A 57,671-nucleotide genomic window follows, 5' to 3' on the forward strand; every position below is an offset into this window, starting at 1 on the left:
TACCTCCGCCTTCGCTCCGGCCATGCGCAGGCTGAAGACGGACTACGTCCGACCACACCCATCAGGCGTACCTCCGCCTTCGCTCCGGCCATGCGCAGGCTGAAGACGGACTACGTCCGACCACACCCATCAGGCGTACCTCCGCCTTCGCTCCGGCCATGCGTGGGCTGAGGACGGACTACGTCCGATCGCACCCATCAGGCGGTCGCCGCGAAGGCAGGCCCCAAGGCAGGCTCGGCGACCGGCTCGATCGCGTAGGCCAGGATGTCGGCCACGTCGGCGACCGGCCGGACGTCCAGCGCGGCCAGCACTTCCGCCGGAACGTCGTCCAGATCCGGCTCGTTGCGCGCCGGGATGAACACCGTCTTCAATCCGGCCCGCTGGGCGGCGAGCAGCTTCTGCTTCACGCCGCCGATCGGCAGCACCCGGCCGTTCAGCGTGACCTCACCGGTCATGCCGACGTCCGATCGCACCTGACGACCCAGCGCCAGCGACACCAGGGCGGTGACCATCGTGACGCCCGCGGACGGCCCGTCCTTCGGCACCGCACCCGCCGGGAAGTGGATGTGGATATTGCGATCAAGCACCGACGGCTCGATGCCGATCTCCTCCAGGTGCGAGCGCACGTAGGTCAGCGCGATCTGTGCCGACTCCTTCATGACGTCGCCGAGCTGGCCGGTGAGGGTCAGCGAGCGCTCGCCCTCGGCGGCGTTCGCCTCGATGTAGAGGACGTCGCCGCCCGCGCCGGTCACGGCGAGGCCGGTGGCCACACCCGGGACGGCCGTGCGTTCCACCGAGTCGGGAGTGAAGCGCGGACGACCCAAGTAGTCCTTCAGGTCGTCCAGACCGATCGTCAGGGCTCCGGCGTCACGCTCGACGTCGTAACCCAGTTCGGGGTCGTAACCCGATCCGGTTTCGCGCTCCGACAGCCGCGTGGCCGCTTTGCGCAGCGCCTTGGCGATCAGCCGCTCCATCTGCCTGACCCCGGCCTCCCTGGTGTAGTCGGCGGCGATCTCGCGCAGCGCTTCCTCGCTGATCGACACCTCCTCGGCGGTCAGCGCGTTGCGCTCCAGCTGCCGCGGCACCAGGAAGTCGCGCGCGATGGCCACCTTGTCGTCCTCGGTGTAGCCGTCGACGGTGATCAGTTCCATCCGGTCCAGCAGCGGGCCGGGGATGGTCTCCATGACGTTCGCGGTCGCGATGAACAGCACGTCGGACAGGTCCAGGTCCAGATCCAGGTAGTGATCGCGGAACGTGTGGTTCTGCGCCGGGTCCAGCACCTCGAGCAACGCGGCCGCCGGGTCGCCGCGGAAGTCCGAGCCGACCTTGTCGATCTCGTCCAGCAGGACGACCGGGTTCATCGAACCGGCTTCCTTCATGGCCCGCACGATCCGGCCGGGCAGCGCGCCGACGTAGGTGCGGCGGTGACCGCGGATCTCGGCCTCGTCACGCACGCCGCCCAGGGCCACGCGGACGAACTTGCGGCCGAGCGCTCGCGCCACGGACTCTCCCAGCGAGGTCTTGCCCACGCCGGGCGGACCGACCAGCACCAGCACCGCGCCGGACCCGCGTCCGCCGACCACTTCCAGGCCGCGGGCGGCCCGGCGAGCGCGGACGGCCAGGTACTCGACCATGCGGTCCTTGACCTCGTCCAAGCCGTGGTGGTCGGCGTCCAGCACCGCGCGGGCGGCCGAGACGTCGGCGCTGTCGGTTGTCTTCACCGTCCACGGCAGCTCGAGTACGGTGTCCAGCCAGGTCCGGATCCAGCCGGATTCCGGGCTCTGATCGCTGGCACGCTCCAGCCTGCCGACTTCGCGCAGCGCCGCCTCACGCACGGTGTCGGGCAGGTCGGCCTGCTCGACGCGGGTGCGGTAGTCGTCGGCGCCGTCGGGCTCGTCCTCACCGAGTTCCTTGCGGATCGCGTTGAGCTGCTGGCGCAGCAGGAATTCGCGCTGGCTCTTCTCCATGCCCTCGCGCACGTCTTCGCTGATCTTCTCGCTGATCTCGGCCTCGGCGATGTGCGCCTTGGTCCACTCGATCAGCGTGGTCAGCCGCTCGGCCGCGTCGGGGGTCTCGAGCAGTTCACGCTTCTGCTCGGAAGTCAGGTACGGGGCGTAACCCGCGGTGTCGGCGATGGCCGACGGGTCGGTCAGCTGATTGACCGCGTCGATGATCTGCCAGGCCTCGCGGCGTTGCAGCACCGAGACGACCAGCTTCTTGTATTCGGCGGCCAGTTCCTTCGTGCGGCCGTCCGGAGCAGGCGTCTCGACCGGCTCGGCCTCGACCCACAGCGCGGCCCCCGGCCCGGTGACACCGTGCCCGATCTTGGCGCGCCGTTCGGCCTTGAGGACGGCCGCCGGGGCTCCGCCGCGCATCCGGCCGACCTGTTCGATGGTGGCGACCACGCCGTAGGTGGCGTAGCCCTCGTTCAGCCGCGGCGCGAGCAGCACGGCGTCGGTCTTTGCGGCGCGCGCGGCATCGATCGCGGCCTGCGCCGATTCGTCCAGTTCGATGGGCACGACCATGCCCGGCAGCACGATCGGATCGGTCAGGAACAGCACCGGCAGGTTCTGAGGTGTAGTCACGTCTTCGACCTTCCAAAAGTTGAGCGATGCCTACTCAACCCCGGGGTGTGTGGGTTTGTTCCGCCCCGACCGGTCCGTTCGCTGACGGCGAAGTGCCGACCGGTACGGCCCCCCGCTTCGCGTTGACACCCCGTCCAAGGCAATGAGAACGTTGGGGCCTTGATATCTCATACCGGCGGTACCGTCGGATCGGCCTAGGGAGTCCCATCGATGTCGTCGCTCGCCGCTGGCGTGTTCATCGACTGGGAGAGCGTGACCGGGCAGCCGAAATTCGTGGTCGACCTGATCACGTTCCCGATCTTCAGCGCGCTGGCGGGATGGCTGACGAACTGGACCGGCGTGCTGATGCTGTTCTGGCCGATCGTCTTTCGCGGCATCCGCATCCCGGGTCTGCACGTGCTCTATCCGTACTTCCCCCGCCGGGTGCAAGTGCTGCCGACCTTCTCCGGCGACGGCCTGCGCCTCGGATTCCAGGGCTTCATCCCGGCGCGGGCGGAGAAGATGGCCAGCATCTGCGTGGACAAGGCCCTGATGCGGATCGGCAGCCCCAAGGATTTCATCCACGAACTCGATCTCGACGGCATCGCCGACTACATCGCGGTGCTGGCGCGGCAGCAGGTGCGCCCGCTGGTGGACGAGCTGATGTACCGGGAGAACCCGGACCTGTGGCGTACGGTGCCGCGCGCCGCCAAGCAGCTGATCTACCAGCGAGTGGATCGGGAACTACCCGCACTGTCGCGCCGCGCGTTCGCGTCGCTGGGCGACAACGTCGACCAATTGATCGGCATCAAGGGTTTCGTGATCCGCTACCTGCAGGACAACCCGGCCATTCTGAAGGACTTGACCACCACCATCGCGGCGCCCGAACTGCGCTTCATGGTGCGCATCGGCTTGCTCGGCGCGCCCTTCGGCGTACTGCTGGCTCTGTACCTGCACGTGCACCAGCAGATTCCGGTGCTGGGCTGGGTCCCCGGCTGGGTGATCGTGCTGCTCGCCTCGGCGGCGATCGGCGTGATCGTGAACGTCATCGCGGTGAAGATGGTGTTCGAGCCGGGTGATCCGCAACCGAGGTACAAGTACCTGTGGAAGCAAGCACTGCTGGCCAAACGGCAGCCGCAAGCGGCGACCGATCTGGCGCACATCCTGGCCTACCAGGTGCTGACGCTGCCGAATCTGTCCAAGGAGCTGCTGGAAGGCCCGAACGGGGACAAGACCAGGCAGTTGCTGGAGCGCTTGATCGCCGACGAGATCCATCGTCAGCTCGGGCCGACCACCACACTCGTGCGGGCGGCGCTGGGGCGTCGCCAGTTCGACAACCTCACGGTGGGCGCGGCGGGCGCCGCGGTCGGCTTGGCGCCGACCCTGGTCGAGGACGAGGAATTCACCCGGGAGCAGGCCAAGACCATCGACGAGTTCGCCGCGCGTAAGCTGCGCCGGCTCACGCCAGGGGAGTTCATGGAGATGTTCTACGCCTCCGTCGAGCAGGACGCCTGGCTGCTGTATCTGCACGGCGCGGTCCTCGGCCTCGTCGTCGGAGCCGCCCACTTGATCCTTTTCGGCTGGTAGCCGGGCCGGAACCGGCAAGATAAAACAAGCATGCTTGCCTTTTTTTGGGCTCGCTGCGATGCTGGACGACGGTGGCGCACGAGGCGGTGGGCCCGGAACCGGCAGGGGCACAGATGGCTGATCTAGAGGCGTTGCTCGGCGACTTCGCCGACGAATGCGCGGACCTGGAACGACTCGTCGCCCCGCTGGCGCCCGCGGAATGGGCGCGCGCCACACCCGCGCCCGGGTGGACCATCGCACACCAGATCGGGCATCTGGCCTGGACCGATGAGATCGCGGCGATCGCCACCGCGGACGCCGCCCGCTTCCAGCAGTTGCTGACCGAAGCCGGACCTCGCGCGCTCACGTTCGTCGACGAGGCCGCGGAGAAGGCCGCGACCGAACCGCCCGCCGAGTTGCTCGACCGCTGGCGGCGTGGGCGCGCGTCGCTCACCGCCGCACTGCGCGCCGTGCCCGCGGGCGCCAAACTGCCGTGGTTCGGCCCGCCCATGAGCGCCGCGTCGATGATCACCGCCCGCATCATGGAGACCTGGGCGCACGGGCAGGACGTGGCCGATGCCATCGGCGTGCACCGCTCGCCCACGGCGCGGTTGCGCACCGTGGCCCATATCGGCGTGCGCACCAGGAATTTCGCCTACACCGTGCACGGAAAGACTCCGCCCGCAGCGGAATTCCGCGTCGAACTCACCGCGCCGGATCGCACCGTCTGGTCGTGGGGCCCTGAGGACGCCGAACAGCGGGTGACCGGACCCGCGCTCGACTTCTGTCTGCTGGTGACACAGCGCCGCCATCCGAACGATCTGGAAATCTTGGCGCACGGCGACGACGCCGCGGAATGGCTCACCATCGCACAGGCTTTCGCGGGGCCGACGGGCGAAGGAAGGACAGCGGGCCAGTTCGCCTGACCCGCCCACACCCGGCCCGATCCATGCGGAATCGGGAGCGGGCGAGCGCCACACTTGGGTGCGCCGTGTTCATGTCGACGGCCGGACGCCGTTGGCCGGGTGTCTCGAGATGGCAGTCGAGAATGGCGCTCGCCAGCTACCCGAATATTTACCCGCCCGTGCGTTCACGGAAACATCGACGCCATGCACGCCAGGGCGCACCGGCTAGCCCCGTGCCGCGCGCGTTGTGATTCTGCTCTCTTCGATCAGGTATGCCCCTCCACCGCACAGGTAATCTGGTCGGGCGTACAGCTTTCCATGGTGCTGATCGCCTGTGGGGAGCAGCGTCGCAGGGAAAGGAGCGCATCGTGACAGCACACCGACCTGCCCAGGTCGCACGGCATGCCGCCGTCGTGCTCGCCGGTGCGGCCAGCCTCAGCCTGACCGTCGCGGCCGGCGCCTATATCGTCCACCAGATCGCCGATACGCAGCGCCCCGATACTCCGATCGCCGCGCCGGTCACCCCAGCCGCCCCGGACGAGCCCGATCGCGGACGAGGCACGGGCTTCTATCCCGTGCTGACCGGCAACAGCTTCGTCTTGCCCGCAGCGGTTTCCGCTCCGCGTGCCAGCCAGCCGGAAATCGCCGAGCCGCAGGTCGATTCGCCTGCCACACCGCCTGGGCGCACGCCCCTGGGCGGGAAAGTTCGATTCGGTGACGCCTACGTCGGCGCGCAAGTCGCGGAGAGCGCGGCCGACACGGTCTCGATCACCGTGGACACGAACGCCTTGACGGCGCTCACGGGTCTGTTCCGCTCAGGCTCCGTGCCGGAGCAACCAGGCGCCGTGACCACCATGCGCACCGACCTCGATACCCAGCGCGGCGAGGTGCGAGTGGCGTTCTCCGACCCGAGTCTGGGCGAGCACGACCTGCACCTGGATCGGCACCCCGCTCCCGCGCCGAAGCGAACCGACGAACGCGCGTCCACGCACGGCGCAGCGGATTCCACCGTGGTGTGACCCACCGTTTACCCTGCTCGGCATGAGCGCCTACGACTTCTGCGTCATCGGCGGCGGCATCGTCGGCGTGGCGACCGCGCACCGGATCCTGGTGCGCCATCCCGGTGCGAGCCTGGTGCTGCTGGAGAAGGCAGAGCGTCTGGCAGTCCATCAGACGGGGCACAACAGCGGCGTCATCCACTCCGGCATCTACTATCCACCGGACAGCCTGAAGGCCGAGCTGTGCCGCCGGGGTGCGCGATGGACCAAGGATTTCGCGGCGGCACACGGCATTCCGTACCGGGTCTGCGGCAAATTGCTGGTCGCCACTGACGATGCCGAGTACGGACGCATGCTCGCACTGCATGAACGTTCCGTCGTCAACGGCGTGGCCGTCGAACTGATCGACGCCGCGGAACTCACGCGGCGAGAACCGCGCGTCACCGGTGTCGGCGCCCTCTTCGTCCCGGACACCGGCATCATCGACTTCACTCGGGTGACCGAGGCGCTGGCCGAGGAAGTCCGCTGCGCCGGTGGCGAATTCGTGCTGGGCGCCGAGGTCGCGACGCTCACCGAGACCTCGGACGCGGTGACCGCCGCCGGCCCGACCGGGTCGTGGACAGCTCGCCGCCTGGTGGTCTGCGCGGGGCTGCAAGCCGACCGGATGGCACGAGCCGCCGGGCTGCGCACCGACTTTCGCATCGTTCCCTTCCGTGGTGAGTACTATCAGCTGCCGCAGGAGCGCAACGGCCTGGTCAGCACGTTGATCTATCCGATCCCCGATCCGGAATTGCCTTTCCTAGGCGTGCATCTGAGCCCGACGATCGACGGAGCGCTCACGGTGGGTCCGAACGCGGTGCTCGGTCTCGCGCGGGAGGGCTACCGCAAAGGCAGTCTGGACCTGAGGGACGCGCGAGAAGTGCTCGGGTTCCCAGGTTTCCACCGCGTCGCCAAGGCCAACGTGCGCACCGGCCTGCGAGAGCTGCGCAATTCGCTGTTCAAGCGGGGATACCTGGCACAGTGCCGCCGCTACTGTCCGGAGCTGACGCTCGCCGATCTGCTCCCTCGGGAAGCGGGAATTCGCGCGCAAGCGGTATTGCGAGAAGGAACTTTGGTGCACGACTTCATGATCGAGCGCACCGAGCGCTCGGTTCATCTGCTCAACGCCCCTTCACCTGCGGCGACCTCGGCCATGCCGATCGCGGAACACATCGTCGACCAACTCTGAGCGCGCGCCGGAGGAGCCTTTTCCCAAGCAACTACTCGGTCGCAATCTTGCGATTCGCCGCATCGAATCGCGCCGAGCCCTCGAATAAAGAGGAGAGCTGTAGTACTTTTAACGCCAGTCGTGGAACAGGGAGGGCCTATGGGCCACATCAAGTACGCGAGTGACGTCGGAGCGCCCGTCGAGGTCGCTTTCAACTACACGGACAACCATCTATTCGTACCGGATTGGATGTTCGGGATCGCGGACTTCGTACCGACCGGCGACCAGGACCGCGGACTCGGCGCGGTCTTCGCCACCACCAGCCGCCTCGCGCTCTGGCAGCCGACCGCCACCTGCGAGATCACCGAATACCGCCGCAACGCGGTGATCGGGTACGCACTGCGCGGACATTTCTCCGGCACACTGCGGCTGCGCTTCGACCCGCTCGGTTACGGGCGCTCGGTGCTGACCTCCGAGGCGGAGTACAGTCCACCTCGCGGAGTGCTCGGACGCCTGAGCGCCGGCCTGCTCGACGCCGCGGTGAGAACGGCGTTGCGCCGCACGGAGTCGCGGTTACGGAGGGAGATAGAGGAATTCCACGGTACCGATCTTGTCGGTCGGATTGCGTAGGGTGCCAGCCATGATCATCGTGAGCACCGACGGATCCTGCCTCCGCAACCCCGGCGGCGCCATCGGCTGGGCTTGGGTCAATCATCAGGGCTCCTCGGCGAGTGGGGGAGCCGCTTCCGGAACCAACCAGGTCGCGGAGTTGCGCGCGGTGCTGGAGGCGATCGTCGCCCACCCCGGGTCCGAACCCCTGCTCATCGAGAGCGATTCGCTCTACGCCATCAAATGCGCCTCGGAGTGGGTGTCGGGATGGCGGCTCAACGGCTGGCGCACGTCGACCGGTGGGGCGGTGAAGAACGTCGAACTCGTCCGGCAGATCGATCGGGCAATCGCGAGCAGGCCGGGACCGGTCCGGTTCCGTTGGGTGCGCGGACACGTCGGCAACTATTTCAACGAGCAGGCAGACGCACTGGCCGGAGAAGCGGCTCGGCAGGCCGCGGTCACCGCGGCTGTCGCCGAGGCGAACACCGTGGAAATGCTCGCGGTGACTGTGGAGGAAACGCCGACGGCGCCGGAAGCGCCGAAAGACGAGGCCGCGGGGAAGGCGGCCGCGCCGTCGGCGCCACAGGCTCTGACGCTGTTCTGATGCGCCCGCCGAAGCGCCGCGAGCTGCCCGAATGACCTCCGGCGGTGGTGGCTCGGCCCACCGCCGGAGGCGCTCGGCTAGTTGCCCGGCTGCGGTACGGGCTGACCAGACGGTGCGGGCTGCCCCGGGGCGCCCGGCGCGGGAGCACCGCCCGGCGCGGGAGCGCCCGGCAGGCCGGTGCCCGCGCCCTTCAACATCGGCGAATCGAGCTTCTCGACCAGCCACTTGTCGCCCGACTTGTGCAGCTGGGCGATCACCACGACGAACTGCCGCTCGGGGTTGGCCTGGGTGAAGTTGGTCCGGTACTGCGTGAGGGTCACCAGCACCTTGGCCGAGGTCTGGTCACCGGACTGGTAGCCGCACTGCACGTCATCGACCCAGGACTTGACCTTGGCCTGCACCATGGCGTCCTTCAACGCCTTGGTCGCGTCGTCGAACTCCTTGAGGAACTCGCCCGACGAGCCCGCCTTCACCGTGGTGAAGTAGTCGTCGAGATTCTTCGAGTAGTCGTAGACCGAGACGTCCTTGCCGAACCCGCACGCGGCGTTGGTCGAGTCGCGGATCGCGTCGAGCTTGTCGCCGCGATCCTTGCCCTGCAAGAAGAACACGACCACCGCGGTGATCGCGGCGACCGCGAGCACGCCGGCCACGAACGCGGCCACCAGCGGCAGCGAGGTGGATTTCCCGGCCTTGTCTGCCTTCTCCGCCTTGGACAGGTCGGGCTTCGCCGCGCCGGCGGCATCCTGCGACTTCTCGGTCACCGCGTCGGTGTCGTGGTCGGAGGCGGGCGTGGTCTCGGCGTCCTTGCCGGTCTCGGCGTCGTCGGTAGACATCGATAAAACCTGCACTTTCCCGGCGCGCGTCGGTGCGCACCGATTGGCTTCAGCGGCCCGCGACAGCGAACCTTACGGGTTCCACCGGCGAGTATGCCCGCCCGGCGGGACGACCGCCGGGCCGGGTACGACTCACCGCACCGGAGGCAGCGTCCGCTCGTTGGGATCCACACCCGGCGGCATGTGCGCGCCGTTGTCGGGCACGTCGGGCCGCGGCGCGTTGGCGGCGCCGCGGATCTGCTGACCCGGCGGCGGGTTCTCACAGTAGTTCCACTTCGGGATCGTGCCGTCCTGCACGACCTCGTTGCGGATCTTGGGAGTGTTGTAGGTGCAGAACGGCCGCGGCCAGATGTCGATCATCGCGTGGAACTCGCCGTCGTGCGCCGGAATGCCGAGCGCTTCGCCACCGAGCGCGAGCGAGGGGAACAGCGCGCGCAGCGCGGGCAGTCGCAGCTGCGCCGCCTTCGTGATCGCCTGGAAGTTGGTCGCCAGGCTGGTGATCGGATCGGCCGTCTTGTCCACCACCGCGCCCAGGCTGGTGAGCTGGCCCGGTGCCGTCTCCAGCACCCGTTGCAGTTCCGCGTTCGCCTTGTTGAACTGCTCGAACAGCACGCCGGAGTTGCTGGTCAGCGTGGCCAGATCGGGCTGCGCCATGGACGTGGTGTTCGCGATCGTGCGCAGGTTGGTGATCAGATTCGTGGTCTGCGGCAGCAGCGAATCCAGGCCCGCCATCGCCAAGCTGATGCCGTTGACCAGCCCGCGCAGCTGATCCGGGCCTCCGCTCAGCGCGATGTCCAGCTCGTTCAGGATGACCTGGAAGTGATCCGGGTCGATCTGCGCGATCAGGGCGCTGGAGTTGTCCAGCACCGACCACACCGGCGTGGGCGTGTGGATCTTGTCCGGATCGAACTTGATCACCGCGCCGTTGGCCAGATACGGCCCCTGCTCGGCGTTCGGCCGGAAGTCGATGTACTGCTCACCCGCACCGGACAGCGCCTGCACCGCGATCTGGGTGTCCACCGGGATCTTGTACTTCGACTCGATCTGCGCGGTGGCGGCGATGGACTGGCCGCGATCGGTCAGCTGGATCGAGGTCACCTTGCCGATGCGCCAGCCGCGCAACGTCACGTCGTTGCCCGGCTGCAGACCACCGGAACGGTCCAGATTCACCGTGACCGTGTAGTCGGACCGCAGCGGGTTCACCCGCATCACGTTCACCATCAGGTAGGCGGCGCCGACCAGCAGCACGAGCACCAGACCCAGGTTCGACAGGAAGATCTTGCTTCCGAACACTTTGCGCACGGAGGTCATCGCTGGCCTCCCGCCACTCGACCCTGAACGAGTTGGAGCACCTGGATCAGGCTGCCCGCGAAGTCCTGCAAGTCGTTGAGATCCTGGAGCTTGCCGTGCTGCGGATCGGTGAGCGCGCTGATGTCCAGGTTGGTCGCGGTCGCGTACACCGCGAAACTGCCGCCGCGGAAGGTCGCGTCCACCTTCGGCCGCAGGACCCGCAGCCGATCCAGCAGGACGCCGAAGCCGTCACCGGTCTTGGCGATCGCGTCCATCAGCTGATGGGTGTTCTGCAGCAGTCCGTTCAGGTTCTCGGTCGAGGTGTTCGCGTAGTCGCCCAGCGCGGCGCTGGTGGTGGACAGCTTGGTGAGCAGATCGCCGAGGGCCCGGTTGTTCTCGGCGATCGCGCCGATCATCTGCGGCAACGTGTCGGCCACCTCGCCGAGCTCCGAGCGCCGCCCCTCGATGGTGTTGGCGAGGGTGCTGAACTCGCCGAGCACGCTGTCCACCCGGGCGGAGTTGGCGTTCAAACTGCCGACCACTCCGGTCATCTCGGTGATCAGATGGGCGAGCTGCTCGCCACGCCCGCCGACGATGGAGTCCAGCTCCGAGCCGAGCTTGGAGAGGCTGGCGATGCCGCCGCCGTTGAACAGCATGGAGACCGAGATGAGCAACTGCTCGACGGTCGCGCCCGCCGAGGTGCTGTCGATGGTGAGCGTGTCGCCGTCGTGCAGCATTGCCGCGCCGGGCTCGGTCTTGGGCTTGGACACCGCGACGAACACGTCACCGAGCGGGGTGGCCTGACGCAGTTCCGCCGTGCTGCCCTTGGGCAACTCGATGTCCTTGCGGATGGTCAGGTCCACGATGGCCTGGAAGTTCTTGGTCTTGATGTCGGTGACCACGCCGACGTCCGAACCGCCGATCTTCACCTTCGCCTGGTCGGGCAGGTTCAGCGCGTTCTCGAAGACCGCGTGGATGGTGTAGGTCTCCCCGCCCTGGCCCGGTTTCGGCAGCGGCAGCTTCTCCACGGTGAGCCCGCAGCCGGAGGTGACCGCCACACCGGCCACCGCGGCGACGGCGACCAGTGCCCTGCGTGCCTTGATCGTCATTCGGTACGTCATTTCGTCAGTCCGAGCAGTGCGGCGGTGAGCCCGTAATCGGGGCCGAAGTCCTGCATGTTCCCGGTGCGGCAGCCATCGGCCTTCATCTGGATGCGTTCGCAGAACAGGCTGACGATCTCACCCGACAGCGCGGTGCCGATCACCGCGTGCAACCGGACGTACTGATGCTCGCGGTTGATGATGTTGTCGACGTTCTGCATGACCATCGGCGCCAGGTCGGCGACCTCGGTGAGGCCGCGAGCGTTGTCGCGCAGCTGCTGGGTCACGTTGGTCAGGCCGGTCATCGTGCCCTGCAACTGGTCCTGGTACTGCGTCAGCGTGGTGCTCGTGTTCTGCAGGAAGGCGAGCAACTGGTCGAGTGTGGCCTGCAAACCGGGAGCCTGTTCGGCGAGCAGGCCGGTCATCTGGGTCACGCGGTTGCTGAAATCGCGCACCGACTGGTCGTTGTCGGCCAGCATGGTGGTGAGGTCGTTCAGCTTGATGATGATGCTGGAGATCGCGTCCTTGTTGTCCACGCCGACCTTCAGCGCGCTGGACAGCGCGTTGAGGGTGTCGCGGATCTTCTCGCCGTTGCCGTTGAGCATCGGGTAGAGCACCCGGCCCGACAACGGGCCGATGCCCTCCTGCCCCGGCTCCGGCTTCAACGCGGCGGCGAACTGATCGATGGTCTTGATCATCGTGTCCAGCTCGACCGGGGTCTTGGTGCGGGCCTTGGGCAGGTGCGAACCGTCGGACAAGGTCGCACCGCCGGTGTACACGGGGGTGAGTTCGATGTGCCGGTCGGTCACGATTGACGGCGAGATGATCGCGGCCATCGCGTCCTGCGGGATCTTCACGTCCTTGTCGAGGGACATGTGCACCTCGATCAGCGTGCCCTTGGGCACGATCTTGTCGACCTTGCCTACGTCGAGCCCGAGCACCGTGATCGGGTTGCCTTCGTAGATGCCCGCGATGTTGTCGAAGTCGGCGGTGATCCGCAGGGTGTTGCCCAACGCGTCGTTCACTGAACTCGGCAGCAGCGAGCAGCTGCCGACCGTCAGCGCGGCGGCGCTGATCAGGAGCGTCTTCGCGACGGTCCTCAGCGGAAAGCCCGTGCGGAATTTCATCCCTGGCACCCCTCGATAACTTGGGCGAAGCACAACCAGTTGTCCGGGAACAGCCACGGCAGGCCGACATCGCCGTACGGACCGCTGCCACCCCAGGAGTTGGCCAGGTAGCGCAGGGTCGGCGGCATGAGCGACAACATCCGATCCAGGTTGTCCTTGTTCTTCTGCAGGCCCTCGGCCATGGTGTTCAGCTGCTGGATGGTCGGGCCGAGCTGATCGTTGTTCTCCGCGCCGATCGCCTCCAGCTGCTTGGTCAGCGCCGCGACGTTGTCCAGCAGTTGGCGCAGCAGCGCCTGGCGCTCCATCACCCGGTTGGCGATGGCCTCGCCCTGGGTGATCACCAGCAGGATGCTGTTGCGGTTGTCGGCGAGGATCCTTGTGACCCGATCCAGATCCTTGAGCAGGGCGTCCACTTCGGTCTTGCGGCTGTCGATGACCTTGGCCAGCGCGCCGACGCTGTCCAGCGCCTGGGCGGTGAGCTGGGGCGACCCGTTCATCTGCTCGTTGATCAGGTTCAGCGAATCGGCCAGCTTCTTGGTGTCGAGCGCCTCGAACTTCGGGGTGCCGACCTGCACCACGTCGGCCAGGTTGTACGGAACCGTGGTGTTGGACACCGGGATCCGCTTGCCCTTCAGACCCGAGCCGTCGCCCGGCTCGAGGTCGACGTACCTGGCGCCGAGCAGCGTGGCCATCTTGATCGAGGCACGCGCGTCGGGGCCGAGTTTCACGTCGTCGCTGACGCTCAGCGTGAGCAGCACGTGACTGCCCTCTAGTTCGGCGCCGACCACCCGGCCCGAGGACACCCCGGCGATGTTCACCTTGTCGCCGACCCTGATGCCCGCGGCCTGCACGAACTCGGCCTTGATCGACTGCTCGCCGACGCCGATCAGCTTGTAGACGCTGGACACCAGCAGCAGCACCACGATGAGGGCGCCGCCGATGATGCCCAACCAGAAGTACCGGTTGCTCTCGAACCTGGACCTGAGCTTCGTCATCATGGGCGGCACACCGCCGAGTGCGAGGTGCCACCGATCTGGGAGAACAGGCCGCGGGGGAACAGGACGCCGTAGAGCGACACGTCCAAGCCGCACAGGTAGGCGTTGGCGTAACCGCCCTCCGAGGTGTGCCTGCCCGCCGCCGACAGGACGTTCGGCAGGTCGATCGCGGCTTGGTCGAGCTTGGCGCCGTTGTCAAGCAGTAGCGTCAGCGCCGCGCTGGTGGAGTTCTGCGCCGTGCGCAGACTCGGCTGGACCCGGTCGAGCATGCCGACCACCGATGTGGTCGCGCTCGCGATCTGCTCGGTCGAGGCGAGCAACGACTGTCCCTGTTCGTACAGCCCGCCGATCAAGGCCCGGGTCTGGGTCACCAGGGTCTCCAATTCATCACCTCGTTTCGCCAACCCGGACATCACGCCCGACAGGTTGGTGATCACATCGGACAGGATCGCGTCCCTGCGCTGGAAGTCGGTGGCCAGCTGGGCGGCCTGGACGATGAACGCGCTCAGCGAGACGCCGTCACCTTGCAATGCCTGGATGAAGGTTTCCGACAGCCGGTTGACCTGTTCGGGCTGCAACACCTGGAACAGCGGCTGGAACCCGTTCAGCAGACCCGACACGTCGAACGACGGCTCCGTGCGGTCGATCGGGATGGAACCGTTGTTCTTCAGCGGCGCGGGGTTCGACCCCTTGCCGGGGGCCAGCGCCACGTACCGCTGACCGATCAGATTCTGGTAGCGGACCAGCGCTTTGGTGTCGTTGTAGATCGTCTGGTCGCGCTGCACCACGAAGGTGACCTTGGCGACCGACTTCTTCAGATTCCCGTCGCGGCCGAGCTCGATCTTCTCGACCTTGCCGACCCGAACGCCCGCCATGCGGACGTCGTCGCCCTCGTGCAAGCCGAGCACATCGGAGAACGTGGCGGAGTAGGTGTAGGTGTCGCCGCTGACGATGCGCGCCAGCGTGTTCCACACCACCACCGTCACCAGGATCGACACGATGGCGAAGATGCTGAATCCGATCAGCGGTTTGCGAATGCTCATCGTGCGGCACCGTTGTCGGCCACCTGCATGGTTCCGCCCTTCAGAATCGTGCTCAGCAGCAGGTATTCGGCGGTGGTCGGCGTGCGGCCGAGCAGCGCGGTGATCGCCGAGTCACCCCGGTAGGAGATCGGCGCCGCCGACGGCGTGCCCCCCGGCGCGGCGGCCGGAGCAGCGGGCGCGGGGGCCGCGGCGGGCGGGAGCAGGCCCGGGGGCAGCATCGGGAACAGACCCTCGAGCGGGGTGCCCGCGAACGGAGCGGGAGCGCCGCCGGTCGGGGCGGCCGCGGTGGCGCGGTTCGGATCCGGGGTGGTGACGCCGGGAATCAGCGGCAGACCGGGCATCGGCACCACCGGAGGAAGCCCGGCGGCCGAGGCGAGCGCGCGCGGCTTCAGCTGCTCCGGCAGCTCGCCGACATCGGCGACGGCGGGAGCGGTGTAGCAGCTCGGTCCGACCATCTCGCCGTAGCGCGGGCAGTCGGCCACGGTGTAGGGCCGGTACGGGGTGAGCGTGATGCCCGCGTCCCAGACCTGCTGCTTCTGCGGACCCCAGGTGAACGTTGTGTCCATCCGGCGCATGGTCTCGCTGAGGTTCAGCAGGCTCCTGGTGATCGCGTCGGGGTCCGCGGCGAGGGCGCCGAACATGTCGTTCGTGCCCGCGGTGACCTCGATACCCACGTTCGGGTTACGCGCGAACAGGTCGTTCACCGTGTCGATGGTTCCGCTGGTGCCGGTGATCAGCGAGACCAGCTCGCTGCGCCGGTCGGCGATGGTGCGTGCGGTCTGCACCGAGCTGCCGAGCACGTCGACCAGCTCGGGCGCGGACTGGTTGAGCGCGTGGAACGACGCGGAGAAGTCGCCGAGCAGCACACCGAGATCGGGAATCGACTCGTCGACGGCCAGCAGCCAGCGGTCCAGCCGCTCGACGGTTGAGCCGGGCATCCGGCCGCTGCCGTCGAGAGCCTGCGACAGGGTGCCCAGCACCCGGCCGAACTGCACCGGATCGATCTTGTCGAGGATGTTGCGGACCGTGGTGAGCGTGTCCTGCAGCGCGATGGTGCCCTTGCTGCGGTCTTCCTCGATGACCGAGCCCTCGTGCAGGTACTGGTCGGCCGGACCGTTGAAGACGAGTTCGACGGAGGTGACGGCGAACAGGTTGCTCGGCACCACGCGAGCGGTCACGTTGGACGGGATGTCGCCGGCGAACTCCGGCTTCATCTCGATCCGCACCTGCTGCAGCTCGCCCTTGGCCGCCACGTCGACCGTCTTCACCGCGCCGACGAGCACGCCGCGGAACTTGACGTCGGCCTGCTCGGGCAGACCGTCACCCGTGGTGGTCAGGTTCGCGGTGACGTTGACCTTCTCCTGGAAGTAGCCCTTGTAGCGCAGCATCAGGAAGCCGAGCACCAGCGCGAACACGACCAGACCGCACACGCCTGCGATGAGCAGCTGCCGCATCGTGGGCCCGCGCCCACTGGGATCGATGATCATCTGGTGTCTACCCCGAGATCCGGATGCCGGGGTTGACGCCCCAGATCGCCAATGTCATGAACAGGTTCGCGAAAACGACCGCGATGATGCACATCTTGATCGCGCGGCCCGCGGCCACGCCGACGCCCTCGGGGCCACCGGAGGCGAAGAAGCCGTAGTAGCACTGGATGAACGTGGTGATCGCAACGAACAGGATCGCCTTGATCAGCGAATAGATGACGTCGGTCGGGACGAGGAACTGGTAGAAGTAGTGCTGGTAGGTGCCGGTGGCGGTGCCGCCGATCAGCTGCACCGTCAGCGAGCAGGAGACGTAGGCCATCGTGAGGCCGAGGCAGTAGAGCGGGATGATGGCCACCATCGACGCGAACATCCTGGTGCTGATCAGATACGGCAGCGGCCGGATGGCGATGGACTCCAGCGCGTCGATCTCCTCGGAGATGCGCATGGCGCCGAGCTGCGCGGTGAACCGGCAGCCCGCCTGAGCGGCGAAGGCCAGCGTGGCCAGCAGCGGGCCGAGTTCGCGAGTCGTCGCGAACGCCGAGATCGCACCCGTGATCGGACTCAGGCCGAGCAGGTTCAGCGAGTTGTAACCCTGGATGCCGACGGTCATGCCGCCGAACGCACTCAGAATGACGACGACGCCGATGGTGCCGCCGCCGACGACGAGGTTGCCGTTGCCCCAGGTGACATCCGAAAGCAGGCGCCACACTTCCTTGGGGTAGTGCCGCAGCGCCAGCGGGATCGAGCCGATCGAACGCAACAGGAAGAACACCTGGTGGCCGAGCCTGGCGAGCAGATCGACCGGAGCCTGCGCGGTTTTCCGGAACGCCTGGAGAGGCCGCAGCAGCGGCGGTACATAGGTTGATGACACCGGCTCAGACCACCTGTGACGGGAATAGTGCGTTGTAAACCTGGGTGATGATGAGGTTCACCCCGAACAGCATGATGGCGGAGCTCACCACGGCGGAATTCACCGAGTTCGCGACACCGCCGGGACCGCCCCGGGTGTTCAATCCGGTGTCGCAGGCGATGATTGCCGCCAGCAGACCGAAAATCAGCGATTTCGCCAGAGCGACAAGCAGATCGGTGGTAACCGCGAACGAAGAGAAGGTGCCGACGTAGGAACCCGGCGTACCGTTCTGCGCGAAGATATTGAAGATGTAGCCGGTCAAGAAGCCGACGAAGACGACGAAGCCACACAGCAGCACGCTCACCAGCATCGCCGCGCCCAGACGCGGAGCGACCAGCCTGCGCATCGGATCGACGCCCATCACCTTCATGGCGTCGATCTCCTCGCGGATGGTGCGCGAGCCGAGATCGGCGCAGACCGCGGAGCCGACGGCGCCCGCGATCATCAGCGAGGTGACCAGCGGAGCGCCCTGCTGGATGATGCCGAGGCCGTTGGCCGCGCCGATGAACGAGGTGGCGCCGACCTGCCCGGCGACCGAGCCGACCTGAATCGAGACGATGACGCCGATCGGGATGGCGACCAGCAGCGTGGGCGCCGCGGAGACGCTGGCCATGAACGCGCACTGCCGGACGAACTCAGCGAAAGGGAAGCGCCTGCGGAAAATCGAGACGAACAGTTCGGCGACAGCGGCGAAGCCCATCGTGATCTGTCTGCCGAAGGTCTCCAGCGAACGCTTGGGATGATCTTGCCAGTAAGACCTCGTCCAATCGACCGCACCACTGAACCGTGACCCTGATGGTGGACTCTCGGTCGACTGCACTGGCTAATCCTCCTCGACGCCGGTTGGTAGCCCCGGCGACTCGTTTGCTTGACGCACCTTACTACGGAGTAGTGCAGAACACACCATCCACTTGTGATCGCAGTCATAGATGTTCCTCACCGTTGCCGGAAAGCAATGGTTAGGGCGCGGAACATTGGGAACCACACCAAAGTTGACCAGCCGAGCTCTGGCACAAGCTACAGCCGAACTGCAGGAATGCCCGATCGCTTCCGGTCATTCGGCGAATTACTTTGGATAATTCTCATCGAAAATCGGATTTGTTTCCGGAGACCAACGCGACGCCTCCTTACTATCATCGAGGCACGAACGGCCACGCGATTTTCACAATTGCGATAGCGAATCGCTATTGGGCTCGTAAGATACATTTGATCACAGTTGTATGAAATAGGATTGAAGCCCCGAGCAGTGGGGACAACCCCGTAGTGGTGACGCGCCCGAGACCGATTACTGACACGATGGGTGCGACAGATTGATATCGTGCGGGCTTCCGACGTCTGGAGGGACATGTTCAGCAAACTCGCCAAGGTGGCCAACGCCGCCTTCGCCGTCGCCCTGGGCGCGGCGCTGCTCGGCACGGGCGCAGGGGCCGCTAACGCCGACCCGGGCCCGCCGGTGTTGGGCGGTGGATCCGGCATCATCATCGACAACCAGTTCGAGTGCACGGTCACGACGGTCGGCCACGACAACGCGGGCCGTCTGGTCGGCCTGACCGCAGGTCACTGCGGCGACCCTGGCGCACAGGTCTACGCCGAATCCGATCGGGGCTCTGGCGTGATCGGCCGGTTCGCCTACTCCAACCACGATCTCGACTACGCCGTCATCCAGTTCGATCCGGGCAAGATCACCCCGGTGAACCGGGTCGGCAACGTCACTATCACCGGAGTCGGTGCGCCTGCCAGCTTCCCGCAGATCGTCTGCAAGGAAGGGCGCACGACCGGCAACACCTGTGGTCTCGCCTGGGGTGACGTCTTCCGGACGAACGTCGAGACCTGGAGCCAGATGTGCGTGGTCGAAGGCGACTCCGGTGCGCCGGTCGTCGTCGGTACGACGCTGGTCGGCATGGTGAACGCTTACCTGGCCATCGCCTGCTTCGGTCCTGAGGTCGGGACCAACATGAGCGCGATCATGGCCGACATCAACGGACGCGGCGGTGTCGGGGCGGGTTACATCCCGATCTGATCGCCGGCGAACCCGACGAGCGGCCCGAACGCGAGCGACGCGTTCGGGCCGCTCATTTTTCGCTGGGCGCCACCGCCGGACCCGCGACCGCGCACTGCGGCATGCAGTCGACGCTGTCCAGCGTGGGTGCGTGCCGCTCGGGACGCAGCAATACGGCGGCGAGCACCGCGCCGGTCACCAACAGCCCGGCGCTCAGCCACATCGCGGTGGCGAAGCCCTGGTCGAAGGCGGCGGGATCACCCAGCGCGCCCGAAATGCCCGCGAGTCCGGGCAGCGCCGCCACCGCGAGCAGTTGCGCGGTGCGCGCCACGGCGTTGTTCACGCCCGAGGCGATGCCCGCCTCGCTCGCCGGCACCGCGCCGAGCACCGCACCGGTGAGCGGCGCGACCAGCGCGGCGAGCCCCAGCCCGAAGACGAGAACACCGGGCAGTACATCGGTGAGATACGTGGTGTCGGGCCCAATGCGCTGCAACAGCACCAGGCCCGCCGCCGCCAGCAGCGGTCCCGTGGTCATCGGGATGCGCGGTCCGTGCCGCTGCGCCCAGCGCCCGGCGGGAGCCGACAGCGCCAGCATGATCAACGTGATCGGCACGGTCGCGACGCCGGACATCAGCGGCGAGTACCCCGCCACCAGTTGCAGTTCCAGCACCAACAGGAAGAACACGCCACCGAGGGCGGCGTAGACCGCGAGCGTCACAAGGTTCGCCGCGGTGAACACCCGCGAGCGGAACAGCGAGGGCGGCACCAGCGGGTGGTCGCTACGCAGTTCGATCACGACGAACGCCAGCAGCAGCGCGACGCCTGCCACGACGAGGACGGGCATCTTGTCGATCAGTCCGAGGGTCAGCGCACCGAGCGCCAGCGCCACCACCAATGCGCCGGGCACGTCGAGTTCGGGGGCGGCGTCGGGATCGTGGCTCTCTGGCACATGCCGCAACGCGACCAGCACGACCACGAGGGTCAGCGGAACGTTGAGGAAGAAGATGGAGCGCCAGCCCGCGATGTCGATGAGCCAGCCGCCGAGGAACGGGCCGAGCGCGCCCGCCACACCGCCGAAGCCGGACCACAGGCCGATCGCCGCGCCTTGATCTCGGCGATCGATGGACGAGGAGATCAGAGCCAGACTGCCCGGTGTGAGCATCGCGCCCGCGACGCCCTGCAGGATCCGGGCCGCGACCAGCAACTCGATGGTCGTCGCGACGCCGCACAGCACCGAGGCGACCGCGAAAGCCACAGTGCCCCAGACGAAGACCCGGCGACGGCCGAGCTTGTCGCCGAGCGAGCCGCCGAGCAGGATGAACGAGGCGAGGGTCAGGGTGTAGCCGTTCAACGTCCATTGCAGCCCGGCGACGTCCGTGTCCAGTGATTCCCCGATCCGCGGCAGCGCGATGTTGACGACCGTCGCGTCGAGCGAGGCGACCGACGATCCGAGGATGGTGGCCAGCAGGATCCAACGACCGGTGCCCGACCGCAGCCGCGGTAGCTCGGTGGTGCTCACCTACCCCAACCTAGTGGCAGGCAGGCGTTGGGAAGTCCGGGTCAGAGTTCCTGGACGCAGATGACGAAACGGCGCTTGTCGTAGACGTATCCGGTGCCGCTGCCGCAGACGTTCACGTCATCGGCGCTGTCCACGCGCTTGACCACCTTGACGCCCTTCACCGGGGAGGAACCGGTGCAGTCGATGCGCTTGGGGTCGTCACCGCCGACGTCCATGCAGCCGCCGACCACCCAGTCGATGTCCAGGCACAGCGCGCCCTGCTCGATGCCGTTGACGGTCTCGGCGTAGTAGTTGTCGGCGTCGCTGCTGCACTGCGAGCTCTTCGCCGCCTTCGCGATCACCTTGTAGTTCGACTCGCGGCTGCCGCACGACGCCTTCTCGATGGTGGCGTTGGTGGTGGTGCCGCCGAGCTTCACGCAGTCGCCGATGCTCGCGTCGAAATCGGTGTTTCCGCTCGGCTTGCTCGGCGTCGGCTTGCTGGTGCTCGGCGTCGGCCTGCCCGAGGACGGCTTCGGCGTGTTGGTCACCGACACCGCGTCGATCGTCCCGTCCACGGCAGGCTGGGCGGTACCGCTGATCGTGGAAGTGCAGCCGACCAGCGACAATCCGGCCGCGACGGCCAATCCGGCGAAAGCGAGACGACCCCAGGTCAGTTGACGAGACACGTACAGTCCTCCCGAGCTGTAACGCCGGCGAACTCACGCCCCCGTGATCCGAAGTTGCCATGCTGCGCTTGAAATACCACGCCATGAATACACCATCGACCGAGCGCACGTCGAGCCGGAGCCGGAAACGAACCGCCGCCAAGAGCTCTGGGTATGGTGGGTTTTCTGGTGCGAGAGGAGTCCCCGGTGAAGCTGATCAGCGCAATCGCGTGTTCGACCGCCGCGATCGGAGGCTCCCTCTTCGTTCCGGGTATGGCTGCCGCCACCGATGTGCACTGCCGATCCGAGCACGGAACCGATGTCACCCTCATCGATGGGGAGACGGCCTGCCGCGCGGCGACCGATAGCTACGGCCAGGCCCGTGCCACCGGGATCGACGGTGTGGGCTACGCCAACGCGACCTCGGGCGCGACGGCCATCGGGATCGGCGCGGCGGGAGGCGTCGGTGCGAGCGAGGGCGCGGGCGGGATCCCCGTCGCGCTCGGTCTCGGCCCGGACGCCGTCGCCATGACCTCGACCACGGAACCGGACATGCGGACGTTCGCGATCTCGATCGCGTTGGCAGGGTCGCGAGCGGGGGTGGAGACCGCCGAACAGACGGTCGTCTGTCTGGGCGCGGCGGCCTTCGCGTGGAATGCCGACAGCGGCGACGCGTGCCTCGCCACGCCTTTTGGGCTCTGGCGCACCCATGGAACGGGTTACCCTGGTTGACCAGCCCGGCTAACGGCGGTCAGGAGGTGACCCCATGGTTTCGGCAATGGCGGCAGACGACTTCGAACCCGCCGATTCGGCCAGCGGAAAGCTGGCGGCACCGCATGAAATGCTGGTCGATCCGCGTTTCATCCGGCTGGCAGATCAGTTCTTCGGCCTGTTCGCTCAGCCTGCGCGCGGTGGCGGGGCGCTCGCGGTCTACCTCGACGGCAAGCCGGTGGTCGATATCTGGGCAGGCTGGGCGGACAAGGAGCGGCGCTGGAACGGCGATACCGTCGCGCTGACCTTCTCCACGGGTAAGGGCGTGGCCTCGACGGTCGTCCACCGCCTGGCCGAACGGGGTCTGATCGACTACGACATTCCGATGGCCGAGTACTGGCCGGAGTTCGCCGCGCACGGTAAAGACGACATCACCGTCCGTGACGTGCTCTGCCACCGCGCCGGCTTGCACCGGGTGCGCGGCCTGGTTCCCGGCCGCGAAGGCATCCTGCACTACGACGCCGTGGTCCGCGCCCTGGCCGAGAGTCCGGCGGACCCCCGGCGCATCCGTACCTCCGGCTATCACGCGATCACCTTCGGCTGGCTGGTCGCCGAACTCGTGCAACGGGCGACGGGCACACCGTTCACCGAGGTGTTGCGCACCGAGATCGCCGAGCCGCTCGGCATGGACGAGTACTGGTTCCGCGTCCCGGAATCCGAACGGCACCGGATCGCCAAGATCTACCGCCACCTCGGACCGCCGGGAATCCGCTGGAACACCGCCTCCTCCGTACTGTCCTGGGTGCGGCCGGTGCGCGGCCTGGCCGAGGCGGGCATGCCGGAAAGCTTCGACGAACTGGTCCACGACCCCCGGGTGCACGACGCGGTGATGCCGGGCTGGAATGGCGTGTTCTCCGCGCGCGCACTGGCGCGTATGTACGGCGCGTTGGCCAACGGCGGCGTGGTCTACGCAGCCAATGCGGACCGGAAGCCGCCCGGGGTCGGCGCCGAGCAGACCGTGCGGTTCCTGGATCCGCGGACGATCGAGACGATCGGGCAGGTGCAGCCCACCCAGAGCCGGGACTACGTACTCGGTGTGCCGATTCATTTCACACTCGGTTACCACCGCCCGGTACTGATGTCCAAGCAGCAGCCGAGGCACGCGTTCGGCCATTACGGCGTCGGCGGGTCCGGCGCGTACGCCGATCCGGATCTCCGCATGTCGATCGCGTTCGTCACCAACGGGCTCGGCAGCATGGTGACCGCGCTCGGCGACGCCAGGCTGGCGCGGCTGGCGGCGACGGCGCAGGGCACGGTGCGCAAGCACAAGCAGGCCGCGGGCTAGCTTCGAACCGCTCCGGTCGCGGCCTCGTGTTTCTCGGTATGGACGTGAGCACACCACGAACCGAGGCAGGTGCCTGCCGGGCGGGACCGCGTGTGCCGCGCGCGACCGTGCTGCACGCCCTGGCCGCGGGCAGCGATTTCGATCGGTACTTCCGCTGGCGCAGGGCGCGGGAAGGCGACCCGTTCTACGTTCGATTTCCCGGCTTCGGCGCGGTGCTGTTCACCGGGACGGCCGCCGGCGCCCGCGAGCTGTTCCGCTCGCCGGTGATGTTCTCCGAGCCGCCGCGACCGAATCCGATCGAACCGATGGTCGGCGCCGCGTCGCTGATCCTGGCTTCGGGCGAGCGCCATCGCCGCGACCGCGCCCTGCTCACCCCCGCCTTTCACAGTGCCCGGATACGGGAGTACGGCGCGTTGATCCAGGAAGCCACCGTACGGGAGCTGGCCGGAGAGAGCGGTCAGAAGTGGGCGGCGGGTACGCGTATCGATGCGCGGGCGGCGGCGCGAGCCCTCACGCTCCGGGTGATCACGACGGTGGTGTTCGGTGCACGCGACCCGCGGCGGCAAGCGGAGTACACCACCGCGGTGACGGACTTCATCACCGCGTTCTCCGGGCCGTTGCTGCTGTTGCCCACGCTGCGCCGCGGACTGCACGGGCACGGGCCGTGGGACCGGTTCCGCGCCGCACGGGAGCGACTGGATCGGTTGATCCGAGCCGACATCGCACACCGGCGTCAGCATCCCGAGACACCATCCGCCGACGTGCTCGACATGTTGCTGTCCGCTTATCCCGACGACGCCGATGACGAGTTGTGCGAGCAGATACGCACCTTGCTGGTTGCCGGGCACGAGACCACCGCGACCTCCCTGGTCTGGGCACTGTTCCGGCTGCACCGCGCACCCGAGGCACTGGCCCGCCTGCGGCGCGAGCTCGACGGCGCCGGTCGGGAGGCCGGTCCGGCGGAGCTGGCCGCACTGCCCTACCTCGATGCCGTCTGCCAGGAGACCCTGCGGCTGCACCCGCCGGTACCGATCGTCCTGCGCCGGCTGACCGAACCGTTCGCGCTGCGCGGCATCACGCTCGCACCGGGCGAGACGATGGGGATAGCGGTGCCATTGCTGCACTCCGATCCCGAGGTGTGGACCGACCCGGGGCGCTTCGACCCGTCCCGCTTCGCCGACTGCCGCTACCGGCCGTTCGAGTTCGCGCCGTTCGGCGGCGGCCATCGGCGCTGCATCGGCGCGACCCTCGCGGACTACGAGTTGCGGATCGCGCTGGCCACCATCCTGGCGCGGGTAAGCCTGTGGCTCGCCCCGCGGTATGCGCGCGGAAGCGTCCCGCTCTCGGTGCCGCACAATATCGCGACCGGTCCGCGTCGCCCGATTTTGTTCGACGTGGTCAGTGAGCTTCGTCACTAATAAGTTTGCTGTGAACCGTCTTTCGCGAATCGAGCGATTGCGCTCCGAGGTTGTCCGATCCGTCGTGACCGGCACATTTGCCCGCTTCGATACCCAATCAGAGTGTTTGTGACCCATGCCACAACAAGCACTGGTGCTGCATCAATCTGAAACGCGGGTGGATACGACGCGCGTCCGGACGGTAGGAATGGACGACGGGTCGGGCCGTCGATACCAGTGGGGCGCTCTTCTGGCTCCGCGCTGAAATGAAGAAATCTCGCTACGCGCGCGTTCGCGTGCGCGCGAGAGATGGAATGGACGAGAAACCTATGCATGCCGCTTTGCACACCGGGTCGTCGCCTGCTCCCCGCAAGGGAGCGCGGCTAGCCCGCCGGATGCGCGAGGGCGTCCTGCTGTCGGCCGCGATCGCGGCAGCCGGTGTTCTGCTCGTCGCGCCTGCTCAGGCCGAACCGCTTCCTCCGGGGATCGGCACCGGCTCGGCCGCCGCCGCCACCGAGCCCGAGCCGCAGGCGAACTTCGCTCCGCCCTCGATCAACATCGCCGACGGCGAGGTCGTCGGCGTCGCGCAGCCGATCATCATCACCTTCAAGGAACCGGTGGCCGATCACGCCGCCGCCGAGAAGGCCATCAAGATCACCGCCTCGAAGTCCGCGCCGGGACACTTCTACTGGCGCGGCGACAAGCAGGTGCGCTGGCGGCCGGACGAGTTCTGGCCGGACAACACCGACGTGCAGGTGCAGGCGGGCGGCACCACCAGCTCGTTCCGCATCGGCGACGCCTTCGTGACCACCGCCGACGACGAGACGCACACCATCACCATCACCCGCAACGGCGAGGTGGTGAAGGAGATGCCCACCTCGATGGGCAAGCCCAAGCACGAGACGCCGAACGGCACCTACATCGTCGGCGAGCAGCTGCGCAAGATGACCATGGACTCGTCGACCTACGGCGTTCCGGTCACCGACCCCGAGGGCTACAAGCTCGAGGTCGAGTACGCGACCCGCATCTCCAACAGCGGCATCTTCGTGCACGCCGCGCCGTGGTCGGTCGCCCAGCAGGGCGTCTCCAACGCCAGCCACGGCTGCCTGAACGTCAGCACCGAGGACGCCAAGTGGTTCTTCGAGAACGCGCGCCGCGGCGACCCGGTGATCGTGCAGAACACCCAGGGCGGCACGCTCAGCGCGAGTGACGGCCTGGGGGACTGGAACTAAGTTGCGGTAACCCCGCAGCGGCGCGAAGCCGAACATTACGATCAATTGCTCGAAGTAGCCGATCGTAGTGTTCGGCTTTTGCTCTACTTGGCCCGTGCGCGAGAAGTTCAGCGCGACGGCGGGCGATCGTAACCGGCTGTTTGCTCCGGTCCGTAGAGTCACCGCCGTGCGTACCAGGCCGGAGCGAGTACTGCCGCAGCCGCCGGGACGCGGTCTGCGCCACCGTCCTTGGCGGGATTACGCCCTGTTCCTGGTCTTGGTGCTGCCGAATCTCGCGCTCCTGGCGCTGTTCGTCTACCGGCCGCTGATCGACAACATCCGGCTGTCGCTGTTCGATTGGAACATCTCCGATCCGGTCGCCACATTCGTCGGTTTCGACAACTACCGCGAATGGTGGAGCAGGCCGGATTCCTGGGACATCGTCACCAACACCGTGGTGTTCACCCTCGCGGCGGTGGCGGGCAGCATGGTGCTCGGACTGGCGCTGGCGCTGCTGCTGGATCGGAAGCTGTTCGGCCGCAACGTGGTCCGCTCGGCGATCTTCGCGCCGTTCGTCATCTCCGGTGCCGCCATCGGCGTAGCTTTCCAGTTCATCTTCGATCCGAGCTTCGGCCTGATCCAGGACGCACTGCACCGGCTCGGCGTGCACGACGTGCCGGACTTCTACCAGAATCCGCGGTGGGCGCTGTTCATGGTGACGGTGACCTACATCTGGAAGAACCTCGGCTATACCTTCGTCATCTATCTGGCGGCGCTGCAAGGCATCCGGACCGATCTGATGGAAGCCGCGCAGATCGACGGCGCGAGCTCCTGGACGACGTTCACCAAGGTCTTGCTGCCGCAGTTGCGGCCGACCACCTTCTTCCTGTCCATCACGGTGCTGCTGAATTCGTTGCAGGTCTTCGACATCATCAACGTGATGACCCGCGGCGGCCCGCTCGGCACCGGCACGACGACCATGGTCTACCAGGTCTACCAGGAGTCCTTTCGCAATTTCCGGGCCGGCTACGGCGCGACCGTGGCCACCGTCATGTTCCTGGTGCTGCTCGTGGTGACGCTGGTTCAGGTGCGGGTCATGGATCGGGGACAGCAGTGAAAGACGTTGGCGTGCAGACGCTTTCCTATCGGCGCAGGCAGCGGGCGGTGACTCTACTCGGCTACGCGGCGATGGCATGCGTGCTGATCATCGTCGGCGTCCCGCTGTTCTGGATCTTCATCACCTCGTTCAAGGCGAGGCCCGACATCTACGTGCAGCCCGCCGTGTACTGGCCGCACAGCTGGCACCCGGAGAACTACCGGGAGGCCACCACGACGCTGCCGTTCTGGACCTTCCTGCGCAATTCGCTGATCGTCACCGGCGTCGTCTCCGCGGTGAAGTTCGTGCTCGGCGTATTCAGCGCGTACGGCTTGGTGTTCCTGCGTTTTCCGGGCAAGACGGTGGTATTCCTGGTGATCGTCGCGGCGCTGATGGTGCCCAACCAGATCACGGTGATCTCCAACTACGCGCTGATCGCTCAGCTCGGCTGGCGGAACACTTTCCAGGGCATCATCGTTCCGCTCTGCGGCGTCGCCTTCGGCACCTTCCTCATGCGCAATCACTTCCTCTCGCTGCCCTCGGAAGTGATCGAGGCGGCGCGGATGGACGGCGCGAACTGGTGGCGGTTGCTCACCAGGGTGGTGCTGCCGATGTCCGGGCCGACCATGGTCGCCTTCGCGGTCGTGACGCTGGTCAACGAATGGAATGAATACCTCTGGCCCTTCCTGATGGCCGACGACACGACGGTCGCCACCTTGCCGGTCGGCCTGACCTTGTTGCAGAACACCGAGAACCCGAGCGTCACCAATTGGGGACCGGTCATGGCGGGAACCCTGCTGACCATGCTGCCGATCCTCGTGGTCTTCCTGGTGCTGCAACGCCACATGATCAAAGGCCTCACCTCCGGTGCGGTCAAGGGTTAACCGATCAAGGAGAAACCACGTGTCCACTGCACAGTTCCCGGCGCTGACCCGGCGCGGATTCCTCGGACTGACCGGCGCGCTCACGGCGGGAGCGGCGCTGACCGCGTGCGCGGGCACCGGAGGCGGCGGCAAACAGTCCGGCGACGCCAAGACGCTCACCTTCTGGTCCAACCACCCGGGCACTTCGAAGGAGCTCGAGACCGAACTCATCCGTCGCTTCCACGAGAAGTACCCCGACCTGACGGTGAACCTGGTCGACGCGGGCAAGAACTACGAAGAGGTGTCGCAGAAGTTCAACGCGGCGCTGTCGGGCGGGGATCTGCCGGACATCGTGGTGCTCTCCGACGTCTGGTGGTTCAACTACGCGCTGAACGGCACCATCGAACCGCTCGACGGCCACTTCGCCGACGCGGGCGTGCGGCTGGACGACTACGTCGACTCCCTGGTCGCCGACTACCAGTTCAACGGCAAGCACTACGCACTGCCCTACGCCCGCTCGACCCCGCTGTTCTACTACAACAAGGACGTATGGAACCGGGCCGGCCTGCCCGACCGCGGCCCGCAGAGCTGGCAGGAGTTCGACGAGTGGGGCCCGAAGCTGCAGGAGGTCGTCGGCGAGGGCAAGCTCGCGCACGGCTGGGGTGACGCCAAGAACTATCTCGCCTGGACCTTCCAGGGCCCGAACTGGACCTTCGGCGGCGCGTACTCGGACAAGTGGACGCTGAAGTTCAACGACCCCGGCACCATCGCGGCGGGCACGTTCCTGCGCACCATGATCAACGCCAAGAGGTACGCGGGCATCAAGCCGCAGATCGCGGTCGACTTCGGCACCGGCGTGATCGCCTCCACCATCGCCTCGACCGGCGACCTGCGCGGCATCCAGAAGAACGCCGAGGGCAAGCTGACTTTCGGCACCGCCTTCCTCCCGCATCCGAACGGACCCGGCGTCACCACCGGCGGTGCGGGCCTGGCGATTCCGGCGCGCATCTCCGACGAGCGAAAGGTGAACGCGCTGAAGTTCATCGAGTTCGTCACCAACGCGCAGAACACCGCGTACTTCTCGCAGGGCACGGGCTACATGCCGGTGCGCAAGTCGGCCGTGAACGACCAGAGCGAGCAGGACTTCCTGGCGAAGAACCCCAACTCGAAAGTCGCGATCGATCAGCTGCCGTTGACCAAGTCGCAGGACTACGCCCGGGTGTTCGTACCGGGCGGCGACCAGATCATCGGCACCGGCTTGGAGCAGATCGGTCTGCAGAACGCCGACGTGGCCGCCACGTTCGCGAACGTCACCAGTCAGCTGCAAGCGATCATCGATCGGCAGATCACGCCGAAGCTGCCGAAGTAGCGCTCGTCCCGAGGAGACCGACAAGCATGGCCACCGTGCAGTTCGAAGGCGTCACGCACCGGTATCCCGGCGCGCAGACGCCTGCCGTCGACCAGCTCGAACTCGACATCGCCGACGGTGAGTTCGTCGTGCTCGTCGGTCCGTCGGGATGCGGCAAGTCGACCAGTCTGCGCATGCTCGCGGGCCTGGAATCCGTTGCCCAAGGGCGCATCCTGATCGGCGGCAAGGACGTCACCGGATTGCCGCCGCGGGCACGGGACGTGGCGATGGTGTTCCAGAGCTACGCGCTGTATCCCAATATGACCGTCGCGCAGAACATGGGCTTCGCCCTGCGCAACGCGGGCGTGAACAAGGCCGACACGCTGGTGCGCGTCCGCGAGGCGGCGAAGATGCTCGAGCTCGAGCACCTGCTCGACCGCAAGCCCGCCCGGCTGTCCGGCGGGCAGCGGCAGCGCGTCGCCATGGGGCGGGCGATCGTTCGGCGTCCCCAGGTCTTCTGCATGGACGAGCCGCTGTCGAACCTGGACGCGAAACTGCGGGTGAGCACGCGCTCGCAGATCGCGGCCTTGCAGAAACGACTCGGCACCACCACGGTGTACGTCACCCACGACCAAGTAGAGGCGATGACCATGGGTGATCGGGTGGCGGTGCTGCGCGAAGGCAAGTTGCAGCAGATCGCCGCGCCGCGCGTGCTCTACGACGATCCGGTGAATACCTTCGTGGCGGGATTCATCGGCTCACCGGGCATGAACCTGCTGGAAGCGCCGGTGCGCGACGGCGCGGCGGTGCTCGGCGACCTACGAATACCGCTGCCGCCCGCCGCGAAATCTCGCGCCCGGGTGGTAGTCGGGGTACGGCCCGAGTCCTGGGAGTTCACCGCGGAGCCCGCCGACGGCCTGGCGGTCGACGCCGAACTGCTGGAAGAACTCGGCGCGGAGTCGTTCGTCTACAGCCACGGCATCGCCGAGGACTGGAACAGCCGCTCCGGGAAGGTGGTCGCGCGCGTCGACCGCCGCTTCCAGGTGCGGCTCGGTGACCGGTTGTATCTTCGGCCCAGACCGGAGGACGTCTTCTTCTTCGACGCGGGGACGGAGGACCGCCTGCGCTGACCACTCGCGCGGCCGAGACGGTCCAGTCGGACCGCCTCGGCTCGAGGAACTACCAGATTTTCACGCGCTCAGCGGGTTCCAGGTACAGCGCGTCGCCGGGTTTGACATCGAACGCCTCATGGAAGCTGTCGATATTGCGCACCACCGCATTGCAGCGGAACTCCGCCGGCGAGTGCGGGTCGGTGGCGAGGCGGCGGATCGCCTCCTCCGTCCGTGCTTTCGTGCGCCACACCTGCGCCCACCCGTAGAACACCCGTTGCAGGCCGGTGAGCCCGTCGATCTCCGGCGCCGCGGCATCGCCCAGCGAGATCTTGTACGCCTGCAGCGCGATGGACAGACCGCCGAGGTCGCCGATGTTCTCGCCGATGGTGAACTGCCCGTTCACCGTGTGCTCGTCCGGCAGGTCCTTGGGGGAGAGCACGTCGTACTGCTCGATCAGCGCTCGCGTCCGCTCACCGAATTCGGCCCGGTCCTCGTCGGTCCACCAATCCACCATGTTGCCGTCGCCGTCGTACTTCGCGCCTTGGTCGTCGAAGCCGTGCCCGATCTCGTGACCGATCACCGCGCCGATGCCGCCGTAGTTGGCCGCGTCGTCGGCATTCATGTCGAAGAACGGCGGCTGGAGGATGGCGGCCGGGAAGACGATCTCGTTCATGCCCGGGTTGTAGTAGGCGTTCACCGTTTGCGGGGTCATGAACCATTCGTCGCGGTCGACCGGACCGCCGAGCTTGTTCAGATCCCGATCGTGTTCGGCCGCGTAGCCCCTGCGGTAGTTGCCGACCAGATCGGCCGGATCGATCACCACGCCCGAGTAGTCCCGCCACTTGTCCGGATAGCCGATCTTCGGGGTGAACTTCTCCAGCTTCGCCAGCGCGGCGATCCGGGTGCCCTGGCCCATCCACTCCAGCTCGGCGATATTGCGGCGGTAGGCCTCCTGCAGATTGGCCACCAGCTCGACCATGCGGGCCTTGGCCTGCGGCGGGAAATGTTCGGCCACATAGATCTTGCCGACCGCCTCGCCGAGCAGGTCTTGCACCAGCCCGACGCCGCGCTTCCAGCGCTCCCGGTTCTCCTCCGCGCCGGTGAGCGTGCGGCCGTAGAAGTCGAAGTTCTCCTCGACCACCGCGTCGGTCAAATACGGCGCCCGCGCGCGGAGCACCCGCCAAGCCGCCCACGCCTGCCAGTCGGCGAGCGGCTCGTCGGCCCACAGCCGCGCGAACGCGCGCAGGTAGTCCGGCTGGCGGACCACCACCTCGGCGAACAGCTCGGCTCCTGCCGCGTCGACGCCCTCGGCCAGCGCGGCCGTCCACGCGGACCAGTCGAACTCGGGGTTGTCCGCGGCCAGCGCGTCGAAGGTGGTCAGGTTGTACCTGAGTTCGGCGTCCCTGCGGCGCACCACATCCCAGTGCCCGGCGGCCAGTTTCCGCTCCAGCTCGAAGACGCGTGCGCCGACGGTGTCGAGTTCGTCCGGGAGCAGTCCGGCGACCTGCGGGTCGGCGGCGGCCAGGGCGAACATGCGGTCGATGTGCGCGATGTACTTCGCGCGGATCTCGGCGAACTCGTCCTGCCGGTAGTACGACTCGTCGGGCAGGCCGATGCCGGACTGGGTGGCGTGCGCCAGATAGCGGTTGGAGTCCTTGTCGTCGGTGTCGACGAAAACGGCCACGGCGCCCCCGACGCCGGTGCGCTGCAACCGGCCGAGCAGCGAAGCGAAAGTACCCTTGTCGCCGACCTCCGCGATCGCGGCGAGTTCGGCGGCGATCGGCGCGAGCCCGGCGGCGGCCACCGCGTCGGTGTCCATGAAGCTGGAGTAGAGGTCACCGATCGTGCGGGCCTCGCTGCCCGGTTCGGCGTCGCTCGCCGCGGCATTCTGGATGATTGCCTGCACGTCCAGCTCCGCCTGGTCGTACAGCGCGCGGAAGGCGCCGTCCACGGCCCGGTCGGCGGGGATCTGATGGTCTGCCAGCCATTTGCCGTTGACGTGCGCGAACAAGTCGTCCTGCACCCGCACGTCCTCGTCGAGGTAGGACAGATCGATACCGGAAGGACGGGTCAGTTCGGAAGTCACGGTGTCCAGTATGCCGACAAGCGCGTGCGTCGGCCGTGCGCGACGACCTCGAACCGTCTTTCCTGGTCTGTTCGCCCACGTCGATGTGGGGAACGCGCGGAGCGTGCGAGTCCTATGGGAAGTCAGGCGGGCAAGACGACACGATCGAATTCGCCGTCGTGCGCGCCCAACAGGAAGGCGTCCCACTCCTCCGGTGTGTAGGTGAGCGTGACTTCGCCGTGGCGCAGTGTGGTGTGGCCGTCGGCGGCGGGGTGCGCGCTCAATTCGCCATCCGATCGCCCGCGGATGCGTACCGCGTCGAGGAACGCGGTCCATTCGGCTGCGGTGACGGTGATGACGGGCTCTTCGGCATGGCGGTTTGCCGGGTCGCGGCGATATTTGCTGTCACGGATGAGCACCGCATCACCATCGAACCGGACCTCGACGCATTGGTTGCCATTGTTCGATCTGGTCGATGTGAACCAGCCGGTGCGTACCGGCCGTGCGGTGATGGCCATGGGCAGGATTTTACACGCGGGAATAGCGCCTGATCAGGGCCAATGACTCCACTCTCGACAAGGATTGGTCCACCGCGCGCAGGTAGGCGAAGCGTAGATCGCGGACCAGATCCGGGTCCTCGACGGCCCCGCCGAACACCGCGCTCTCCACCCAGCCGAAGGTCGGCAGCTGTTCGCCCGCGAAGTCGATGAGGTGGAAACTGGATCCGCCGAGCACCGCGCCGGCGGTGGCCGCGAACGGGATCACGCGCACCTCGACGGTGTCGAGTTCCTCGATCAGGTCGGCCAGATAGTCCAACTGCCCGCGCAGCACGTCCGGACCTCCGGTCTGCTGTAGCAGCGTGCCCTCGCCGAAGACGGCGGTGAGTTCCACCGGGTCCGCGCCGCGCAGCCGCTCCTGGCGCCGCATCCGGATCGCCACCAGCTGTTCGACCTGGACCGGCCGGATCATCACGTCGGCGCTGATCAGCGCGCGAGCGTAGTCCTCGGTCTGCAACAGACCCGGCACGACGAGGCTGTCGTAGCTGCGGATGCTCTGGGCGCCGGATTCCATGCCGTACAGCCGTTGCAGCTCGGGTCCGATCAATGCCGAGGACTTCGCCCACCAGCCACGCTGCTTGCTGGCCTCCAGCAGGGCCAGCAATTCCACGCGCTCCTCGGCTTCCACGTCGAGCAGTTCGAGCACCGGACCGATGGTCTTGGTGGTCAGTACCCGCCTGCCCTTCTCCACGTGCGACCAGTTGGCCGGGGTGAAGCCCACCTGTCTGGCGAAACCCGCGGAGTCGAACCCGCGCTGTTCCCGCAGTTCACGCAGCCGCAGCACCAGCTCCCAGCGGGCAACGGTAGGCGAGACGGGTGCCATGTGTCGGGATGCTACGCCGACTCGGACGCGCGGGGCGGTGACTATTGTCAAGCATCTTGCCCGCGACTAGGGTCGAGACAGCGATCGATTCTTCCGAGCACGCGTCCCACCACTGCGAGGCGAGGTTGTTCGTCATGGGTACATCGCGCATCGAATCGGGCAGGCATCTCGCGTCCACGGATTTCCCGTCGATCCAGGACGCGTTCGCTCGCTGCCGTCGCTATCGCGGCGACCACGGGCTGTACGGACTCGTGGACCCGATCCTTGGTCGCATCATGCTGGAAGTCGGCTCGGTCGGAGCGGTCGTGATGCCCGCGGAGTTCGGCCGCCGGGTGCTCGAGCGGCTCGCCGCCGGTCCCGAACCTCGGCCCGGCCCGGTCATCGCGCATCCACGCGCGTGCCGCTGGACCTTCCTGACCGGCCCCACCGACAACTCGTATCTGGACACCGGGCTGTTCGCCGACCTCTTCCGGATCTGCGCGTCGATCGCACTGCCGGGCAGCCACATCGTGCTGCCGTCGCCCGCCGACGAGCACGGCGGCTACCGAACCTGGGTCGTGGCGCCGGACGGCGACTTTCGCCGCGACTTCGCCGAGGTGATCGCCACGACCCGGGCGTGCGCCTCGGCTACCGGGGCGTCGGCGCGGGTGGCGGAGTGAGGGTGACGCTGTACTTGTCCTGCAGCTTCTGATTCCACTCGCGCTCGCACTGCTCGATCTTGGACTGATCGTTGTTCGCTTTGTTCACGCAGTCCACGAAGTCCTTGCCGCCCGAGTTGATGAAGAAGTTGTAACCCACGACGGTGAGCAGCACGGCGCCGACGATGCCGAGCGCGCCGAGGACGATGCCGGTGATCGCCATACCCATACCCCCCGCGGTGCCCGCGCGGGCCTTGAACACCGCGACGATGCCCAGGATGACCGCGAAGATGCCGCAGAGATAGCCGCCGATGATCGTCCAGAAGAACAGCAATGCGAGGATGCCGAGCACCAGCGCGGTGATCGCCAGGCCGCGGCCCTTCGGCGATTCCTGCCAGTAGTCGGGCCGGCCCGGATACTGACCGCCCGGTGGCTGTGGGTATTGCCCCGGCGGCGGGTACTGACCGGGCGGCGGGGGCGGATATTGCGACATGGACTTCCTCTCCGTCGGTGCCTCGCGATGCTCGGTCCGGACGAGGTGGTCCGGGGTGCGCGGCGGTCGCCTACTGATCGCGCTTCCCGAGGACGGATGTTAATGCGAACCGGCTACTGGGCGCCGAGCCGCGCGTGCATCTCCCAGATCAGAACTTCCGACGGCTGCCGCGCCACCACGCGTTGGCCGCCTGACCTGGTCAAACGCACCGCGTCCCCCTTATACAACGGGCCGACCCCCTCCATGTCCACCTCCCCGCGCGCTACGAACAAGTGCAGGTACGGCGCATCGGGTAGGTCGATCACTTGCTCGGCGCCCGGCTCCGCGCTCGTCATGCGCGCCACGTGCAGCGCCGAATGGCTGCTGTTGATGGCGATCGCGGTGCGATCGCGGTAGCGGGGCAGGCCCGAGGCGACCGTGACCAGACCGCCTCCCGCGAGCTCGTCGTCGATTTCGAGCTGCTCGTAGCCCGGGGTCAGCCCGGGCTCGTCGGGCACCACCCACATCTGCACGAAATGCACCGGCTGCTCGTGTTCGGGAATGCGGCCGTCCAGACGCCACGAGTCGTTCTTCTCCGAATGCAGGATGCCGGTGCCCGCGCTCATGCGCTGGGCCAGGCCCGGGTAGATGACACCGCTGTGGCCGAGGGAATCCTGATGCACCAGGCTGCCACCGAGTACCCAGGTGACGATCTCCATGTCCCGATGCGGGTGGGTGTCGAATCCCTGCCCGGGGGACACGATGTCCTCGTTGTTGACCAGCAGCAAGCCGTGGTGGGTGTTGTCGGGATCGTAATGTTCCCCGAAGGAGAACGAATGCTTCGAATCCAGCCAGGAGACCCGCGTCTTCATGCGGTCGCCGCCACGGTGGACATCGATGTGTGGTGTCGTGAGTGTGGACATCATGGTCCTCCTCTCGGGACCGTGCACCGATCGCCATTCAGGGTAGGAGCACTTCCGCCGCGGTACTCCGCATTCCTAGTAAATTGTGCCGCACTCGGCATTTTACGCGAGCGACCGGAAGGTGAACGGCAGGCGAGCAGAACCAACCGGTACGTCGAAACGTCGGGCCACCTCGTCGGATATCCCGGCCCGGCCCCGATTGCCAAGCGTCACAACGACAACCGGAGGTAGCGACGTGCTGGACCCCGATGACCTCGCCCTGATCGAACAGCAACTCCGCAGCGAAGCACACCGGGATGGCATCGCGCATTTCGTGGTCGGCGTCGCCGTGTTCCGCGAAGGCAGGCTTCTGGTGGTGCGCCGCGTCGCCGACGACTATCACGGCGGTATGTACGAACTGCCCGGCGGTGGTGTCGAAACCGGCGAGACATTCGCCGAGTGCGTCGAACGAGAATTGCTGGAGGAAACAGGGCTGCGGATGCGCGCGGTCCTCGACTTCCTCGGTGGATTCGATTACGCCACCCGTACCAAGTCGAAAGTGCGGAAATACAGCTTCGTCGTGGAGGCGGAACCCGGCGATGTCGCCCTCGCGCCGGGCGAGCACGACGCGTTCGCCTGGATCGACGCGGGCACGCTCGACGAGCTGCCGATGGCGCCGGACATGCGCGCGACGGTGAGCACGCTGGTCGACCGGGTCTGAGACGCTGTCGGCGCCGACGCGCGTGGTGCGGCGTGGTCGGCGAACACAGTACGCTCGCGAACGTGTCGACTGGTCACGCCGAAGGCCTCACTCCCGCAGAGCAACGGCCGGGTGGACTGCGCGCAACACTTCGGCAGAGTCCGGGCGTGTCGCGGCTGGCCGTGGTGCGTTTCGCAGGGCAATTCGGCGACGGGATGTTCCAGGCGGCCCTGTCCGGCGCGATTCTGTTCAACCCCGAACGGCAGACCGATCCGCTGGCCATCGCGGCGGGCTTCGCGGTGCTGCTGCTGCCGTATTCGCTGATCGGGCCGTACGCGGGCGCACTGCTGGATCGCTGGGACCGGCGCACCGTGCTGCTGGTCGCCAACGTGCTGCGCGCGGTGCTGATCGCGCTGGTCAGCGCAGGGCTGCTGGCCGGGGCCGGCGAGACGCCGCTGCTGTTGCTGGCTTTGGCGGTGGTGGGCGTCAGCCGATTCGTCCTCGCGGGCGTCTCGGCCGCGCTGCCGCGCGTACTGCCGCAGGCGTGGCTGGTGCCGATGAACTCGGTGCTGGCCACAGTGGCCTCCGGGTGCGCTGGTGCCGGTGCGGCCGTCGCGGTGGGTGTGATCGGACTGATCGGGGCGGGAGACTTCGCCTCGGCGGTCGCAGTGGCGATCAGCGGTATCGGGTCGCTGCTGGGCGCGGCGCTGGCGGCGGGGTTCCGGCCGCGCGTGCTCGGCCCGGCGCCCGGCGCGGCGAAGGGCGACAACACCGTGCACGCGATCGCTACCGGTCTGCGTACCGGGGCCACGGCGGTGTGGGAATCGAAAGCGGTCACGACGGCGATGCTGGGCATCGGCACCCATCGGATCGTCTTCGGCATGAATACGCTGATCATGGTGCTGGTGCTGCGCCAGACCCCGGTGGACGGCTCCGGGCTCAGTGGTGGCCTGGTCGGTTTCGGCGTCACGATCGCCGCCACCGCGGCGGGCATGCTGGTGGCCGCCGTCGTCGCGCCGCTGCTCATTCCGCGGCTGGGCCGCGCGCGCACCGTGGTGGCCGGTCTGATCACCGCGATGCTGGTGCAACTCACGCTGGTCACGCCGATCGCGTTCGCCGACTCGGCCGCCGCGGTGGAGCGTGCGCACGAACTCCTCTTGATCGGTGCGTTCCTGCTGGGACTCGCCGGGCAGACGATCAAGCTGACCGGTGACGCGACCATGCAGATAGACATCGACGACGCCCGCCGCGGACAGGTGTTCGCGTTGCAGGACACGGTGTTCAATGTCGCGTTCGTGCTGGCGATCGTGATCGCGGCCCTGATCATTCCGAACGACGGCCGATCGGCGATCGTGGTGCTGGCCGGCGCCGCCATCTACGCCGCGGGGATCGTGGCCATCGCGCTGAACACGCGCCGCCGCGCGGTCAGCTGAGCAGCGGATCGTCGCCCGGGTCGCGCCGGTCGCGGTTCAGGTGTGCGAGGTGCTCGGGCAACGCGTCGTCCTCCGAACGATCGGCATCCCGCCGCGAATCCGATAGTCGCGCTTCGCCGAGCAGACGATCCGGTGCCTCCGTGTCCGTGCGCACGCTCCAGTCCAGCGGCTCGCTCGCCGTATCGCCGGGTAGGCCGGTGATCTGATGGTTCCACGTACCGAGGCCGGTGGGATCGGTGAAGAAATGGTCGAGCACGCCGTCGTCGTCCAGATCCAGCGCGGCGATATCGGCGCGGCCCGAACCAGCCGAATCCCACAGCGCGTCATCGGCGATGCCGTCTCCGTCGAAGTCCAGCCGCACCGCGTCGGCCGCGCCCGTGTCGCCGAGTTCCAGGTCGGCCTCGCTCGTCCAGACGTGCACGACTCCGTCACCGGTGCCGAACACGTACTCGATCTCGTTCATATGTCCTTGGACGCACGCGGCCCGGCGCCGGTTCCATTGCGCGGGTCTTTTTCGATTCGCCGTCCCCGTTTCCAGCGGTTGTTCCGGTAAGTTGGCTCGTCAGCAGCCGACCGACAGGAGACAACACGACATGGGTTCTCCGGTGCACGACCCCGATGCGGTACGAGAACTGCTGAGCGCGTGGGAGGCTCGGTCCGCCACCGGACATCCGATCGCCTGACGAGCGCGGCCGGGCCGACCTGATGCGCGCATCCGGAAGCAAATCGCCTTGTGTACCCGCCTTATTCGGCGCACTGCTCGTCGGCGTCCTCACCGTACCGACGCCCACCGCGCAGGCCGCACCGTTTCCGTGGGCGCCGCCGCCGGTCAACAGTTGCGGTGAAATCGGTTTCGACCCGCTCAACCGCGAACCCGATCCCGCGCAGCCTCCGCCGCCACCGCTGCCGCCGCAGATCGACATTCCCGTCCCGATCCCGGAACTCACTCCGGTCCCCGTGCCCGACCCACCGCACGACAACACACGGATCTTCCCGGATCCGCTGCCGGAGAATCCGTGTGAAAACCCGTGCCCGGACATCAGGGACTACCCCGCACATCCCGAGCCCGATCCCGATCCCAGCCCGACGCCCGAGACGGGCACCGACGAGAAACCCGGCTCCTCCGGCTCGTCATCCGGATCCGGTTCGGGCAGCGGTTCCGGCTCCGGTTCGAACGATGACTCCGGTTCTTCCTCCGGTTCCGGGTCGCCGGTCAAACTGCCGCGCATCGAATTCAAGCCGGAGACCGAGCCGATTCCGGTCCCGGTTCCCGGAGGGCCCGGCGAGGAGCCACAGCCCGCTCCGCCGCAGGTGGTACATCCGGCCGAACCCGGCCCGCTCGCGGCTCCGGTGGCCGCGCCGACGGTGGAGTCGGTCCAACTGGTCGGCCAGGTGACCGGACACGGCTCGGAGAACCGCACCGACATGCGCTGGCAGGTCGACGGCACCGATCTCGGCCTCATGTGGGAGACGACGCCCGGCGAGATCGCCGTGGTTTTCGGCGACACCTTCGGCAAGGGCTGGGGTGTCGGCGGCGCGGGCAACGACGACCAGGACTGGCGCAGCAACGTCATCGGTTTCAGCACCGACCGCGATCTGTCCGACGGCCTGACGCTGGACACCTTCGCGCAGGACAGCCGCTGCCACGCCGCTGAGATCCTGGGCAGCCGCAAGATCAAGAACTGGGAGACCACCACCATCCCGACCTCCGGGTTCGCCATCGGGAATCGGCAGTACCTCAGCTACATGTCGGTGAACAGATGGAGCCGCATACCGGGTCTGTGGTGGACCAACTACGGCGGCCTCGCCTATTCCGACGACCGCGGGCGCACCTGGAAGAAAGACCAGCACGCCAAGTGGGAGAACCTGTTCGGGCTCGGCAAGTTCCAGGTCGCGGCGATGGTGCCGCAGGGCGATTACGTCTACATGTTCGGCACACCCAACGGACGCATCGGCACGATCGCGCTGGCGCGTGTGCCGAAGCACCAGGTGCTGAACAAGTCCGCGTATCAGTATTGGGTGGGCGGCACCTGGGCGCCCACCGCCGAGAACGAGGCCACCCCGTTGGTGCTCGGCATCGCCAGCGAGCTCTCGGTGCGCTACGACCGGAAGACCGAGCAGTGGCAGATGGTGTACCTGGATTCGGCCCGGGGCGCGATCGTGCTGCGTACCGCGGCGAGCCCGCAGGGTGCGTGGACGGACGCGATCCCGCTGGTGTCCACCGCCGACTACCCGAAGTCCTACGGCGGGTTCATCCATCCGTGGTCGACCGGCGAGGACCTGTACTTCATGCTCTCGGCGTGGGACAGCTACAACGTGTACCTGATGCACGCCCGGCTCCAGCCGGGAGCGAACCGGGGTCAGCCCGCCCGCACGAACCGCACGGGTTGACCGGGCCGCGTCTGCGCGATGGCGTCGACGTCGGCGTCGACGACCACCGCGACCACCGGATATCCGCCGGTGACCGGGTGATCGGCCAGGAAGACGACCGGTTGTCCGCTCGGCGGCACCTGGATCGAGCCGAGCGCCATGCCTTCGGTCGGCAGTTCGCGAGTGACCTTCCTGGTCAGCGCCGGGCCGGTGCGACGTTCCAATCGGGCGCCGATCCGGTCGGTGTCGGGGGAGATCTCCCACTCGCCCGCGAACAAGGCCGTGGCGTCGGCGAACCAATCGTCGCGCGGACCGAGCACAGCGCGCACGGTGACGACGTCCGCGGGTAACTCGGCGACAGGGGCGAAGTCCACGACCGGGATCGTGTGCGGAGAAGATCCGACCGGGAGGCGATCACCTTTCCGCAGCGGTTCCGGCCCCAAACCAGACATGGTGTCGCGGCTACGGGAACCGAGCGTCTCCGGCACGTCGATGCCGCCGCGCACCGCGACATAGCTGCGGAGCCCGACCGACGCGTAGCCCAGCCGCAGCGCCTGTCCCGGTTCGAGTTCCAGCACGCTCGCGTGACCAACGGGCCTGCCGTCGACGGTAGCGGGGGCCGGAGCACCCGTCACCGCCAGCATGACGTGCTCCTCGGCGTGCAGCGCGAGGCCACCGAGCAGGACTTCGATCGCCGCATGCCCCTCCGGGTTGCCGACCAACCGATTGGCCAGTCGCAGCGACCCGCGATCCGCCGCCCCCGCGGGCCCGACACCGGAATCGAACCAGCCCGGCCGCCCGAGATCCTGGATGGTCGCCAGCGGACCGACCGCTTCGACGACGATCATCCGCCGTCCCTCGCGTCGAGGAATCGAACCGTGGCGCCCGCGCGGATCAACGCGGGCGGGTCGCGCTCGACATCCCACATCCTGAGGTCGGTGGTCCCGATCAGCTGCCACCCACCGGGCGTGCTCCGCGGATACACCGCACTGTATCCACCGGCAAGGGCGACGGCGCCCGCCGGAATCGATGTACGCGCCTGCGCTCTGCGCGCGACGGACAACCGTCCGTCAGGCGATTCCAGGTAGCCGAAGCCCGGCGCGAATCCGACGAATGCACACCGCCACACCGTCCCGGTGTGCGCGGCGATCACTTCCGCGGTCGTGACGTCCAGCATCCTGGCCACGTCGTCGAGGTCGGCGCCGTCGTAGCGCACCGGAATCGACACCGGTTCGACGCGGAGAGCTTTGTCGGCCGATGTTCCACGGGAAACAGCGGCCGACCGCTCGGCGTTCAAGGTGACCAAGAGCGTGGTCAGCGACCGGTGGACCGCTTCCGCGGCGCGCGGTGAATCGAGCGTCAGAAGTACGGTTTCCGCGGCCGGAAGGAAGTCCTGCACGCCGGGTATCGGACGCTCCCGCAGCGCGGTGACGAGCTCCACCACCGTGTCTCGCCGAGGGGGAGTGATCAGCAACGCCCGATCACCCGCCGACCGGATCGCTTCCTCGGCCGCCTTCCGCTGCGCGTGCGTCACCGCGCCCGTGGTCTTCATCTCGCGGCCTCAGCCGAACGACTCCACCGGCACCCCGACTTCGTCCAGCGCGGTGCGGATGTGCCGGGCCATCTCCACCGCCGCGGGCGAATCGCCGTGCACGCAGATACTCGCGGCGCGCACCGCGACCTCGCCGGATCCGTCGGCAGTGCGTGTGGCTCCCGACTTGGCGATCGAGATCGCTTGAGCCACCGCGTCCTGCGGCCCCAATACCGCCCCCGGCGTGCCGCGCGGTGCCAGCGAGCCATCGGGGGTGTACGCGCGGTCGGCGAATCCTTCTCCGACGAAGCGCACCCCGGCAGCCTCCGCTGCCGACTCCAACTGCGTTCCGGCGGGGCCGAGCAGGGCCAGCCGCGGGTCGTACTCCGCCATCGCGGCCAGCACCGCATCGGCCAGCTTCCGATCGCGCGCGGCCGAGTGATAGAGGGCCCCATGCGGTTTCACGTAGCGCACCCGGTCTCCTGCGGCCTTCGCGAAAGCGTCGAGGCCGCCGATCTGATACAGCACCTCGTCGCGCAGCTCACCGGGCGCGACGGCGATCTCGCGCCGACCGAAACCGGCCAGATCGCGATAACCCACATGGGCGCCGATCCGCACTCCCTTCTCCACCGCGAGCCCACAGGTCCTGCGCATGATCGCGGGGTCACCCGCGTGGAATCCGCAGGCGATGTTCGCGCTGGTGACGATGTCGAGCATGGCGGCGTCGTCGCCCATCGTCCACGGCCCGAAGCCCTCGCCGAGATCACTGTTCAGATCCAGCGCCATGTGCGTCCTCCCAGCGGTGTGTGACCGGCCTTTCGATTCTCGTGCTCGAGCGTTCACCCAGGCAAGGACGGCCGATCCGCGCGACCTGGGTCACAGCGCACGAGTCCGGGGCCCCGGGCCAAGTACGCTCGATCCAATCATGGCCACGTATTTCGATCCGAAGTCCTGGTCGCCGCTTCGGGCCGTCGATCTCGGAAAGCGTCTGTTCGATCAGTCCTGGCTGGAGCAGTGGGTCACGCTCAGCACGGCCTGGATGGATCCGGTCGCCGACCTCGGCGCGGGCACGGTCACAGCGCTGCTGCCGGACGTGCTGATGACCATGCTCAGCGAGGGCATCCTGAGCCGGTTCGGCGGACAGGAGGTCAGCGCGACCCTGCTCGGTCACGACCTGCACGCCACCTTGCAAGTGCTGAAGGTGCGCCGTCGCGGCGCGCACTTCCAGACCAAGACCGTGCTGTCGCGGCTGCGGTGGGACGATCACGCGATCGAGTCCGTGACGGTGATCGCGCACGGCGTCCGCCTGATTCCGGGCGTGCCGACGAAGGTGCGCACCGCCCGGCTCGACCTCATCGGCACCGTCACCACGGCGGCGCTGGTCGGATGGCTCAACACCCAGCCGCTGGACTGGGACTTGGACGTGCACTCCGGCGGGCTGATCCGAGCAAGGCACCGCAGACGACTGGTCACCGCCCTGGTGGACGCGTCGGTCACGGACAACCGCCTGGACATCGCGGTACGGCGAGTGACCTGGCTCGGCTTCCGCGTTCCGCGCCGCATGATCGACGTCCCCGTTCTGCCACTGGAGCACCTGCCCGAGAACGCGCGGATTGTACGCGCCCAACGGGAAGGCGACCTGATCCGCTTCCGCGTCGAACTGCCGGAAATCGCCGGGTCCTTCGACCTCGCCCAGATGCGCTCGGCGATCCTGGCCGGCACCACCCTGATCGTCTTCTGACCTGCTCAGGCCTGCGTCTTCCACCATTCGAGCAGCGCCGCCTCGGCTTCGTCCCGGCTGAGCGGGCCGTGGTCCAAGCGCAGTTCCTTCAGGTGGCGCCAGGCCCGGCCCACCTCGGGGCCCGGGGGCAGGCCGAGCAGCTCCATGATCGCGTTGCCATCCAGGTCCGGGCGGACCTTGGCCAGATCCTCCTGCTCCCGCAACCGCTCGATCCGCGTTTCCAGTTCGTCGTAGGTGGCGCGCAGCGCGGCGGCCCTGCGCTTGTTGCGAGTGGTGCAGTCGGCCCGGACCAGCTTGTGCAGGCGGGGGAGCAGCTCGGCGGCGTCGGTGACGTAGCGACGGACCGCGGAGTCGGTCCACTGGCCCTTGCCGTAACCGTGGAAGCGCAGGTGCAGGAAGACCAGCCGGGCGACGTCCTCGGTGAATTGCTTCGGGTACTTCAGCGCGCGCATCCGTTTGCGCACCATCTTCGCGCCGACCACCTCGTGGTGGTGGAAGCTGACGCCACCGCCCGGCTCGTTGCGCTTGGTGTCGGGCTTGCCGATGTCGTGCAGCAGCGCGGCCCAGCGCAGCACCAGGTCGGGGTCGCCCTCCTCTTGGTCGATGGCCTGTTCGAGCACGGTGAGCGAATGCCAGTAGACGTCCTTGTGCTGGTGGTGCTCGTCGATCTCCAGCTTCATCGCGGGCACCTCGGGAAGTACCCGCTGCGCCAGCCCGGTCTCACACATGACGTTGATGCCGTCGATCGGATGCGCCCCGCCGATCAGCTTGTCCAGCTCCACCCGCACCCGCTCGGCGGTGATGCGGTCGATCTGGTCGGCCATCTCGGTGATCGCGGCACGGACGCGGGGATGCGGCTCGAACCCCAGCTGGGAGACGAACCGCGCGGCGCGCAGCATCCGCAACGGATCATCGTTGAACGAATCCTCCGGCGCGGCAGGCGTGTCCAGCACGCCGTCGAGCAGCGCGGTCATGCCGTCGAGCGGATCGACGAACTCCAGCGCGCCGTCCGCGCCGATCTTCACCGCCATCGCGTTCACCGTGAAGTCGCGGCGGACCAGGTCTTCCTCGAGCGAGTCGCCGAAGGTCACCTCCGGGTTGCGGGACACCCGGTCATAGCTGTCGGCGCGGAACGTGGTGATCTCCAGTTGCTGCCGGTCCTTGGCCGCGCTGACCGTGCCGAACGCCAGGCCCCCGGTGTCCCACAGATGGTCCGCCCATCCGCGCAAGATGTCCTGCACCGCGTCCGGCCGCGCGTCGGTGGTGAAATCCAGGTCGGTCCCCAGCCTGCCGAGCACCGCGTCCCGCACGCTGCCACCCACCAGGTACAACTCGTGCCCCCGCGCCGCGAACATCTCGCCCAGCGGCGTCAGCACATCCGACAGCCCCCCGAGCGTCACCGCCGCGGCGGCCAGCAATCGGGTACGTCTATCCAGCACAGCGTCCTTGGACTTCGGCGCAACCACGAATGAGCAGCTTACCGAGCCATGCCAACGGTTATCGCAGCCAAGTCCGCCGCGGCAGCCCAGATATATAAGGACACCGACATCAACCCAGCCAGCGGCGCCCGCACACCCGTCAGCCACGCACCGAATCCGCTCCGTGCACCGAACCAGTTCGAGCCGAGACGCCGGTACCTCCGAGCCACAGGCCTGCGGTGACCGCCGATCGCTCGGAGGCGCGTGCACCGAACCACGAAGGTCCGGGCAGAACGAAGCCCGGCATCCGCCTGCGGCGGAGCGACCCGCACAACCACGAACGCACACGTCGACCAGCCAACACATCCACGACGCATCACCAGCACCAATCGACATGCGCCCAGCACTACACACACCGAGGTCCGGATACTCGGATATCAGCGCCCCGGCGCACCTCGACCACGACCTTCGAGCGAAGCGAGACCGAGCATCCGTCGTTCGCGGCCCGGCTCCCGCCCAGGCGACCGCCTCGAAGTCGCCAACGGCCGTCACCCGCACGAAGGCCGCGGACACACGGCTCGAAGTCGCGGCCGAACAAATACCGTCCTGAACCGAGCATCCTCCGATCACCGCCCGTGCCGCGCAGAACGACCGTCAAAACCACGTCGAACCACACCTGCCGACCGATCCGACACCCGGCCGCCCCACTCGCCCACACCCGGTCCGCGCTCCGGCACCTACGCGCCCAGCGCACCCTGACCACGACTTTCGAGCGAAGCGAGACCGAGCATCCGTCGTTCGCGGCCCGGCTCGCGTTTGCGCCGCCGCCGCGTACGCGACGAAGGAGCAAGCGGCGGCCGCGCAAACGCGAGCCCCAAAGGGGCCGCGAACACGCCGCGACGAAGTCGCGGCAAATTCAACACAGTAGGATTGCCAGGTGTCTCCGGCCGATCGCGCGAACAGTCGACGCCGCCAGCCTCGGCGCCGCGGTTCGGCCGCCAATGCCGCGAAGCCGCGGATGCGCACGGTGCGGGAGACTTCCGCAGGTGGACTGGTCGTCGACGGCCTGGACGGTCCACGGGAAGCGCGAAGCGCGGCCCTCATCGGACGCACCGATCGCCGCGGGCGGTTACTGTGGTCGCTGCCCAAAGGACATATCGAAGAAGGTGAGACCGCCGAGCAGACCGCGATCCGCGAGGTCGCCGAGGAGACCGGCATCAACGGTGTCGTGGTCGCCGAACTCGGCAGCATCGATTACTGGTTCGTGACCGACGGTCGGCGGGTACACAAAACGGTGCATCATTATCTGCTGCGTTCGGTCGGTGGCGAACTGTCCGACGCCGACGTGGAAGTGACCCAGGTCGCCTGGGTTCCGTTGAGTGAACTGGATTCTCGGTTGGCCTACGCCGATGAGCGGCGGCTGGCGGAGATGGCGAACAAGCTGATCGACCGGATGGAGACCGGCAAGCGATGACGCGTGGACTGTTCCGGATCTTCGTGGCGGTCCTGACCATCCTCGGCCCCGTGACGACGCTGCCACTGCTCGATTCCGCGGCGGCGGGAGCGCAACCGACCGGGTCCGGCACCTCGACGAATCCCAAATTCCTGAAGCTGTCCCTCGATTCGGTGACGCCGACCACAGTGACCGCGGGCAGCGATTCGGTGCTCACGGTCGCGGGCACGGTCACCAATATCGGCGATCGTGTGGTGGACGACGTCAGCATCCGTGTCCAGCGGGCGGCGGCGATCACCACACCGATCGGGTTGCGCGCCACCTTGCGCCTCGATGAGGTCAACTACGACGTGAACGGCGACTTCGAAGATGTCGCGCAGCGGCTGAACCCGGGGCAGCGCAAACAGTTCACGCTGAGCATCCCGTTGCGTTCCGAGACCGGCGCCACGTCGCTGCGGATCACAGAGCCGGGCGTCTACCCGCTGCTGCTGAACGTCAACGGCGAACCCGCTTACGGCACGCAGGCCAGGCTCGACGACGCGCGATTCCTGCTCCCGGTGCTCGGCGTGCCGCCCGCCGCGAGCGATGGAGCCCCGTCGGTATCGGCGCCCACCGACGCTCCGGTGGCGACCACGCTGCTGTGGCCGCTGGCCGACCGGCCGCGGCAGGTCGGGGGTCGTCCGGGCAGCGTGGACGGCAAGGTCGAGCTCACCGACGACGAATTGGCCGCCTCACTCGGCAAGGGCGGCCGTCTCGATCAACTGCTGGCCGCGCTGGAGGGGACGTTGAACCCGAGCGCGGGCCGCAGCACCGATCTGGCCTCGGCCGTGTGCCTCGCCATCGACCCGGACCTGCTGCTCACGGTGCGCGCGATGACCAAGGGTTACCGCGTGCTCGCCAGTCCGTCCGATCCCGACGGCGCGACCAGAGCGGGTGCGGGCGCTGAACAGGCCCAGACCTGGCTGGACCGGCTTCGCGCCATGGCGGGGTCGATGTGCACCGTGGCACTGCCGTTCGCGCAGGTCGATCTCACCGCGCTGGCCGCGGTCAACGATCCGGCACTGTCCGCGCGCGCGATCAACGAACCGGCCGAGATCATCGACTCGATCCTGTCGACCCGGTCGGTGCGCGGGGTCAGCCTGCCGGATTCCGGCAGCATCGATGACGGCGCGGGGGCCCTGTTGCGCAGTCACGGTTTCGGTACCGCCGTGCTCGCGTCGACGGCGGCCGTTCCGCAGGGAAGCGTGGACTGGGCGCAGTCGAGCAGTGAGAGCGGCCGAGCCGCATCCGGTGGGAACGAGGTTCTCTCCACGGCCGACCCGGCGATTCCGGAAGCGGTACGCCTGCCCGATATCACCGCGAGCCAGCCGACAGCACCGGCGCCCGCACCGCAGGTCACGGGCAATACGGTGCCCACCGCGAGTGCACCCGCGCCCGCCGCCGACCCCGCGCTGCACGCGGTGACGTTCGACATCTGGTCCGCGACCGCGCTCGCCGCGGTGGGTTCGAACCCGCCGACCCCGCCGTTCACCCCGTCCCGGGTCCGCTACGACGTGACCAACGACTCACGAGCGGCGCGCTTGCAGGACGCTCTCGGAGCGATTTCGTGGAAGGCGCTGCACCCGGAGGCGAACCCGTCGCGCTCGCTGTTGCTCGTTCCGCCGCAGCAATGGGGTGCGAACCGGGACGAGGCGACCGCACTGCTGCGCCAAGTCGACCAGCTGCTGCGCGGCAACCTCGCCACCGCGCGTCCGTTCCACGATCTGGTGACGCTGCCGCCGGACCCGCGGCCCTACGAGCTGGACTATCTGCCGCAGGCGGCGCAGGACGCGGTGCCGGACCGATTCCTGCCGCCGGTACGCGAGCAGAGTCGCCGGATCACCGAGATGATGCGCGCGTTGGTGGACGTGCCGGAGGCCGAGCCGACGCCGCACGACTTCCTGACGCCGCTGCGCGACGACCTGCTGCGCGTACTGAGCCTCTCGGATCGGCGCGCGGGCGATGCCGCACCGCCGGACACCTTCGCCCAGCGGCGGCTGGACCAGAACACCCGGACGATGGACAAGCTCTATCGCTCGGTGACCGTGCTGCCGCCGGGCGGTGTGTACACGCTCGCGTCCGAGCAGAGCCCCCTGTTGCTGGTCGCGCGCAACGATCTGCCGGTGGCCATCCGGGTCAGGTTCCGGATCGAGGCGCCTGCCGAGACGAAGATCACCGACCCCGGCGAGCAGCAGCTCCCGGCCAACGGGTCCAGGTCCTTCCAGATCCCGACGGAGGTCAGCGACAGCCGCAACCTCGTCATTCCGATCTCGCTCACCACGCCGGAGGGCGTCGCGCTCGGCAATCCCACGCAGGTCTCGGTGCGTTCGAACGCCTATGGCAAGGCCTTGGCGATAATTACGGGATGCGCCGCACTCCTGCTGCTCCTGCTGGCCGGTCGCCGTTTGTGGCGCCGGTTCCGCGGGCAGCCCGATCCGGCCGACGAGGGATTCGATCCGAGTACCAGGCGCCGGGTCAACCGGTACCGGCGCGCGCGCTCGCGTGTGCTGCGGGCGCAGGAAAAAGAGCAGGAGCACCTCCAGGAGACGCGGTGACGGATCCCGCTCCGACGGGGCCACGTAAACCGCTGCTACCTGCGCCGATGTGGGGTACCGCAGTGTCATGTGGCACGGTGGAGGACAATCACAGTGTTGCCGAGCCGGTCCGATCCGGACGGGGACCACGGACAGAATGTTCGCTGAACACGGCGAACCATTGCGGCGAGCCGCGGCTCACCGCACCGATGGGGGTGCGGAATCCCGGCTGGTACAGGAGGCATGATGAGCGACGATGACATATCGGCTCATCGCCCTCGACCAAGCGACCGGCTCGACGGGCCACCGGTGCGGCGAGCCCCGGTCGCGCCGTGGGAGCGGAGCCCCGCTCCAGCCGAAGCCGAGCACCAGGGTGTGAACGGCGGTCCGTACAACGACGGCCAGGCGCCGAGAGTGCCGCAGGTCAGCCGTCCTCCGGCCGCACCGCAGCCGCGCCCTGGTCAGCACATGCCGCCGCCACCGCCCGCCGGACAACCGAGGCCGCCGGTGCCGCCACCGCCGCGACCCGGCCCCGTACCGAACCAACGCCAATATCCGGCTCCGCCACCGGCGGCCGGTCCTGGCCAGCCCCGCCCCGTTCCGCCTGGACCCAATCGCCAGGTGCCTGCGCCTTCCGGCCCGCCTGGCAATGTCCGGCAGACGCCGCCGCCCCCCGGACCACGTGGGCCGCAGTCCGGCGCCATTCCGGCCGCACCGCGTTCCCCGCAGTCCGGCGGGATCCCGACCACGCCGCGTCCACCTCGTTCCGGCGCCATACCCGCGGTGCCACGGCCTCCGCAGTCCGGTCCGATCCCGGCCGCGCCGCGCCCACCCCGTTCCGGGCCGATGCCTGCGATCACGCCGGAATCCGATCGGGTGCCGCCGCCGCGCTACGCCCCGCCGCAGCCGCAGCAGTTCCCACCGCCGCGTCAGCGGCCGGCCGCCCCGGTACGGCATGAACCCGCGGAACCGGATCGCCCACGGACCAGGGAGTGGCCCGCCGCCACCGGCACCGCAGAGCCACCGAAGGCCGACGAGCCGAAGCAGAGCGCGAATTCCCGGCTGCTCAGCGACTCCGGATCGATCGCGTTCGCGACACTGATCAGCAGGATCACGGGGTTCGGCAAGCAACTGCTGCTGCTGACCGTGCTCGGCCCGGCGATCGCAAGCGCGTTCACCGTCGCCAGCCAGATCCCGAACATGATCGCGGAGTTGGTGCTCGGCGCGGTGCTCACCGCGATCGTGGTGCCCACGCTGGTGCGCGCGGAGCAGGAGGATCCCGATCGCGGAGAGGCGTTCGTCCGGCGCCTGGTGACCGCGGCGTTCGTGGTCTTGGCCACCGCCGCGCTGCTGGCGACGGCCGCTGCGCCGGTGCTGACCACACACGTGTTCCTGTCCGACGACGGCAAGGTCAACACGGCGCTGACCACGGCGCTGTCTTTCCTGTTGCTGCCCGCGATCCTGTTCTACGGCATGTCGGCGCTGCTCACGGCGATACTGAACACCCGGCAGATGTTCAAGCCCGGTGCCTGGGCGCCGGTACTGAACAACCTGGTGGTGCTCACCGTCCTCGGGCTGTACGTCCTGATGCCGGGGGAGATCACGCTGGATCCGGTCCGCATGAGCGACCCGAAGCTGCTGGTGCTCGGCGTCGGCGTCACGGTCGGCGTTGTGGTGCAGGCCGTCAGCCTCCTTCCGGCGATCCGTAGGGCGGGCATCGACCTGCGCCCGCTGTGGGGCATCGATGATCGCCTCAAGCAGTTCGGCGGCATGGGCGCGGCGATCATCCTGTACGTGCTCATCAGCCAGGCGGGCTTCGTCTTCGCCACCCGGATCTCATCGCATGCCGACGCGGCAGGCCCGGCGATCTACAACAACGCGTGGCTGCTGCTGCAACTGCCGTACGGCGTCCTCGGTGTCACGGTGCTGACCGCGATCATGCCCCGGCTGAGCCGCAACGCCGCCGCCGACGACACGCCCGCGGTGGTCGACGATCTCTCCGCGGCCACCCGGCTGACCATGATCGCTCTGGTGCCCGTGGTCACCTTCTTGACGTTGGCCGGTCCGCAGGTCGGACAAGCCCTCTATGGCTACGGCAACTTCGGATCGGACGCCGAACGTCTCGGTCTCGCGGTCAGCTGGTCGGCGTTCGCACTGATCCCGTACTCGCTGGTGCTGATCCACTTGCGCGTGTTCTACGCCAGGGAGCAGGCGTGGATTCCCACTTGGATCATCCTCGGCATCACCGCCGCCAAGATCGTCTTCTCCGCCCTGGCTCCGGTGGTCACCGACTCCGAGCACGTGGTTATCGCGCTCGGTGTCGCGAACGGCCTCGGCTTCACGGTCGGCGCCGTGGTGGGCGGTTTCCTACTGCACCGCAGTCTCGGCGACCTGCGTATGGCGAACGTCGGCCGAACGGTGACTCGTGTCGTACTTGCGTCACTCGCGGGCGGCGCGGTGATGTGGATCGTGGACCGGGTACTCGGCTTGGATCGGCTGACCGAGTCCTTCGGCGGTCCCGGTTCGCTGATCCGGGTGGCGATCACCGCGATCGTGATGTTCGCGGTGGCCTTCGGCTTGATGCGACTCGCCGGTATTCCGGAGATCGTCGCCATCACCGTGGCCGTCTCGCGGCGCCTCGGCTGGACACCGCCCGCGCCGGAACTCGACCTGGAGAGCCCGGTCGAAGATCCCTACGTCACGCAGGTGCTGCGCAGGCCTGATCCCTACTTGGCATACCCGAGGTTCGATCCGTACATGGACGCCCAGACCATGGTGCTTCCTGTGATCCGACCCGATGCCGTTGACCGCACCGGCAAGGGTGAGTTCCCGTACCCTGTTCGGCAGAGAAGCACAAGTGGCGAATTCGCCGGAACCTCGACATACCAGGGCGAAGGAGGACCGAGGGTGAGCGACGACGCGGTGGGCGGCGTCCCAGCCGCCGATTCTTCTGCGACCACGCCCGGCGGACTGTCCACCGATGTACCGCCGACCGCGGGGGAGCCGTTGGATCCCGCGTACGCGAACAACGGGCCGGGCACGGCCGGACCGGAGCAGGACGCGGCGAGACCGCAAGAGAACCAGCTGCCGCCGCGCGATCCGATGTACGACACCGGGATGATCCCCGTCGGCTCGCCGGAGATGCCGCCGATGGGTGGCGAGAACCTGGGCGCCCGGCGAATCCCGCGCGGCCCCAAGTTGATTCCGGGCGCGTCGGTGGCGGGCGGGCGTTACCGCCTGCTGGCGAGTCACGGCGGCGCCCGCGGCCTGAAGTTCTGGCAGGCGCTGGACATCAAACTCGATCGCGAGGTCGCGCTGACCTTCGTCGACGCCGACCAGAAAGCGACGGAGAACTCCGGGCAGGACGGTCCCCAGGCGATCCTGTCCCGGACGCTGCGCCTCGGCCGGATCAACTCGCCCGGCCTCGCCCGCGTACTCGACGTCGTGCGCGGCAGTTCCGGCGGCATCGTGGTGGCGGAATGGACGCCGGGTCGTTCGCTGCGCGAGATGGCCGAGACGGTGCCGTCACCGATCGGCGCGGCGCGGGCCATCCGCGCCCTCGCCTCGGCGGCCGAGCTGGCGCACCGTGGCGGCGGGTCACTGTCCATCGACCATCCCGACCGGGTGCGCATCAGCGCGTCCGGTGACGCGGTGCTCGCTTTCCCCGGCACGCTGTCGGACTCTGACGCGCAGTCCGACGTCCGCGGTCTCGGTGCGATGCTCTACTCCCTGATCACTGCCCGCTGGCCGATCCGCTCCGGCGGTGTCACGGGCACCGCCGCGACCGTCGGCGGGCTGCGGCTGGCCGATTTCGGACCGGACGGCACGCCGGTGGAACCGCGCCAGATCCGTCCCGAAGTGCCGTTCGAGATCTCCGCGGTCGCCGTGCGCTCGTTGGAGTCGAACAAGGGCGTGCGTACGGCGGCGACGGTCCAGCACGTGCTGGAGCAGGCGTCGGTGGTCGATCAGAAGACCGACTTCATCCCGGTGCTGCGGCTTGGCCAGCGCGCTCCCGCGAACATGGACGACTCGCTCGCCGATCCGGAACTGCTCGCGGCCGAACGCGAACGCTCGCAACGCATGATGTGGATCATGGTCGGCCTCGGCATCCTCGCCGCGCTGGTGGTCGGCGTGGTGATCTGGTGGATGGTAAGCGTGTTCGCGCCGAGCGCTTCCGACGCGCCGCTGAACGAACAGCGCAATATCGGCCTGACGACGAACAACCAACCGGCGCCGACGCCCGCCGCCGCGGGCCCGGGCCTCACCTCGGCCGGTGCGCCGGTTCCGGTGACCGGCGTGTCGGTGTTCTCGCCGGAGGGCACCGCCGACGGCGTCGCCAACGTCCACGCGGTGCTGGACAACGATCCGGGCACCCAGTGGCGCACCGATCAGTACTTCCAGCAGTTCCCGGCGCTCAAGAAGGGGGTCGGTCTGCTCGCCACGCTGCCGGCCCCCGCGAAGCTCACGAACGTCTCGATCAACTCGCCCAGCGCGGGCACATCGGTGGAGATCCGCACGTCGCCCACCGGATCGCCGACGCTGGATCAGACCCAGCTGATCGGTTCCGCCCGGCTGGACGGCGGCGTCACCGATATCCCGGTGCGCGCCGACCAGGCCGCCCGCTACGTGCTCGTCTGGATCACCGGACTGGGGAACTCCGGAGGACAGTTCCAGACCGCCATCGCCGACATCCGTTTCGACGCCGCGCCGTAGCCCGGCCTGCCCGCGCATCGGTCGCGCGGGCCATTCGTCACGCGGCGTCGAACGCCGCGCATTCCTCCGTATCCGGCCCGATCACTTGGTTGCTGCCAAAACGTTACGGGCGATATGATCTTCGCGCGCTCTCAGCAGGGGAGCTTCCCAGGTTTCGGTGTTTCGATCCTGGATGCTGCGAAGTCTCGGTGATGGTCAACCATGCCCGTTGCCGCCGTGAGGGCTCGAGGGGTTGGCATTTGTCGTCCGAAGTGAACGAGGAGCTCGGCAGGGGGGCGTCGCAGCCGGTGATGTGTCGCGAGCGCGCCTTCGAACTCGGTGAACGCACCGATGTGGAGTTGTTGCGGGCGCACGTCGCCGGTGAGCGGTACGCGTTCGCGGAGTTACTGCGCAGACACAACGATCATCTGTGGCAGACCGCGCTGCGCACCTCCTACACGCGTGAGGATGCGGCCGATTCACTACAGGACGCGCTCTTGTCGGCGCATCGCACCGCGGGCTCGTTCCGGGCCGAGGCGGAGGTCCGCAGTTGGTTGCACGCGATCGTGGTGAACGCGTGCCTGGACCGGATCCGGCGGAACAAGACCAGGCGGGCATTGTCGCTGGCGCCGGAGTCGATGCCGGAGCCGAGGGACACCCGCGACGAGATGGCCGAGGTGGAGATGTCGTTGGTCATCGATCGAGCGTTGTTCTCGTTGCCGCCGGATCAGCGGACCGCGTTGGTGGCGGTGGATGTGGAGGGGTATAGCGTTGCCGAAGCGGCGGCGTTGCTCGGCGTGCCCGAGGGGACGATCAAGAGCCGGTGCGCTCGTGCGCGGCAGCGGTTGAAAGAGCGATTGGATTTTCTGCGTGATCCGGGGAACCGGGGTTAGTTGGGATGCGTCATTAACAGTGACGAACCACTGAACGAATCAGAGACAGGCCCCGTAGGCGAGGGGGTCCCCGCGATGTCCGATGCGAACGACGGAGGTGCGATGGCTACCGAGTCCGTGCCGCAGCCTCCGTTCGCGTCGGAATTGCTGGCTGACCTACATGCCGACAACGTAACGCCCGCGCAGCGCGAGCAGTTGTGGCCGATCGTCTCGCGCGACCCGGAAGCGGTGCGGTATCTGCGCGCGCTGGATGACGTGAGTGCCGAGCTGCGTGCCTTGGGTGGGGACGAGCGCATAGTCCATCCGATGCCGGAAGACGTGGCGGCCCGGCTCGCGCGGTTCGTCGACGAGCTGGAGCCACCCGAAGGCGCCACGGTTCATGAGTTTCCGCCCCCGCAAGTAAGCGAATCCGTCCGCGAAGCAAAAGATTTCGAATCCGCGCCGGTGGCTCTGGACGAGCGTCGCCGCGGCAGGTTGCGCTGGTTGGCCGCGGCAGCCGCGGCGATCGTCGCCGTCGTCGGCGCGGGTGTGTGGGCTTCGACGATGCGCAGCGGAGACGACCCAGCGCCCACGGCGCAGCCGACATCGGGAAAAGACGACTGGGGTGACGATCTCACCGCCACCGTGGCCCTCGGCGCGCTGGGCAGGCACAACGTCACCGGAGCCCTGGCCGGCCCGGAAGCGCTCGAGCGTTGCGTACGGGCGAACGGCCTGGACCGCACGATCCTCGGCTCGACCGACATCCGATTCCAGGGCGGCAACGCGGTGCTCATCCTGCTGAACGGCCCCCGCCCGCCGCAGATCACCGCGCTGGTCGTCGGGACCGGTTGCGCTACCGGCGATCCCCAGCGCAAGGCGCTGCAGGACATCGGCTGACCTTGCGATCTGGGCCACCCGCGCGGTGTGACCCCCGCCGACGCGGGAACAACAGCCATTACCCTGTTGTTGACCGACACGTCCGATCGAATATCCCCGGAAGGGCCCCATGAGCGAGCGTAGCGAGCAAAAAAGCGACACCGGCACGCCAGTTCGCGACCTGATCATCATCGGCTCCGGCCCCGCCGGCTACACGGCCGCCGTTTACGCGGGCCGCGCCGAGCTCCAGCCGTTGCAGTTCGAGGGGACCCAGTTCGGCGGTGCGCTGATGACCACCACCGAGGTCGAGAACTTCCCCGGCTTCCGCGGCGGCATCATGGGCCCGGATCTCATGGAGGAGATGCGCGAGCAGGCCAAGCGGTTCGGCGCGGACATCCGCACCGAGGACGTCGAGGCGGTCGACCTGACCGGCCCGATCAAGAAGGTCGTCGTCGGCGGCGAGACCTTCCACGCCTACGCCGTGATTCTCGCCATGGGCTCGGCCGCGCGCTACCTGAACGTTCCGGGCGAGCAGCGGCTGCTCGGCCGCGGTGTCAGCGCCTGCGCCACCTGCGACGGGTTCTTCTTCAAGGGCCAGGACATCGTGGTGGTCGGCGGCGGCGACTCCGCGATGGAAGAGGCGACCTTCCTGACCAAGTTCGCCTCCAGCGTCACCATCGTGCACCGCCGCGAGGAGTTCCGAGCCTCCCGCATCATGCTGGAACGGGCGAAGGCGAACGAGAAGATCAAGTTCGTGCTCAACGCCGAGGTGGCCGAGGTGCACGGGGAGAACAGCGTCACCCATCTGACCCTGCGTGACACCCGGACCGGCGAAACCTCCGAGCTGGCCGCCACCGGCCTGTTCGTCGCGATCGGCCACGATCCGCGCAGCGAACTCGTCAAGGGCCAGGTCGCCTTGGACGACGAAGGATACGTGCTGGTACAGCACCCCACGACCTCGACCGAGATCCCCGGCGTCTTCGCCGCGGGTGATCTCGTCGACCACACCTACCGGCAGGCGATCACCGCCGCGGGCACGGGCTGCCGTGCGGCCATCGACGCCGAGCGCTGGTTGGCCGAGCAGGGCGACATCACCTCGAACACCCTCGCCCACGCGGGTGAGTCGGTGGCCGCCAACTGAGCTCGCGCTGGACGAGCCATACCTTTCCGTCTCGCTGTATCGCAAGGAGAACACCCATGCCCGAGTCCGCCAACACGGTCACCGTCACCGACGCGTCCTTCGCCGACGACGTGCTGCTGAGTGAGAAGCCGGTCCTCGTCGATTTCTGGGCCGACTGGTGCGGCCCGTGCAAGATGGTCGCGCCCGTCCTGGAGGAGATCGCGGGCGCGCACGCGGACAAGCTGACCGTCGCGAAGCTGGATGTGGACGCCAACCCGAGCACCGCCCGCGATTATCAGATCCTCTCGCTGCCCACTATGATGCTGTTCCGCGGCGGTAAGCCGGTCAAGCAGATCGTCGGAGCGAAGGGCAAAGCGGCTCTTCTGCGCGAACTCGAAGACGTCATCTGAGGACGCGCCGTAGGATGCCTGGACCCGGGGATTGTCGAAACCCGGTCCGGGTCTGAGACAATCGACCGACGCTCCGGTCGTGCGAAGGTGTATCCCATCGCATGAGTGGGTACCCGCGGGTTTGACGGAAGGAAAGGGCTCTCACGCATGCACCGACTTCGTCACGGCGATTCCGGTCCAGCCGTTGCAGAGGTTCGGAGCACCCTGGCAAGCCTCGGGTTCCTACACGCGCACATCGCTGCCGACAACGCGGACGCACGCGAATATTGGAAGGACACCGAAGTGTCCTTCGACCATCACCTCGACTCCGCGGTTCGCGCGTTTCAGCAGCATCGCGGTTTACTCGTCGACGGTGTGGTCGGTCCGGCGACCTACCGGGCACTGAAGGAAGCGTCCTACCGACTCGGCGCGCGCACGCTGATCTATCAGCTGTCCGCGCCGCTGTACGGCGACGATGTGGCCACGCTCCAGCGCAGGCTGCAGGACCTCGGCTTCTACGTGCACCGGGTCGACGGCTACTTCGGTCCGCACACCCACGACGC

General features: G+C 67.8%; 50 protein-coding genes (1 of these 50 running past the window's edge). 28 read left to right on the forward strand and 22 right to left on the reverse strand.

The features are described from left to right. Positions 1 to 197: 197 nt before the first annotated feature. Positions 198 to 2,525, reverse strand: coding sequence for an endopeptidase La (gene lon, locus ABZ824_RS11280; RefSeq protein ID WP_355078977.1), 2,328 nt, complete (start codon positions 2,523 to 2,525; stop codon positions 198 to 200). A gap of 270 nt (positions 2,526 to 2,795) precedes the next feature. Here lon and ABZ824_RS11285 point away from each other — a divergent pair, with 270 nt between their 5' ends. From ABZ824_RS11285 to ABZ824_RS11310, 6 genes are all read left to right on the forward strand, one after another. Further along, a complete protein-coding gene (locus ABZ824_RS11285; protein ID WP_356963186.1) occupies positions 2,796 to 4,151 on the forward strand; it encodes a hypothetical protein in 1,356 nt (451 codons plus the stop codon). A 113-nt stretch (positions 4,152 to 4,264) separates the two neighbouring features. Further along, positions 4,265 to 5,056: a TIGR03084 family metal-binding protein gene (locus ABZ824_RS11290; RefSeq protein ID WP_355078870.1), complete on the forward strand. Its 792-nt coding sequence runs from the start codon at positions 4,265 to 4,267 to the stop codon at positions 5,054 to 5,056. 347 nt (positions 5,057 to 5,403) lie between these two features. Then, a complete protein-coding gene (locus ABZ824_RS11295) occupies positions 5,404 to 6,054 on the forward strand; it encodes a hypothetical protein (protein ID WP_356963187.1) in 651 nt (216 codons plus the stop codon). A 22-nt stretch (positions 6,055 to 6,076) separates the two neighbouring features. Further along, on the forward strand, positions 6,077 to 7,261 hold the full coding sequence (lhgO, locus tag ABZ824_RS11300) for an L-2-hydroxyglutarate oxidase (protein WP_356963189.1): 1,185 nt from the start codon (positions 6,077 to 6,079) through the stop codon (positions 7,259 to 7,261). Between the two features lie 138 nt (positions 7,262 to 7,399). Beyond that, complete coding sequence (locus ABZ824_RS11305) at positions 7,400 to 7,870, forward strand: SRPBCC family protein (RefSeq protein WP_355078867.1); 471 nt, start codon at positions 7,400 to 7,402, stop codon at positions 7,868 to 7,870. A 10-nt stretch (positions 7,871 to 7,880) separates the two neighbouring features. Then, positions 7,881 to 8,453, forward strand: a complete 573-nt coding sequence (locus ABZ824_RS11310; protein ID WP_355078866.1) for a ribonuclease H — start codon at positions 7,881 to 7,883, stop codon at positions 8,451 to 8,453. Positions 8,454 to 8,530: 77 nt separating this feature from the next. On the opposite strand, the gene ABZ824_RS11315 is transcribed toward ABZ824_RS11310, so the two are convergent. From ABZ824_RS11315 to ABZ824_RS11355, 9 genes are all read right to left on the reverse strand, one after another. After that, positions 8,531 to 9,286, reverse strand: coding sequence for a hypothetical protein (locus tag ABZ824_RS11315; protein WP_356963191.1), 756 nt, complete (start codon positions 9,284 to 9,286; stop codon positions 8,531 to 8,533). A 132-nt stretch (positions 9,287 to 9,418) separates the two neighbouring features. Further along, entirely contained in the window at positions 9,419 to 10,597 is a 1,179-nt protein-coding gene (locus tag ABZ824_RS11320; protein WP_355078864.1) for an MlaD family protein, read from the reverse strand. After that, positions 10,594 to 11,685, reverse strand: a complete 1,092-nt coding sequence (locus ABZ824_RS11325; protein ID WP_356963193.1) for an MlaD family protein — start codon at positions 11,683 to 11,685, stop codon at positions 10,594 to 10,596. Before ABZ824_RS11325 ends, ABZ824_RS11320 begins: the two co-directional genes overlap by 4 nt. 8 nt (positions 11,686 to 11,693) lie before the next feature. Next, positions 11,694 to 12,803 (reverse strand): MlaD family protein, encoded by a 1,110-nt coding sequence (locus tag ABZ824_RS11330; RefSeq protein ID WP_355078862.1) that lies wholly within the window; start codon positions 12,801 to 12,803, stop codon positions 11,694 to 11,696. Beyond that, positions 12,800 to 13,798, reverse strand: a complete 999-nt coding sequence (locus ABZ824_RS11335) for an MCE family protein (protein ID WP_355078975.1) — start codon at positions 13,796 to 13,798, stop codon at positions 12,800 to 12,802. The genes ABZ824_RS11330 and ABZ824_RS11335 overlap by 4 nt, the downstream gene beginning before the upstream one ends. Beyond that, positions 13,798 to 14,841: an MCE family protein gene (locus ABZ824_RS11340; RefSeq protein ID WP_355078861.1), complete on the reverse strand. Its 1,044-nt coding sequence runs from the start codon at positions 14,839 to 14,841 to the stop codon at positions 13,798 to 13,800. Before ABZ824_RS11340 ends, ABZ824_RS11335 begins: the two co-directional genes overlap by 1 nt. Beyond that, complete coding sequence (locus tag ABZ824_RS11345; RefSeq protein WP_356963195.1) at positions 14,838 to 16,328, reverse strand: MCE family protein; 1,491 nt, start codon at positions 16,326 to 16,328, stop codon at positions 14,838 to 14,840. Before ABZ824_RS11345 ends, ABZ824_RS11340 begins: the two co-directional genes overlap by 4 nt. A 7-nt stretch (positions 16,329 to 16,335) precedes the next feature. Then, a complete protein-coding gene (locus ABZ824_RS11350; protein ID WP_356963197.1) occupies positions 16,336 to 17,199 on the reverse strand; it encodes an ABC transporter permease in 864 nt (287 codons plus the stop codon). A 4-nt stretch (positions 17,200 to 17,203) separates the two neighbouring features. After that, on the reverse strand, positions 17,204 to 18,058 hold the full coding sequence (locus ABZ824_RS11355) for an ABC transporter permease (RefSeq protein ID WP_355078858.1): 855 nt from the start codon (positions 18,056 to 18,058) through the stop codon (positions 17,204 to 17,206). A 525-nt stretch (positions 18,059 to 18,583) separates the two neighbouring features. On the opposite strand from ABZ824_RS11355, the gene ABZ824_RS11360 reads away from it, so the two are divergent. Then, positions 18,584 to 19,258 (forward strand): S1 family peptidase, encoded by a 675-nt coding sequence (locus ABZ824_RS11360; protein ID WP_356963199.1) that lies wholly within the window; start codon positions 18,584 to 18,586, stop codon positions 19,256 to 19,258. Between the two features lie 52 nt (positions 19,259 to 19,310). Here the strand turns inward: ABZ824_RS11360 and ABZ824_RS11365 are convergent, their stop codons facing one another. Both ABZ824_RS11365 and ABZ824_RS11370 read right to left on the reverse strand, forming a co-directional pair. Further along, positions 19,311 to 20,756 carry an MFS transporter gene (locus ABZ824_RS11365; protein ID WP_355078856.1) on the reverse strand — a complete coding sequence of 482 codons (1,446 nt, stop codon included), beginning with the start codon at positions 20,754 to 20,756 and terminating at the stop codon, positions 19,311 to 19,313. Between the two features lie 41 nt (positions 20,757 to 20,797). Beyond that, on the reverse strand, positions 20,798 to 21,421 hold the full coding sequence (locus tag ABZ824_RS11370) for a hypothetical protein (protein ID WP_356963201.1): 624 nt from the start codon (positions 21,419 to 21,421) through the stop codon (positions 20,798 to 20,800). 186 nt (positions 21,422 to 21,607) lie between these two features. On the opposite strand from ABZ824_RS11370, the gene ABZ824_RS11375 reads away from it, so the two are divergent. The 8 genes from ABZ824_RS11375 to ABZ824_RS11410 all read left to right on the forward strand — a co-directional run bounded on the left by ABZ824_RS11375 (position 21,608) and on the right by ABZ824_RS11410 (position 30,501). Then, on the forward strand, positions 21,608 to 22,132 hold the full coding sequence (locus tag ABZ824_RS11375; RefSeq protein ID WP_356963203.1) for a DUF6764 family protein: 525 nt from the start codon (positions 21,608 to 21,610) through the stop codon (positions 22,130 to 22,132). 109 nt (positions 22,133 to 22,241) lie between these two features. Next, positions 22,242 to 23,456, forward strand: coding sequence for a serine hydrolase domain-containing protein (locus ABZ824_RS11380; protein ID WP_355078973.1), 1,215 nt, complete (start codon positions 22,242 to 22,244; stop codon positions 23,454 to 23,456). A 44-nt stretch (positions 23,457 to 23,500) separates the two neighbouring features. Continuing rightward, entirely contained in the window at positions 23,501 to 24,874 is a 1,374-nt protein-coding gene (locus tag ABZ824_RS11385) for a cytochrome P450 (protein WP_356963205.1), read from the forward strand. Positions 24,875 to 25,248: 374 nt separating this feature from the next. Then, the gene (locus ABZ824_RS11390) at positions 25,249 to 26,085 is read left to right on the forward strand and encodes a L,D-transpeptidase (protein ID WP_355078971.1); all 837 of its coding nucleotides are present in this window, start codon (positions 25,249 to 25,251) and stop codon (positions 26,083 to 26,085) included. 166 nt (positions 26,086 to 26,251) lie between these two features. Further along, complete coding sequence (locus tag ABZ824_RS11395) at positions 26,252 to 27,181, forward strand: sugar ABC transporter permease (protein ID WP_356963207.1); 930 nt, start codon at positions 26,252 to 26,254, stop codon at positions 27,179 to 27,181. 71 nt (positions 27,182 to 27,252) lie between these two features. After that, positions 27,253 to 28,044: a carbohydrate ABC transporter permease gene (locus tag ABZ824_RS11400; RefSeq protein WP_356963491.1), complete on the forward strand. Its 792-nt coding sequence runs from the start codon at positions 27,253 to 27,255 to the stop codon at positions 28,042 to 28,044. A gap of 19 nt (positions 28,045 to 28,063) precedes the next feature. Then, on the forward strand, positions 28,064 to 29,392 hold the full coding sequence (locus ABZ824_RS11405; RefSeq protein WP_355078851.1) for an ABC transporter substrate-binding protein: 1,329 nt from the start codon (positions 28,064 to 28,066) through the stop codon (positions 29,390 to 29,392). Between the two features lie 26 nt (positions 29,393 to 29,418). Beyond that, a complete protein-coding gene (locus tag ABZ824_RS11410) occupies positions 29,419 to 30,501 on the forward strand; it encodes an ABC transporter ATP-binding protein (RefSeq protein ID WP_356963209.1) in 1,083 nt (360 codons plus the stop codon). A 49-nt stretch (positions 30,502 to 30,550) separates the two neighbouring features. Here the strand turns inward: ABZ824_RS11410 and ABZ824_RS11415 are convergent, their stop codons facing one another. The 3 genes from ABZ824_RS11415 to ABZ824_RS11425 all read right to left on the reverse strand — a co-directional run bounded on the left by ABZ824_RS11415 (position 30,551) and on the right by ABZ824_RS11425 (position 33,928). Then, positions 30,551 to 32,569, reverse strand: coding sequence for a M13-type metalloendopeptidase (locus ABZ824_RS11415; protein WP_356963211.1), 2,019 nt, complete (start codon positions 32,567 to 32,569; stop codon positions 30,551 to 30,553). 122 nt (positions 32,570 to 32,691) lie between these two features. After that, positions 32,692 to 33,066: a DUF397 domain-containing protein gene (locus tag ABZ824_RS11420; protein WP_355078848.1), complete on the reverse strand. Its 375-nt coding sequence runs from the start codon at positions 33,064 to 33,066 to the stop codon at positions 32,692 to 32,694. A 10-nt stretch (positions 33,067 to 33,076) separates the two neighbouring features. Next, positions 33,077 to 33,928: a Scr1 family TA system antitoxin-like transcriptional regulator gene (locus tag ABZ824_RS11425; RefSeq protein WP_355078847.1), complete on the reverse strand. Its 852-nt coding sequence runs from the start codon at positions 33,926 to 33,928 to the stop codon at positions 33,077 to 33,079. A 134-nt stretch (positions 33,929 to 34,062) separates the two neighbouring features. On the opposite strand from ABZ824_RS11425, the gene ABZ824_RS11430 reads away from it, so the two are divergent. Continuing rightward, entirely contained in the window at positions 34,063 to 34,587 is a 525-nt protein-coding gene (locus tag ABZ824_RS11430) for a hypothetical protein (protein ID WP_356963213.1), read from the forward strand. Here ABZ824_RS11430 and ABZ824_RS11435 read toward each other — a convergent pair. Together ABZ824_RS11435 and ABZ824_RS11440 are read right to left on the reverse strand one after the other, a co-directional pair. After that, positions 34,556 to 35,059: a DUF4190 domain-containing protein gene (locus tag ABZ824_RS11435; protein WP_356963215.1), complete on the reverse strand. Its 504-nt coding sequence runs from the start codon at positions 35,057 to 35,059 to the stop codon at positions 34,556 to 34,558. The two genes, ABZ824_RS11430 and ABZ824_RS11435, sit on opposite strands and share 32 nt — an antisense overlap. A 113-nt stretch (positions 35,060 to 35,172) precedes the next feature. Then, positions 35,173 to 35,961 (reverse strand): pirin family protein, encoded by a 789-nt coding sequence (locus tag ABZ824_RS11440; RefSeq protein WP_355078967.1) that lies wholly within the window; start codon positions 35,959 to 35,961, stop codon positions 35,173 to 35,175. A 235-nt stretch (positions 35,962 to 36,196) separates the two neighbouring features. Here ABZ824_RS11440 and ABZ824_RS11445 point away from each other — a divergent pair, with 235 nt between their 5' ends. Beyond that, entirely contained in the window at positions 36,197 to 36,661 is a 465-nt protein-coding gene (locus tag ABZ824_RS11445) for an NUDIX domain-containing protein (protein WP_355078844.1), read from the forward strand. 116 nt (positions 36,662 to 36,777) lie between these two features. Then, the gene (locus ABZ824_RS11450; RefSeq protein WP_356963492.1) at positions 36,778 to 38,073 is read left to right on the forward strand and encodes an MFS transporter; all 1,296 of its coding nucleotides are present in this window, start codon (positions 36,778 to 36,780) and stop codon (positions 38,071 to 38,073) included. On the opposite strand, the gene ABZ824_RS11455 is transcribed toward ABZ824_RS11450, so the two are convergent. Further along, positions 38,066 to 38,536, reverse strand: a complete 471-nt coding sequence (locus tag ABZ824_RS11455; protein ID WP_355078843.1) for a hypothetical protein — start codon at positions 38,534 to 38,536, stop codon at positions 38,066 to 38,068. The two genes, ABZ824_RS11450 and ABZ824_RS11455, sit on opposite strands and share 8 nt — an antisense overlap. Before the next feature lie 242 nt (positions 38,537 to 38,778). Between ABZ824_RS11455 and ABZ824_RS11460 the strand changes: the two genes are divergently transcribed. Then, positions 38,779 to 40,464 carry a DUF4185 domain-containing protein gene (locus ABZ824_RS11460; RefSeq protein WP_356963217.1) on the forward strand — a complete coding sequence of 562 codons (1,686 nt, stop codon included), beginning with the start codon at positions 38,779 to 38,781 and terminating at the stop codon, positions 40,462 to 40,464. On the opposite strand, the gene ABZ824_RS11465 is transcribed toward ABZ824_RS11460, so the two are convergent. Genes ABZ824_RS11465 through ABZ824_RS11475 form a run of 3 tightly spaced genes read right to left on the reverse strand, consistent with a single transcriptional unit; the run spans position 40,434 to position 42,760 of the window. After that, on the reverse strand, positions 40,434 to 41,291 hold the full coding sequence (locus ABZ824_RS11465) for a biotin-dependent carboxyltransferase family protein (RefSeq protein WP_355078841.1): 858 nt from the start codon (positions 41,289 to 41,291) through the stop codon (positions 40,434 to 40,436). The two genes, ABZ824_RS11460 and ABZ824_RS11465, sit on opposite strands and share 31 nt — an antisense overlap. After that, on the reverse strand, positions 41,288 to 41,995 hold the full coding sequence (locus tag ABZ824_RS11470; RefSeq protein WP_355078840.1) for an allophanate hydrolase subunit 1: 708 nt from the start codon (positions 41,993 to 41,995) through the stop codon (positions 41,288 to 41,290). The genes ABZ824_RS11465 and ABZ824_RS11470 overlap by 4 nt, the downstream gene beginning before the upstream one ends. Before the next feature lie 9 nt (positions 41,996 to 42,004). Further along, positions 42,005 to 42,760 (reverse strand): 5-oxoprolinase subunit PxpA, encoded by a 756-nt coding sequence (locus tag ABZ824_RS11475; RefSeq protein WP_356963219.1) that lies wholly within the window; start codon positions 42,758 to 42,760, stop codon positions 42,005 to 42,007. 139 nt (positions 42,761 to 42,899) lie between these two features. On the opposite strand from ABZ824_RS11475, the gene ABZ824_RS11480 reads away from it, so the two are divergent. Then, positions 42,900 to 43,715 carry a hypothetical protein gene (locus tag ABZ824_RS11480; RefSeq protein WP_356963221.1) on the forward strand — a complete coding sequence of 272 codons (816 nt, stop codon included), beginning with the start codon at positions 42,900 to 42,902 and terminating at the stop codon, positions 43,713 to 43,715. Between the two features lie 5 nt (positions 43,716 to 43,720). Here ABZ824_RS11480 and ABZ824_RS11485 read toward each other — a convergent pair whose 3' ends face one another. Next, positions 43,721 to 45,181, reverse strand: a complete 1,461-nt coding sequence (locus ABZ824_RS11485; RefSeq protein ID WP_356963222.1) for a CCA tRNA nucleotidyltransferase — start codon at positions 45,179 to 45,181, stop codon at positions 43,721 to 43,723. 889 nt (positions 45,182 to 46,070) lie between these two features. Here ABZ824_RS11485 and ABZ824_RS11490 point away from each other — a divergent pair. The 8 genes from ABZ824_RS11490 to ABZ824_RS11525 all read left to right on the forward strand — a co-directional run. Next, positions 46,071 to 46,607, forward strand: a complete 537-nt coding sequence (locus ABZ824_RS11490) for an NUDIX hydrolase (RefSeq protein WP_039803412.1) — start codon at positions 46,071 to 46,073, stop codon at positions 46,605 to 46,607. Continuing rightward, the gene (locus tag ABZ824_RS11495; RefSeq protein ID WP_356963223.1) at positions 46,604 to 49,180 is read left to right on the forward strand and encodes a DUF6049 family protein; all 2,577 of its coding nucleotides are present in this window, start codon (positions 46,604 to 46,606) and stop codon (positions 49,178 to 49,180) included. Before ABZ824_RS11490 ends, ABZ824_RS11495 begins: the two co-directional genes overlap by 4 nt. 825 nt (positions 49,181 to 50,005) lie before the next feature. Then, a complete protein-coding gene (locus tag ABZ824_RS11500; RefSeq protein ID WP_356963224.1) occupies positions 50,006 to 53,872 on the forward strand; it encodes a murein biosynthesis integral membrane protein MurJ in 3,867 nt (1,288 codons plus the stop codon). 290 nt (positions 53,873 to 54,162) lie between these two features. Further along, on the forward strand, positions 54,163 to 54,744 hold the full coding sequence (sigM, locus tag ABZ824_RS11505) for an RNA polymerase sigma factor SigM (RefSeq protein WP_355073765.1): 582 nt from the start codon (positions 54,163 to 54,165) through the stop codon (positions 54,742 to 54,744). 102 nt (positions 54,745 to 54,846) lie between these two features. Next, a complete protein-coding gene (locus ABZ824_RS11510; protein ID WP_356963225.1) occupies positions 54,847 to 55,620 on the forward strand; it encodes a hypothetical protein in 774 nt (257 codons plus the stop codon). Between the two features lie 109 nt (positions 55,621 to 55,729). Beyond that, complete coding sequence (gene trxB / locus ABZ824_RS11515) at positions 55,730 to 56,740, forward strand: thioredoxin-disulfide reductase (RefSeq protein WP_355073449.1); 1,011 nt, start codon at positions 55,730 to 55,732, stop codon at positions 56,738 to 56,740. Between the two features lie 56 nt (positions 56,741 to 56,796). Next, positions 56,797 to 57,129 carry a thioredoxin gene (gene trxA, locus ABZ824_RS11520; protein ID WP_356963226.1) on the forward strand — a complete coding sequence of 111 codons (333 nt, stop codon included), beginning with the start codon at positions 56,797 to 56,799 and terminating at the stop codon, positions 57,127 to 57,129. A 147-nt stretch (positions 57,130 to 57,276) separates the two neighbouring features. Continuing rightward, positions 57,277 to 57,671: the 5' end (the start) of an N-acetylmuramoyl-L-alanine amidase gene (locus tag ABZ824_RS11525; protein ID WP_355073447.1), read on the forward strand. It continues 799 nt past the right edge of the window; 395 of the gene's 1,194 nt are visible here — the first part of the coding sequence; its start codon is at positions 57,277 to 57,279; its stop codon lies off the right edge, out of view.

The organism is Nocardia sp. NPDC047038 (assembly GCF_040644075.1).
In the GTDB taxonomy this organism is placed as follows: domain Bacteria; phylum Actinomycetota; class Actinomycetes; order Mycobacteriales; family Mycobacteriaceae; genus Nocardia; species Nocardia sichangensis.

Bases quoted from the DNA above. Each gene is read 5' to 3' on its own strand.
- lon (WP_355078977.1), bottom strand. From the start codon at position 2,525: ATGGTCGTGCCCATCGAACTGGACGAATCGGCGCAGGCCGCGATCGAT.
- ABZ824_RS11285 (WP_356963186.1), top strand. From the start codon at position 2,796: ATGTCGTCGCTCGCCGCTGGCGTGTTCATCGACTGGGAGAGCGTGACC.
- ABZ824_RS11290 (WP_355078870.1), top strand. From the start codon at position 4,265: ATGGCTGATCTAGAGGCGTTGCTCGGCGACTTCGCCGACGAATGCGCG.
- lhgO (WP_356963189.1), top strand. From the start codon at position 6,077: ATGAGCGCCTACGACTTCTGCGTCATCGGCGGCGGCATCGTCGGCGTG.
- ABZ824_RS11305 (WP_355078867.1), top strand. From the start codon at position 7,400: ATGGGCCACATCAAGTACGCGAGTGACGTCGGAGCGCCCGTCGAGGTC.
- ABZ824_RS11310 (WP_355078866.1), top strand. From the start codon at position 7,881: ATGATCATCGTGAGCACCGACGGATCCTGCCTCCGCAACCCCGGCGGC.
- ABZ824_RS11315 (WP_356963191.1), bottom strand. From the start codon at position 9,286: ATGTCTACCGACGACGCCGAGACCGGCAAGGACGCCGAGACCACGCCC.
- ABZ824_RS11320 (WP_355078864.1), bottom strand. From the start codon at position 10,597: ATGACCTCCGTGCGCAAAGTGTTCGGAAGCAAGATCTTCCTGTCGAAC.
- ABZ824_RS11325 (WP_356963193.1), bottom strand. From the start codon at position 11,685: ATGACGATCAAGGCACGCAGGGCACTGGTCGCCGTCGCCGCGGTGGCC.
- ABZ824_RS11330 (WP_355078862.1), bottom strand. From the start codon at position 12,803: ATGAAATTCCGCACGGGCTTTCCGCTGAGGACCGTCGCGAAGACGCTC.
- ABZ824_RS11335 (WP_355078975.1), bottom strand. From the start codon at position 13,798: ATGACGAAGCTCAGGTCCAGGTTCGAGAGCAACCGGTACTTCTGGTTG.
- ABZ824_RS11340 (WP_355078861.1), bottom strand. From the start codon at position 14,841: ATGAGCATTCGCAAACCGCTGATCGGATTCAGCATCTTCGCCATCGTG.
- ABZ824_RS11345 (WP_356963195.1), bottom strand. From the start codon at position 16,328: ATGATCATCGATCCCAGTGGGCGCGGGCCCACGATGCGGCAGCTGCTC.
- ABZ824_RS11360 (WP_356963199.1), top strand. From the start codon at position 18,584: ATGTTCAGCAAACTCGCCAAGGTGGCCAACGCCGCCTTCGCCGTCGCC.
- ABZ824_RS11380 (WP_355078973.1), top strand. From the start codon at position 22,242: ATGCTGGTCGATCCGCGTTTCATCCGGCTGGCAGATCAGTTCTTCGGC.
- ABZ824_RS11390 (WP_355078971.1), top strand. From the start codon at position 25,249: ATGCGCGAGGGCGTCCTGCTGTCGGCCGCGATCGCGGCAGCCGGTGTT.
- ABZ824_RS11400 (WP_356963491.1), top strand. From the start codon at position 27,253: ATGGCATGCGTGCTGATCATCGTCGGCGTCCCGCTGTTCTGGATCTTC.
- ABZ824_RS11410 (WP_356963209.1), top strand. From the start codon at position 29,419: ATGGCCACCGTGCAGTTCGAAGGCGTCACGCACCGGTATCCCGGCGCG.
- ABZ824_RS11420 (WP_355078848.1), bottom strand. From the start codon at position 33,066: ATGGCCATCACCGCACGGCCGGTACGCACCGGCTGGTTCACATCGACC.
- ABZ824_RS11425 (WP_355078847.1), bottom strand. From the start codon at position 33,928: ATGGCACCCGTCTCGCCTACCGTTGCCCGCTGGGAGCTGGTGCTGCGG.
- ABZ824_RS11430 (WP_356963213.1), top strand. From the start codon at position 34,063: ATGGGTACATCGCGCATCGAATCGGGCAGGCATCTCGCGTCCACGGAT.
- ABZ824_RS11435 (WP_356963215.1), bottom strand. From the start codon at position 35,059: ATGTCGCAATATCCGCCCCCGCCGCCCGGTCAGTACCCGCCGCCGGGG.
- ABZ824_RS11440 (WP_355078967.1), bottom strand. From the start codon at position 35,961: ATGTCCACACTCACGACACCACACATCGATGTCCACCGTGGCGGCGAC.
- ABZ824_RS11455 (WP_355078843.1), bottom strand. From the start codon at position 38,536: ATGAACGAGATCGAGTACGTGTTCGGCACCGGTGACGGAGTCGTGCAC.
- ABZ824_RS11460 (WP_356963217.1), top strand. From the start codon at position 38,779: ATGCGCGCATCCGGAAGCAAATCGCCTTGTGTACCCGCCTTATTCGGC.
- ABZ824_RS11465 (WP_355078841.1), bottom strand. From the start codon at position 41,291: ATGATCGTCGTCGAAGCGGTCGGTCCGCTGGCGACCATCCAGGATCTC.
- ABZ824_RS11470 (WP_355078840.1), bottom strand. From the start codon at position 41,995: ATGAAGACCACGGGCGCGGTGACGCACGCGCAGCGGAAGGCGGCCGAG.
- ABZ824_RS11475 (WP_356963219.1), bottom strand. From the start codon at position 42,760: ATGGCGCTGGATCTGAACAGTGATCTCGGCGAGGGCTTCGGGCCGTGG.
- ABZ824_RS11480 (WP_356963221.1), top strand. From the start codon at position 42,900: ATGGCCACGTATTTCGATCCGAAGTCCTGGTCGCCGCTTCGGGCCGTC.
- ABZ824_RS11495 (WP_356963223.1), top strand. From the start codon at position 46,604: ATGACGCGTGGACTGTTCCGGATCTTCGTGGCGGTCCTGACCATCCTC.
- ABZ824_RS11500 (WP_356963224.1), top strand. From the start codon at position 50,006: ATGCCTGCGATCACGCCGGAATCCGATCGGGTGCCGCCGCCGCGCTAC.
- sigM (WP_355073765.1), top strand. From the start codon at position 54,163: ATGTGTCGCGAGCGCGCCTTCGAACTCGGTGAACGCACCGATGTGGAG.
- ABZ824_RS11510 (WP_356963225.1), top strand. From the start codon at position 54,847: ATGGCTACCGAGTCCGTGCCGCAGCCTCCGTTCGCGTCGGAATTGCTG.
- trxB (WP_355073449.1), top strand. From the start codon at position 55,730: ATGAGCGAGCGTAGCGAGCAAAAAAGCGACACCGGCACGCCAGTTCGC.
- trxA (WP_356963226.1), top strand. From the start codon at position 56,797: ATGCCCGAGTCCGCCAACACGGTCACCGTCACCGACGCGTCCTTCGCC.